Origin of the sequence: Virgisporangium aliadipatigenens (assembly GCF_016863615.1) — a bacterium.
GTDB lineage: Bacteria > Actinomycetota > Actinomycetes > Mycobacteriales > Micromonosporaceae > Virgisporangium > Virgisporangium aliadipatigenens.
In genome coordinates this window covers 1-56,979 of sequence record NZ_BOPF01000051.1, presented here as the reverse complement: position 1 = coordinate 56,979, position 56,979 = coordinate 1, and the positions used below count along the sequence as shown (strand labels likewise).

The 56,979-nt window shown below is 70.6% G+C and carries 53 protein-coding genes, 1 tRNA gene and 1 riboswitch (1 of these 55 only partly in view); of the genes, 37 read left to right on the top strand and 17 right to left on the bottom strand.

Annotated elements, in window-relative coordinates:
• The 4 genes in view from Val02_RS42495 to rlmB are tightly spaced (at most 16 nt apart) and all read left to right on the top strand, a layout consistent with a single transcriptional unit that may run on beyond the window.
• Positions 1-636: the 3' portion of a DUF4184 family protein gene (locus Val02_RS42495; protein ID WP_203905030.1), read on the top strand. Its footprint begins 129 nt before the window's first position; the window shows 636 of its 765 coding nt (coding positions 130-765); the start codon falls outside the window, past its left edge; it ends in the stop codon at positions 634-636.
• Positions 593-1,984 (top strand): class II fumarate hydratase, encoded by a 1,392-nt coding sequence (locus tag Val02_RS42490; protein ID WP_203905029.1) that lies wholly within the window; start codon positions 593-595, stop codon positions 1,982-1,984. Before Val02_RS42495 ends, Val02_RS42490 begins: the two co-directional genes overlap by 44 nt.
• A gap of 16 nt (positions 1,985-2,000) precedes the next feature.
• Positions 2,001-3,410, top strand: a complete 1,410-nt coding sequence (gene cysS / locus Val02_RS42485; RefSeq protein WP_203905028.1) for a cysteine--tRNA ligase — start codon at positions 2,001-2,003, stop codon at positions 3,408-3,410.
• Positions 3,400-4,548 (top strand): 23S rRNA (guanosine(2251)-2'-O)-methyltransferase RlmB, encoded by a 1,149-nt coding sequence (gene rlmB, locus Val02_RS42480; protein ID WP_203905027.1) that lies wholly within the window; start codon positions 3,400-3,402, stop codon positions 4,546-4,548. Before cysS ends, rlmB begins: the two co-directional genes overlap by 11 nt.
• 44 nt (positions 4,549-4,592) lie before the next feature.
• Here the strand turns inward: rlmB and Val02_RS42475 are convergent, their stop codons facing one another.
• Both Val02_RS42475 and Val02_RS42470 read right to left on the bottom strand, forming a co-directional pair.
• Positions 4,593-5,687 carry an ABC transporter ATP-binding protein gene (locus tag Val02_RS42475; RefSeq protein WP_203905026.1) on the bottom strand — a complete coding sequence of 365 codons (1,095 nt, stop codon included), beginning with the start codon at positions 5,685-5,687 and terminating at the stop codon, positions 4,593-4,595.
• A 124-nt stretch (positions 5,688-5,811) separates the two neighbouring features.
• Positions 5,812-6,387, bottom strand: a complete 576-nt coding sequence (locus Val02_RS42470; RefSeq protein ID WP_203905025.1) for a TerD family protein — start codon at positions 6,385-6,387, stop codon at positions 5,812-5,814.
• Positions 6,388-6,527: 140 nt separating this feature from the next.
• On the opposite strand from Val02_RS42470, the gene Val02_RS42465 reads away from it, so the two are divergent.
• Positions 6,528-7,196 carry a DUF3159 domain-containing protein gene (locus tag Val02_RS42465; RefSeq protein WP_203905024.1) on the top strand — a complete coding sequence of 223 codons (669 nt, stop codon included), beginning with the start codon at positions 6,528-6,530 and terminating at the stop codon, positions 7,194-7,196.
• Positions 7,197-7,217: 21 nt separating this feature from the next.
• Here Val02_RS42465 and Val02_RS42460 read toward each other — a convergent pair whose 3' ends face one another.
• Entirely contained in the window at positions 7,218-7,847 is a 630-nt protein-coding gene (locus tag Val02_RS42460) for a biliverdin-producing heme oxygenase (RefSeq protein WP_203905023.1), read from the bottom strand.
• A 236-nt stretch (positions 7,848-8,083) separates the two neighbouring features.
• On the opposite strand from Val02_RS42460, the gene Val02_RS42455 reads away from it, so the two are divergent.
• From Val02_RS42455 to Val02_RS42445, 3 genes are all read left to right on the top strand, one after another.
• Positions 8,084-8,632, top strand: a complete 549-nt coding sequence (locus Val02_RS42455) for a GNAT family N-acetyltransferase (RefSeq protein ID WP_239153763.1) — start codon at positions 8,084-8,086, stop codon at positions 8,630-8,632.
• A 19-nt stretch (positions 8,633-8,651) separates the two neighbouring features.
• Positions 8,652-8,727, top strand: a tRNA-Thr gene (locus tag Val02_RS42450).
• Between the two features lie 157 nt (positions 8,728-8,884).
• A complete protein-coding gene (locus tag Val02_RS42445) occupies positions 8,885-9,859 on the top strand; it encodes a helix-turn-helix domain-containing protein (RefSeq protein ID WP_203905021.1) in 975 nt (324 codons plus the stop codon).
• A 46-nt stretch (positions 9,860-9,905) separates the two neighbouring features.
• On the opposite strand, the gene Val02_RS42440 is transcribed toward Val02_RS42445, so the two are convergent.
• Entirely contained in the window at positions 9,906-10,109 is a 204-nt protein-coding gene (locus tag Val02_RS42440; RefSeq protein ID WP_203905040.1) for a DUF397 domain-containing protein, read from the bottom strand.
• Between the two features lie 1,031 nt (positions 10,110-11,140).
• On the opposite strand from Val02_RS42440, the gene Val02_RS42435 reads away from it, so the two are divergent.
• Both Val02_RS42435 and Val02_RS42430 read left to right on the top strand, forming a co-directional pair.
• The gene (locus tag Val02_RS42435) at positions 11,141-11,878 is read left to right on the top strand and encodes a DUF5753 domain-containing protein (protein ID WP_203905020.1); all 738 of its coding nucleotides are present in this window, start codon (positions 11,141-11,143) and stop codon (positions 11,876-11,878) included.
• A gap of 16 nt (positions 11,879-11,894) precedes the next feature.
• Positions 11,895-12,206, top strand: a complete 312-nt coding sequence (locus Val02_RS42430; RefSeq protein WP_203905019.1) for a hypothetical protein — start codon at positions 11,895-11,897, stop codon at positions 12,204-12,206.
• Positions 12,207-12,280: 74 nt separating this feature from the next.
• Here Val02_RS42430 and Val02_RS42425 read toward each other — a convergent pair whose 3' ends face one another.
• Complete coding sequence (locus Val02_RS42425; RefSeq protein WP_308440054.1) at positions 12,281-13,072, bottom strand: serine protease; 792 nt, start codon at positions 13,070-13,072, stop codon at positions 12,281-12,283.
• Between the two features lie 263 nt (positions 13,073-13,335).
• Here Val02_RS42425 and Val02_RS42420 point away from each other — a divergent pair, with 263 nt between their 5' ends.
• The 5 genes from Val02_RS42420 (at position 13,336) to Val02_RS42400 (ending at position 19,382) form a co-directional block, all read left to right on the top strand.
• Positions 13,336-14,112 carry a 3'(2'),5'-bisphosphate nucleotidase CysQ gene (locus Val02_RS42420; RefSeq protein ID WP_239153762.1) on the top strand — a complete coding sequence of 259 codons (777 nt, stop codon included), beginning with the start codon at positions 13,336-13,338 and terminating at the stop codon, positions 14,110-14,112.
• A 57-nt stretch (positions 14,113-14,169) separates the two neighbouring features.
• A complete protein-coding gene (locus Val02_RS42415; protein WP_203905017.1) occupies positions 14,170-15,069 on the top strand; it encodes a sulfite exporter TauE/SafE family protein in 900 nt (299 codons plus the stop codon).
• Between the two features lie 35 nt (positions 15,070-15,104).
• A complete protein-coding gene (locus tag Val02_RS42410; protein ID WP_373318041.1) occupies positions 15,105-15,815 on the top strand; it encodes a M50 family metallopeptidase in 711 nt (236 codons plus the stop codon).
• A 106-nt stretch (positions 15,816-15,921) separates the two neighbouring features.
• Positions 15,922-17,382, top strand: a complete 1,461-nt coding sequence (locus Val02_RS42405; RefSeq protein WP_239153761.1) for an MFS transporter — start codon at positions 15,922-15,924, stop codon at positions 17,380-17,382.
• A 266-nt stretch (positions 17,383-17,648) separates the two neighbouring features.
• Positions 17,649-19,382, top strand: coding sequence for a substrate-binding domain-containing protein (locus tag Val02_RS42400; protein ID WP_203905014.1), 1,734 nt, complete (start codon positions 17,649-17,651; stop codon positions 19,380-19,382).
• A 154-nt stretch (positions 19,383-19,536) separates the two neighbouring features.
• Here Val02_RS42400 and Val02_RS42395 read toward each other — a convergent pair whose 3' ends face one another.
• A complete protein-coding gene (locus tag Val02_RS42395; protein ID WP_203905013.1) occupies positions 19,537-21,864 on the bottom strand; it encodes a DUF8508 domain-containing protein in 2,328 nt (775 codons plus the stop codon).
• A 129-nt stretch (positions 21,865-21,993) separates the two neighbouring features.
• Here Val02_RS42395 and Val02_RS42390 point away from each other — a divergent pair, with 129 nt between their 5' ends.
• The gene (locus Val02_RS42390; protein WP_203905012.1) at positions 21,994-23,064 is read left to right on the top strand and encodes an NAD-dependent epimerase/dehydratase family protein; all 1,071 of its coding nucleotides are present in this window, start codon (positions 21,994-21,996) and stop codon (positions 23,062-23,064) included.
• Between the two features lie 237 nt (positions 23,065-23,301).
• A complete protein-coding gene (locus Val02_RS42385) occupies positions 23,302-25,209 on the top strand; it encodes a S8 family serine peptidase (protein WP_203905011.1) in 1,908 nt (635 codons plus the stop codon).
• Positions 25,210-25,277: 68 nt separating this feature from the next.
• Here the strand turns inward: Val02_RS42385 and Val02_RS42380 are convergent, their stop codons facing one another.
• A complete protein-coding gene (locus tag Val02_RS42380) occupies positions 25,278-26,348 on the bottom strand; it encodes a hypothetical protein (protein WP_203905010.1) in 1,071 nt (356 codons plus the stop codon).
• Between the two features lie 160 nt (positions 26,349-26,508).
• Between Val02_RS42380 and Val02_RS42375 the strand changes: the two genes are divergently transcribed.
• From Val02_RS42375 to Val02_RS48480, 6 genes are all read left to right on the top strand, one after another.
• The gene (locus Val02_RS42375) at positions 26,509-28,275 is read left to right on the top strand and encodes a potassium channel family protein (RefSeq protein WP_203905009.1); all 1,767 of its coding nucleotides are present in this window, start codon (positions 26,509-26,511) and stop codon (positions 28,273-28,275) included.
• Between the two features lie 55 nt (positions 28,276-28,330).
• Positions 28,331-29,533, top strand: a complete 1,203-nt coding sequence (locus Val02_RS47975; RefSeq protein ID WP_239153760.1) for a trypsin-like serine peptidase — start codon at positions 28,331-28,333, stop codon at positions 29,531-29,533.
• Between the two features lie 5 nt (positions 29,534-29,538).
• Positions 29,539-30,219 carry a phosphatase PAP2 family protein gene (locus Val02_RS42370; protein WP_239153759.1) on the top strand — a complete coding sequence of 227 codons (681 nt, stop codon included), beginning with the start codon at positions 29,539-29,541 and terminating at the stop codon, positions 30,217-30,219.
• 52 nt (positions 30,220-30,271) lie between these two features.
• Positions 30,272-31,057, top strand: a complete 786-nt coding sequence (locus Val02_RS42365; protein ID WP_203905008.1) for a DeoR/GlpR family DNA-binding transcription regulator — start codon at positions 30,272-30,274, stop codon at positions 31,055-31,057.
• A 58-nt stretch (positions 31,058-31,115) separates the two neighbouring features.
• Positions 31,116-31,448, top strand: a complete 333-nt coding sequence (locus Val02_RS42360) for a DUF3263 domain-containing protein (RefSeq protein ID WP_373318039.1) — start codon at positions 31,116-31,118, stop codon at positions 31,446-31,448.
• A 69-nt stretch (positions 31,449-31,517) separates the two neighbouring features.
• Positions 31,518-31,652 carry a hypothetical protein gene (locus Val02_RS48480; RefSeq protein ID WP_275415671.1) on the top strand — a complete coding sequence of 45 codons (135 nt, stop codon included), beginning with the start codon at positions 31,518-31,520 and terminating at the stop codon, positions 31,650-31,652.
• Between the two features lie 31 nt (positions 31,653-31,683).
• On the opposite strand, the gene Val02_RS42355 is transcribed toward Val02_RS48480, so the two are convergent.
• Positions 31,684-32,481, bottom strand: coding sequence for a MerR family transcriptional regulator (locus Val02_RS42355; RefSeq protein WP_203905006.1), 798 nt, complete (start codon positions 32,479-32,481; stop codon positions 31,684-31,686).
• A gap of 91 nt (positions 32,482-32,572) precedes the next feature.
• On the opposite strand from Val02_RS42355, the gene Val02_RS42350 reads away from it, so the two are divergent.
• Entirely contained in the window at positions 32,573-35,338 is a 2,766-nt protein-coding gene (locus Val02_RS42350; RefSeq protein WP_203905005.1) for an alpha/beta fold hydrolase, read from the top strand.
• An 11-nt stretch (positions 35,339-35,349) separates the two neighbouring features.
• Positions 35,350-36,225: an ABC transporter permease gene (locus Val02_RS42345; protein ID WP_203905004.1), complete on the top strand. Its 876-nt coding sequence runs from the start codon at positions 35,350-35,352 to the stop codon at positions 36,223-36,225.
• Positions 36,226-36,229: 4 nt separating this feature from the next.
• Here the strand turns inward: Val02_RS42345 and Val02_RS42340 are convergent, their stop codons facing one another.
• Entirely contained in the window at positions 36,230-37,084 is an 855-nt protein-coding gene (locus Val02_RS42340) for an SDR family NAD(P)-dependent oxidoreductase (protein ID WP_203905003.1), read from the bottom strand.
• A 129-nt stretch (positions 37,085-37,213) separates the two neighbouring features.
• On the opposite strand from Val02_RS42340, the gene Val02_RS42335 reads away from it, so the two are divergent.
• Positions 37,214-37,807, top strand: coding sequence for a TetR family transcriptional regulator (locus tag Val02_RS42335; protein WP_203905002.1), 594 nt, complete (start codon positions 37,214-37,216; stop codon positions 37,805-37,807).
• Positions 37,808-37,817: 10 nt separating this feature from the next.
• On the opposite strand, the gene Val02_RS42330 is transcribed toward Val02_RS42335, so the two are convergent.
• On the bottom strand, positions 37,818-38,357 hold the full coding sequence (locus Val02_RS42330; protein ID WP_203905001.1) for an MOSC domain-containing protein: 540 nt from the start codon (positions 38,355-38,357) through the stop codon (positions 37,818-37,820).
• Positions 38,358-38,817: 460 nt separating this feature from the next.
• On the opposite strand from Val02_RS42330, the gene Val02_RS42325 reads away from it, so the two are divergent.
• Positions 38,818-39,699 carry a helix-turn-helix domain-containing protein gene (locus Val02_RS42325; protein WP_203905000.1) on the top strand — a complete coding sequence of 294 codons (882 nt, stop codon included), beginning with the start codon at positions 38,818-38,820 and terminating at the stop codon, positions 39,697-39,699.
• A complete protein-coding gene (locus Val02_RS42320; protein ID WP_203904999.1) occupies positions 39,696-39,899 on the top strand; it encodes a DUF397 domain-containing protein in 204 nt (67 codons plus the stop codon). Before Val02_RS42325 ends, Val02_RS42320 begins: the two co-directional genes overlap by 4 nt.
• 99 nt (positions 39,900-39,998) lie before the next feature.
• Here the strand turns inward: Val02_RS42320 and Val02_RS42315 are convergent, their stop codons facing one another.
• Positions 39,999-40,913, bottom strand: a complete 915-nt coding sequence (locus Val02_RS42315) for a glucosyl-3-phosphoglycerate synthase (protein WP_203904998.1) — start codon at positions 40,911-40,913, stop codon at positions 39,999-40,001.
• Positions 40,914-40,999: 86 nt separating this feature from the next.
• Positions 41,000-41,136, top strand: a riboswitch (SAM riboswitch).
• Positions 41,137-41,146: 10 nt separating this feature from the next.
• Here Val02_RS42315 and thrC point away from each other — a divergent pair.
• On the top strand, positions 41,147-42,409 hold the full coding sequence (gene thrC, locus Val02_RS42310; RefSeq protein WP_203904997.1) for a threonine synthase: 1,263 nt from the start codon (positions 41,147-41,149) through the stop codon (positions 42,407-42,409).
• Between the two features lie 398 nt (positions 42,410-42,807).
• Positions 42,808-43,836: a GNAT family N-acetyltransferase gene (locus Val02_RS42305; RefSeq protein WP_203904996.1), complete on the top strand. Its 1,029-nt coding sequence runs from the start codon at positions 42,808-42,810 to the stop codon at positions 43,834-43,836.
• A gap of 3 nt (positions 43,837-43,839) precedes the next feature.
• Here Val02_RS42305 and Val02_RS42300 read toward each other — a convergent pair whose 3' ends face one another.
• The gene (locus Val02_RS42300) at positions 43,840-44,361 is read right to left on the bottom strand and encodes an ArsR/SmtB family transcription factor (RefSeq protein ID WP_203904995.1); all 522 of its coding nucleotides are present in this window, start codon (positions 44,359-44,361) and stop codon (positions 43,840-43,842) included.
• 56 nt (positions 44,362-44,417) lie between these two features.
• On the opposite strand from Val02_RS42300, the gene Val02_RS42295 reads away from it, so the two are divergent.
• The 3 genes from Val02_RS42295 to groL all read left to right on the top strand — a co-directional run bounded on the left by Val02_RS42295 (position 44,418) and on the right by groL (position 48,184).
• Positions 44,418-45,686, top strand: coding sequence for an MFS transporter (locus Val02_RS42295; protein WP_239153758.1), 1,269 nt, complete (start codon positions 44,418-44,420; stop codon positions 45,684-45,686).
• A 210-nt stretch (positions 45,687-45,896) separates the two neighbouring features.
• Positions 45,897-46,100 (top strand): cold-shock protein, encoded by a 204-nt coding sequence (locus Val02_RS42290; protein ID WP_203904994.1) that lies wholly within the window; start codon positions 45,897-45,899, stop codon positions 46,098-46,100.
• Positions 46,101-46,561: 461 nt separating this feature from the next.
• Positions 46,562-48,184 carry a chaperonin GroEL gene (gene groL, locus Val02_RS42285; RefSeq protein WP_203904993.1) on the top strand — a complete coding sequence of 541 codons (1,623 nt, stop codon included), beginning with the start codon at positions 46,562-46,564 and terminating at the stop codon, positions 48,182-48,184.
• An 82-nt stretch (positions 48,185-48,266) separates the two neighbouring features.
• Here groL and Val02_RS42280 read toward each other — a convergent pair whose 3' ends face one another.
• The gene (locus tag Val02_RS42280) at positions 48,267-48,527 is read right to left on the bottom strand and encodes a hypothetical protein (RefSeq protein WP_203904992.1); all 261 of its coding nucleotides are present in this window, start codon (positions 48,525-48,527) and stop codon (positions 48,267-48,269) included.
• A 96-nt stretch (positions 48,528-48,623) separates the two neighbouring features.
• Between Val02_RS42280 and Val02_RS42275 the strand changes: the two genes are divergently transcribed.
• Positions 48,624-49,700, top strand: a complete 1,077-nt coding sequence (locus tag Val02_RS42275; protein ID WP_203904991.1) for a dipeptidase — start codon at positions 48,624-48,626, stop codon at positions 49,698-49,700.
• Here the strand turns inward: Val02_RS42275 and Val02_RS42270 are convergent.
• Entirely contained in the window at positions 49,690-51,978 is a 2,289-nt protein-coding gene (locus Val02_RS42270; RefSeq protein WP_239153757.1) for a S8 family serine peptidase, read from the bottom strand. The genes Val02_RS42275 and Val02_RS42270 overlap by 11 nt on opposite strands.
• A gap of 17 nt (positions 51,979-51,995) precedes the next feature.
• Here Val02_RS42270 and Val02_RS42265 point away from each other — a divergent pair, with 17 nt between their 5' ends.
• Both Val02_RS42265 and Val02_RS42260 read left to right on the top strand, forming a co-directional pair.
• A complete protein-coding gene (locus tag Val02_RS42265) occupies positions 51,996-53,744 on the top strand; it encodes a glycerol-3-phosphate dehydrogenase/oxidase (RefSeq protein ID WP_203904990.1) in 1,749 nt (582 codons plus the stop codon).
• Positions 53,741-54,007 (top strand): DUF4031 domain-containing protein, encoded by a 267-nt coding sequence (locus Val02_RS42260; protein WP_203904989.1) that lies wholly within the window; start codon positions 53,741-53,743, stop codon positions 54,005-54,007. Before Val02_RS42265 ends, Val02_RS42260 begins: the two co-directional genes overlap by 4 nt.
• Here the strand turns inward: Val02_RS42260 and Val02_RS42255 are convergent.
• From Val02_RS42255 to Val02_RS42245, 3 genes are all read right to left on the bottom strand, one after another.
• The gene (locus tag Val02_RS42255; protein WP_203904988.1) at positions 54,004-54,333 is read right to left on the bottom strand and encodes a hypothetical protein; all 330 of its coding nucleotides are present in this window, start codon (positions 54,331-54,333) and stop codon (positions 54,004-54,006) included. The two genes, Val02_RS42260 and Val02_RS42255, sit on opposite strands and share 4 nt — an antisense overlap.
• 10 nt (positions 54,334-54,343) lie before the next feature.
• Positions 54,344-54,832, bottom strand: a complete 489-nt coding sequence (locus tag Val02_RS42250; protein ID WP_239153756.1) for an HD domain-containing protein — start codon at positions 54,830-54,832, stop codon at positions 54,344-54,346.
• 122 nt (positions 54,833-54,954) lie between these two features.
• Positions 54,955-55,980 (bottom strand): aspartate-semialdehyde dehydrogenase, encoded by a 1,026-nt coding sequence (locus tag Val02_RS42245; protein ID WP_203904987.1) that lies wholly within the window; start codon positions 55,978-55,980, stop codon positions 54,955-54,957.
• A 62-nt stretch (positions 55,981-56,042) separates the two neighbouring features.
• Here Val02_RS42245 and Val02_RS42240 point away from each other — a divergent pair, with 62 nt between their 5' ends.
• On the top strand, positions 56,043-56,858 hold the full coding sequence (locus tag Val02_RS42240) for an alpha/beta fold hydrolase (RefSeq protein ID WP_203904986.1): 816 nt from the start codon (positions 56,043-56,045) through the stop codon (positions 56,856-56,858).
• Positions 56,859-56,979: the final 121 nt, after the last annotated feature.

The window sequence follows — 56,979 nt, the reverse complement described above, 5'->3', positions numbered from 1 at the left end:
ATCCCGTGGACGATCCGGACGCACACGGTGGCGTCGCTGTTCTGGTGGAGCCTGCCGGTCACGTTCGTCGTCGCCGCGCTGCTGCGTCGGGCCGCCCCGGCGGTCGCCGCGCACCTGCCGATCTCACCGGACTGGGCCGTCATCAGGCACAGCGGCCACCCGTGGTGGGTCACCGCGTACTCGGCCGTGCTCGGCGCGGCCACGCACCTGTTCTGGGACTTCCTCACGCACACCGACGGCTGGCTCAACGCGATCCTCGGTTTCGACTGGTACGAGCGGATGCCGCTCGCCTGGTACTACGTGTCGGACCTGCCGAGTTCGGCGCTCGGCGGGCTGGCCGTGGTGGCGGGGTTCGTCCACATCGGACGGAGTCGGCTGCTGGTGCGCTGGCACGGGGAGCCGCCCGCGCTGCCGCCGCGCGAGCCGCGCCGGTTCTGGACGGCGTTCGCGATCGTCGCGGTGCCCGTGTGGATCGCCACACCGCTGCTGCCCCACCACAACAACTACGGCGCCCTCGGCACCCGGATCATCGCGGCGATCGTATTGGGGCTCACGGCCGGAGCGGTCGCCGTTGCGGTGAAGCAGCGGCAGTATGAAGACCATGGAGTATCGGGTCGAACGCGACACCATGGGTGAGGTCAAGGTTCCGGCACACGCGCTGTACCGGGCCCAGACGCAACGGGCGGTGGAAAACTTCCCGATCTCCGGCCAGCGGCTCGAACGCGCGCACATCCGCGCACTCGCGCAGATCAAGGCCGCCGCCGCGGCCGTCAACGCCGAGCTCGGTGTGCTGGAGCACGCGCAGGCCGACGCGATCGTCGCGGCCGCCGCGGAGGTGGCCGACGGCCGGCACGACGAGCACTTCCCGGTGGACGTCTTCCAGACCGGCTCCGGCACCAGTTCGAACATGAACACCAACGAGGTGCTGGCGACGCTGGCGACCCGCAAGCTCGGCGCGCCCGTCCACCCGAACGACCACGTCAACGCCTCGCAGTCCTCCAACGACGTCTTCCCCTCGTCGGTGCACCTGGCGGCGACGGCGGCCGTCACGCACGACCTGATCCCCGCGCTCGAACACCTCGCCGAGGCGCTGAAGGCGAAGTCCGACGAGTTCGCCACGGTCGTGAAGTCCGGCCGCACGCACCTGATGGACGCGACGCCGGTGACGCTGGGCCAGGAGTTCGCCGGCTACGCGGCCCAGGTGCGCTACGGGGTCGAGCGGCTCCAGTCGATCCTGCCGCGCCTCGCCGAACTGCCCCTGGGCGGCACGGCCGTCGGCACGGGCATCAACACGCCGCACGGGTTCCCCCAGCTGGTCATCGAACGGCTCGCGGCCGAGACCGGCCTCCCGGTGAGTGAGGCCCGCGACCATTTCGAGGCGCAGGGCGCCCGGGACGCGCTGGTGGAGGCGTCGGGGCAGCTCCGGGTGATCGCCGTCGGGCTCTACAAGATCGTCAACGACATCCGCTGGATGGGCTCCGGGCCGCGGGCCGGCCTGCGCGAGCTGCGCATCCCCGACCTCCAGCCGGGTTCGTCGATCATGCCGGGCAAGGTCAACCCGGTGATCCCGGAGGCGGTGCGCCAGGTGGTCGCGCAGGTGATCGGCAACGACGCCGCCGTCGCGTTCGCCGGGTCGCAGGGCGACTTCGAGCTCAACGTGATGATCCCGGTGATGGCGTCCAATCTCCTCGGTTCGATCCGGCTGCTCTCCGCCGTCGGCCGCCTGCTCGCCGACCGCTGCATAAAGGATCTCTCGGCGAACGTCGACCAGCTCCGCGAGTACGCCGAGAGTTCGCCCTCGATCGTCACCCCGCTCAACCGCTACCTCGGCTACGACGAGGCGGCCGCGATCGCCAAACAGTCCCTCGCCGAGGGCAAGACGATCCGTCAGGTGGTCCTCGAACGCGGCCACGTCGCATCGGGGAAGCTCACCGAGGCGCAGTTGGATGACGCGCTGGACGTGCTCAAAATGACATATCCATAACCGGTAACCTGGATCGGTGAGCCTACGCCTGTATGACACTGCGACCAGATCGGTGCGCGACTTCACGCCGCGCGTTCCCGGCAAGGTCTCGGTCTACCTGTGTGGGGTCACCGTGCAGGCCGGCCCGCATATCGGCCATCTCCGGTCGGGGGTGAATTACGACGTCCTGCGGCGTTGGCTGCTGCGCAGCGGCTACGACGTGACGTTCGTCCGCAACATCACCGACATCGACGACAAGGTGATCGAGAAGGCCACCGACAAGGGCCTGCCCTACTGGGCGCTCGCGTACGCCAACGAGAAGCTGCTCGACGACGACTACACCGCGCTCGGGGTCATGGCGCCGACCTACGAGCCGCGCGCCACCGGCGTGATCCCCGAGATCATCGAACTGATCCGGAAGCTGATCGACAAGGGGCACGCCTACCCGTCGACGGACGGCTGCGGCGACGTGTACTTCGACGTGCGTTCGCACGCGGAGTACGGCGCGCTGACCGGCCAGAAGGTCGAGGACATGGAGGCCGCGCCCGACGCGCCACTGCGCGGCAAGCGCGATCCCCGCGACTTCGCGCTGTGGAAGGGTGCCAAGGCCGACGAGCCGGCCGATGCGCAGTGGCCCTCGCCGTGGGGTCCGGGGCGGCCCGGCTGGCACATCGAGTGCTCCGCCATGTGCTGGCGCTACCTCGGCGACGAGTTCGACATCCACGGCGGTGGGCTGGACCTGCGCTTCCCGCACCACGAGAACGAGATCGCCCAGTCGCGCGCGGCGGGGCTGCCGTTCGCCCGGTACTGGGTGCACCACGCGCTGCTCAATCTCGGCGACTCCAAGATGAGCAAGTCCCTGGGCAACGTCATCGACCTCGCGGCGCTGGTGCAGGCCGGCATCCGCCCGGTGGAGCTGCGCTACTACCTCGCGTCGCCGCACTACCGTTCGACGATCGACTACTCGGACGAGGCGCTGCGCGAGGCGGCCACCGGCTACCAGCGCATCGAGGGCTTCGTGACGCGGGCCGCCGAAAACGTCGGCGCCGTGGAGCCGGGCGAGCTGCCGGACGAGTTCGTGGCGGCGATGGATGACGACCTCAACACCTCGCGCGCCCTCGCGGTGGTGCACGACACCGTGCGCCACGGCAACGCGGCCCTGACCGCGGGCGACGACGACGCCGTGCGCACCGCCCTGGCGGCCGTGCGGGCCATGACGGCTATTCTCGGGACCGACCCGCTGGATCCCCAGTGGACGGCCGGGTCTCGGTCGGCCCTGGTGCCGGTGGTCGATGCGCTGGTCAAGCTCGCGCTGGAGCAGCGGCAGGCGGCACGTGCCCGTAAGGACTGGGCGGCTGCCGATGCCGTTCGGGACCAGCTGCGTGCGGCCGGCGTCGACGTGGAAGACACTCCCTCCGGACCTAGGTGGTCAGTCAATGCCAGGTAACTCCCAGCGCCGCAATCGGCGGACCACGTCCAAGAAGGGAGCCACGATGGGGTCGGGCGGCAAGGGCCGCCAGTCGCTCGAAGGGCGCGGCAAGACCCTGCCGGCTTCGGACCGGCCGTGGCACAAGGCGTACGAGGGCGAGGACCTGCCCCAGCGCACCCAGTGGAAGCAGGAGAAGGAGCGGCGCGCCGCCGCCGCCGAGGGCCGTGCGCCCAAGGCGGGCGGGTACGTGCCGGGGAAGACCTCGGACGGGAAGCCGTTCAAGAAGAGCGCCGCCGTCAAGAACACCGGTGGCAAGGCGCGTGCCGGTGCCAACCGGGCGGTCGGCCGTGGCGGGCCGGCCCGACCCCGGGGCGGTCCCCGCGTGGCGCCCGGGCGGCGTTCGATCCCGTCGAAGGACTCCCCGGAGCTGCTCGTCGGGCGCAATCCCGTGGTGGAGGCGCTGCGCGCGCACGTTCCGGTGACGGCGCTGTACGTGGCGCAGGGCATCGAGGTCGACGAACGCGTCAACGAGGCGATCCGCACCGCCGGCGACCGCGGCATCGCGATCCTGGAGGTGAGCCGCAACGAGCTGGACCGGCTCACCGGCGGGGTGCTGCACCAGGGGATCGGCGTGCAGGTGCCGCCGTTCGCCTACGAGTCGTTCGAGGACATGGTGGCGGCGTCGCTCGAAACGCCGTTCCCCCTGCTGGTGGCTCTTGATGGCGTGACCGATCCGCGCAACCTCGGCGCGGTCCTGCGCTCGGCGGCGGCCTTCGGGGCACAGGGCATCTTCGTGCCGGAACGCCGCGCCGCGACGGTGACGGCGTCGGCGTGGCGCACCAGCGCCGGCGCGGCGGCCCGGATCCCCGTGGCGCAGGTGGTCAACCTGACCCGCGCGATCCGGCAGGCGCAGCAGGCGGGCTTCGTCGTGGCGGGCCTCGACGCCGACGCCGAGATGTCGATCTACGACCTGGAAGTGGCGGACGGGCCGCTGATCGTGGTGGTCGGCTCGGAGGGGCGCGGGCTGTCGCGCCTGGTCGGAGAGGCCTGTGACCTGAAGGTCGGCATCCCGATGGTCTCCGACATCGAGTCGCTGAACGCCTCCGTCGCGGCGGCGGTCACGCTCGCCGAGGTGGCCCGCAGACGCAACGCATGACATGAAAAAGGGGCCGGGAAACCGGCCCCTTTTCCGTCGGTACGTCAGCCGAGACGGAGACCCGTCGCCGCGTTGAACGCGTGGTGGCTGTCCGGCCGCGGCCGCACGTGCACGACCTCGCCGAGCTGCGGCACCTTGCGCGGGTCGGCCCGAACGGTGAACCGCTCGTCCTGGCCCTCCAGCGCGACCGTGCCGTAGACGAACGCGTCCGAGCCCAGCTCCTCGACCAGGTCGACGGTGATCGGCATGCCCTTGTCGAGCCCGCCCACGATCTCGGTGTCCTCGGGGCGGAACCCGATGGTCACGCGGCCGTTGCCGCCGTCGGCCTGGGCGGCGGCGACCTGGTCGCGGGTGAGCGGCAGCAGCATGTCGACGAACTTCGCGCCCTGGTCGGTGAGGCCGACGGTCTTGATGTTCATGGCGGGGGAGCCCATGAACCCGGCGACGAAGACGTTGGCCGGCCGGTCGTAGAGCGCGCGCGGCGTGTCGACCTGCTGCAGGTGCCCGTCGAGCAGAACGGCCACCCGGTGGCCCATCGTCATGGCCTCGACCTGGTCGTGGGTCACGTAGACGGTGGTGACGCCGAGCTTGGCCTGCATCGTCGCGATCTGCGAACGGGTCTGGACCCGCAGCTTGGCGTCGAGGTTGGACAGCGGCTCGTCCATGAGGAACACCTGCGGGTGACGCACGATGGCGCGGCCCATGGCGACACGCTGGCGCTGACCGCCGGAGAGCGCCTTCGGCTTGCGGCTGAGGTACTCCTCCAGCTGCAGCATCTTGGCGGCTTCCTTGACCCGCGCCTCGATCTCGCTCTTCGGCGTCTTGCGCAGCTTCAGCGCGAACGCCATGTTGTCGTAGACCGACATGTGCGGGTAGAGCGCGTAGTTCTGGAAGACCATCGCGATGTCGCGCGCCTTCGGCGGCAGGTGGGTGACGTCGTTCTGGTTGATGAAGATGTTGCCGCTGTTGACGTCCTCGAGCCCGGCGAGCATCCGGAGGCTGGTGGACTTGCCGCAACCCGACGGGCCGACGAGGACGAGGAACTCGCCGTCGCCGATCTCCAGGTCGAGGGCGTCGACCGCGGGGGTCTTGGCGCCCGGGTAGACCCGGGTGGCTTTCGCGTACGTGACCGTAGCCATGGTGGTGCGACTCTCCTTCACCGGCAGGAACGTGCCGGACGATCCGAGTAAAGGCGGGTCCTGGCAGACAGAAGCCCGCCACGGTCCTGACACCGTAGCGGGCTTCTCATGTTTCGGGGAAGCCTCAGACAGTTACGCCGTAGTCACCCGCGACCCCGGCGAGACCCGAGGCGTAGCCCTGGCCGACCGCGCGGAACTTCCACTCGGCGCCGTTGCGGTACAGCTCGCCGAAGACGAGAGCGGTCTCGGTCGAGTAGTCCTCGGAGAGGTCGTACCGGGCGAGCTCGTTGTTGTCGGCCTGGTTGATGACCCGGATGTATGCGTTGCGGACCTGGCCGAACGCCTGCTTGCGGGTGTCCGCGTCGTAGATGGAGGCGAGGAACACCACCTTGTCGACGTCGGGGCCGAGGCCCGCGAGGTTGACCTTGATGGTCTCGTCGTCGCCCTCGCCGACCCCGGTGCGGTTGTCGCCGGCGTGCTCGACCGCGCCGTCCGGGGACTTCAGGTTGTTGAAGAAGATGAAGTGCTGGTCGGAGACGGCTTTGCCGCTGGCACCGAGCACGATCGCGCTGGCGTCGAGGTCGAAGTCTTCACCGGTCGTCGTGCGGACGTCCCACCCGAGACCGAGGGCCACGGCGGTGAGCCCCGGGGCCTCCTTGCTCAGGTTGACGTTACCGCCCTTGGTGAGGCGTACGGCCACTGGAACATCCTCCTGTCGGGATTTGCTGCTCGGGGCCAGGCTAGCCCCCATCAGCCACCCTCGGCGGGAATCGGCAGGTACCCGAATCGCGGAAGACGTGGTGAGGTTAACCTAACCTGTCCGTTCGCCCGGAGGTGTCGATGGCCGCCGAACCCGTTCACGCGCCCGACCGGTCCGAGAGCCTCGCCGCTCTGCTGGGTGGTCGCCGCGGGGCCGTGGACGCCACGCTGCCCGCGGTGGCGTTCGGGCTGGGGTGGGTGCTGTGGGGGCTCGCCCAGCCCGGCGAGCCGGCCATCGTCGCCGGCAGCGTGGCCGCGCTGGTCGTCGGTGCGGCCGTGGCCGCCTGGCGGTGGCGCCGGGGTGCGACGCCGCGGGCGGTCGTTCTGGGATTGGCGGCCGTCGCCGTGGGCGCGTTGATCGCGATCCGCACCGGCCGCGCCTCCGACTTCTTCCTTCTCCAGCTCCTGTCGAACGCCGCCAGCGCGGCCGCCTGGGCGGTGAGCATCCTGTTCCGCTGGCCCCTGCTCGGAGTGGTGGTCGGCGGGCTGCTCGGGCAGAAGTTCCGCTGGCGGCGGGATCCCGCGCTGCTGCGCGCCTACCGGTGGGCGAGCTGGGTCTGGGTGGGGCAGTACCTGGTGCGGGTGGCGGTGTTCGCGCCGCTGTGGTTGGCCGACCGGGCGCTGGCGCTGACGGTGGCGCGGGTGGCGCTGGCCTGGCCGCTGGTGGCCGCGTGCCTGGCGGTGAGCTGGTGGGTCTTCAAGCGCACCCTCCCCGCGGACCACCCCGGGATCCGCCACCCGCAGGTCTGATCCGCGGGCCTGATCCGTGGCTCAGGCCGCCTGGGGGATGAAGCCGCCCAGGTCGTGGAAGACGGCGGAGTTGTGCCGGAACGCGGCCCGCGCCTCGCCGATCACCTCGGCGCGCTGGGCGTCGGAGAGCGGCGCCTCGTCGAGCAGTCCGCGGTAGCGGGCCTTGAAGTGCGGCTTGTGCGGGATGCCGTCGAAGACGTAGAACGACGCCGCGCCGCCGAGCCCGGCCCGTTCGAGCATGCGCATGACGATCTGCCCGCCGGACAGGTCGCCGAGGTAGCGCACGTAGTGGTGCGCGATGAACCGGTGCGGCGCCTCGACGGTGGCCTCGATCGCGGCGACGTACTCCGCGGTGGCCGGCAGCACCGGCAGCGTGGCCCAGTCCGCCCCGTGCGCCGCGTGCAGGTCGACGACCAGGGCCGGCAGCCGGCGCAGCTCGTCGATGACGAACGGTCCCGCGACCGCGTCGTCGCGCAGCGCGTCGGAGGCGGACTCCAGGGCCTCGTAGATCGCGTGGTGCTGGCGGACCAGCATCGCGAACCCGGCCCGGTCGACCTGCCCGCGCGCGAGCGCGTCTGCGTACGGAGTGGTCTCGGCGTGCCGGTGCTCGGACCGGGTCTGCTCACGCAGGATCGCCGAGAACGCGGGCACGGGGTCCCCTGCAACAGTGCCGTCGCCGGTCACAAGCGCCTCCCAAGATTCAGGTAAGGCAATCCTAAGTTAAACGACCGGCCGAGGGAACGCCCCGATGATCGCATCTTCCGTACTTCAGTACGGACCCGTCGACCAAGCTGCGCAGATACCGTCAGAACAGCGGAAACGTTCGATCATCGGTCGGCGCAGCCGGTACCGTGTCGATCTTCTTTCGAGATGTGGGGAGGGTGACCGTGATCACTACAACCTCCCGGCTCGTCGTACGTCCCTGGACAGACCACCCGATCGACCTCGCCCGGCTCGCCGACCTCTACGCCCGACCGGAGGTCGTCAAGTTCCTCGGCGCCCTGCGCGAACCCCCGGAGGACCTCGTCGCCCAGTGGGACGAACGGATGGCGGCCGATCCACGGCAGGTCGTCGCCGCCTACGAGTCCACCGCGACCGGGGTCGTTGCCGGAACGGTGCTGTTCAAGCCCCTGCCCGGGGACCACCGGTTCGAGATCGGCTGGCACCAGCACCCCGACTCGTGGCATCACGGCTACGCCACCGAGGCCGCGCACGCCGTCATCGAACGCGGCTTCCGCCTGGGTGTACCGGAGGTCTTCGCGGTGGTCCGCGGTGACAACGTGCGCTCGATGGCGGTCTGCCGGCGGCTCGGCATGCGCTACCTCGGCCCGACCCGCCGCTACTACGACAACCAACTCGAACTGTTCCACCTCGTGGCACCCCGTGCGGCGACGCAGGGGGAAACTGAGCGGCAGGGTGGTCCGCGGGGCGCGTAGGATCAGCGGGGCGTTCTTCGCCGCCGTGGCGCAATTGGCAGCGCACCCGACTTGTAATCGGGCGGTTGGGGGTTCGAGTCCCCCCGGCGGCTCCACCCTCCCGGCCGGTGCTGATCTCGGCATCCTTACTGCGAAATGGACACAGTTTCGGTGTCGGTGCGATGCTTTATGCTATAGGCGCCTTGCCGGGGGCAGGAATCAATGGTTGCGCGGCCTGGCACCGTTGCGTCCCATTGGAAATAGGGGGTAAGTGTGGCGGGCGGCCTTGATCCCATGTTTCAGCGGCGACGGCTACGGACGGAGCTGCGCAAAGCGCGTGAGGCGGCCAACCTGACGCAAAAAGAAGTTGCCCCGGCGATGGACTGGTCATTGTCCAAGCTGATCAGGATCGAGACCGGCGCGGTCACGATTTCGATCAACGACCTGAAGGTGTTGCTGCAGCTCTACCGGGTCAGCGACCCGGAGCGGGTGCAGATGCTGGTGGACATGGCCCGCGCCGCGCGGGAGCCGGCCTGGTGGAGTTCCTACCGCGAGGCCACGACGCCGGAGTTCCTGGCGTTTCTCGGCTATGAGTCTTCGGCCGCCATCATCCGCAACTTCGAGCCGCTGCTCGTGCCCGGTCTGCTGCAGACCGAGGAGTACGCCCGCGCCACGATCATCGAGACCCTGCCGCCGGTGGCGCAGCCCGAGGCGACGCTGATAACGCAGGTGGACAAGCTGGTCGAGCTGCGCATGGAGCGCCAGGACCGGATCGCCCAGCATCCGAATCCACCGAAGCTGTTCTTCGCGCTGGACGAGGCGGTCATCCACCGCTGGGTCGGCGGGCCCGACGTCATGCGCCGCCAGCTCCGACGGCTCAAGGAGGCGCTGGCCGATCCGACGCTGACGGTCTGGATCGTGCCCTTCTCGGCCGGGCTCTATCAGCGGCAGCGCACCGCCTATCTGCTCTTCGAGTTCCCGGCGGACGAGGACGACGACGTGTTGTACCTCGAACGCACCGGGGACGACATGGTCATCCGGGACGACCTCAACGAGACGGCCATCTACCTCGAGGCGTTCTGGCGGATAGAGCAGGTGGCGCTGAAGAACGAGGCCGCTCTGGAGCTGGTCGACGGAGCGCTGGAGCGATTGTCGGCGGGTGATGCGCCGCCACGACCGGTACTCGACGAAAAGGTGCCGCGCTCGCCGGCACGACGTCTGTCGGAATCGGAGACGGCGACACCGTAGGATCGAGTAATAAGGCCGGCGCGTGCCGGCCTTATTCTTCGGCTATCTACTCGGCCGGCTTTCGGGAGAATTCTCCGGCCCCGGCCGCGCGGACGAAAGAGATCCACTGGGCGGGCGTGAAATCGAGGATGCCGCCGTCTTTGTCCTTAGAGTCGCGCACCAGGACGGTATCGTCCGAGAAAGCAATCTCGATACAATTGGAAGACGCGCTGTAAGAACTCTTCCGCCAATTCAGACCAGGTCGAACCACGGTGTTCACCTTCTTTTCTGAAGCTCCGGTCGTTTACGGAGCGTAGTGGGCTGTCGCCCGCCCTGGACGAGGATCGCGGAAGTTATATCACCTGTCCGTCCGGCACGAGCACCCGCCGAGCCGGAATCCGGCGGACCCAAATCCGTCGTCGGACTGGATAAATGAAAGGTGTCGTCGGCACACCTGGCAGATTGCACACGGCCGCGGCGCGCGTTGCAGAATGCGCGTCACCGACCTGCCTGCCACCGGTCGGCTCAGCCACACAATGCCGTCCGGCCGGAGCGGTTCCGACCGCTACCGTTCAGGAGGCCAGCGGCGGCAGGACACCATCCGGTACGGCTACGCGCGGGTAGCGAACGCGAGGATCGCCAAGTCGTGGGATGCGGGCTATCGTGGCGACACCGTTCGCGGCGTCGAGAGGCAGCCTGCCACGTCTCCGGTCCGCAGCACGCGAAATGACACTTGGCATCCCGCTACCGCGAATGCATACTGAACTCGGGATTTTGGTCCGCTGCCCCCTGTTGACGGGCAGCACCCGTCCAGCGGCAACTGGGCGTTCGCCGGACTGTCCAAACAATCTTTGCGGATTATTGCGGACAGTCCGGCATTTTTCGATCTCCTGAACGCCACTTAAGTCTGGGCCTCGCCGTGACCTTCCGGCACACTGATTCCTAACGAATTCCGTCCCGTTCGGGTCGCTGTTCGTGGCTCGGCGCTGCGATTGGAGGTCGTGAAGATCAAAAGTCGCCTGAGTCCGGGAAGGTCGACCGACGGTATTTCGGTCGCGGACTCGAGTTACACCCGTCATCGATGGTCGTTGCCGCGACGTTGATGATATTGAATTACTTCATGCGGCGGGCTCTGCCGATCTTCATGAGGTAGCGGATCATTCCCGGTGTCTCCGTGACACGCCAGTCCGAGAATTGTGCTCAGGGCTGGGGATCGACCCGGTCGGGCGACATGAACGTTCAACGAGATCGCGTGCGCGATCGCGATCGGGCAGGCGATCATCCTGCCCCGAGGAGAATGTCATGTCGACACGAGTGTGTTTCGGCCGGGGAGACCCGCGCCGCCGCCGCGGGGCTGTCGTCCGCTCGGGCGCCGGCCGACCCGATCCGCCTCCGGTGCCCGTGCGGCGCGGCGGCGTTCTGCCCGTCGTCACCGCCGACGAACTGGGTGCGCTGCTCGACGACACGCGCGCCGAGAGCATGTTCCGGGACGATCATCCGTTCCGGATCTACCTGCACTACGAGGCCCGGGCGCGGGCGATCCGCCAGTTCGCGCCGCTGCTGGTGCCCGACCTGTTGCGCACCCAGCGGTACCGCGACGCGATCCTCCCCGAACTGGGCGAGGACGAGCTCGAGATCTTCCGCCGCGAGGCGACCGGCGCCGTCGCGCTGCCGGCGATGTCGTTCGTGTTGGACGAGGCCGTGGTGCGACGCACCGTCGGCGACGCGGGTGTGATGCGCGAGCAGTTGGACCGGCTCGAGGCGTTTGCCCGGGACACGGGGTTGTCGATCCGGGTGGTGCCGTTCAGCTCGGGGACGTACCGGCACATGGGGGAGTCGTTCACGCTGCTCGACTTCGCCGAGCCGGGCGCGCCGCCGATGGTGTACGTGCACGGCCTCGACGGCTGTTTCATCACCGCGGAGCCGCGGCTGGTGGCTTCCTACAGCCGGGCCTTCGATTCGCTCGAACTGATCGCTTCCCCCTTTTCCGACCTCGGCTCTGTGTACGCGGACATTTTCCGCGTGACCGAGGCCGGCTGATACTGAGGAGTTTGTCGTGGACTCACGCAACGAGCAGATCACCGACGACTACGAGCTTGCCCGCACCTATCAGCGTCAGGCCGAGGAGTTCCGCGATCAGTGGATGGCGGGCCGGGCCCGGGAAATCGAGTACGTGATCGGTCGCGCCCGCGAGGGGGATCCGCGGTTCAAGCGGATGTCGGAGCGCGAATTGCAGGCGACCGGCCGCATGCGCTGGTCGAAGTCGGGTCGGGCGCGCAAGCTCGCCGGGCTCGACGAGGAGTACAGCCGCCTCGCGAAGATCCACTTGGCCTTCGCCGAGTTCCAACTGTTAAGAGCGAGAAACTAGGACGACGTAAGAGCGCGGCCCGCACCGGGATTCCGGTGCGGGCCGCGCCCTGTGTGGGTTCTGCGGTGGAACGGCTAAAGCGTGGCGGCCGCCGCGGCAATGGCCGACGTGAACGCCGAAACCTCGGTGTACACGCCCGGGTAGTTGCGACGGGCGCAGCCGTAGCCCCAGCTCACGATGCCGACCTGGACCCAGGCGCCGGCCGAGTTCTTCTTGACCATCGGGCCGCCGGAGTCGCCCTGGCAGGTGTCGACGCCGCCGGCCATGTACCCGGCGCAGATCTCGGCGTAGGGCACGACCTCGCCGTTGTACGAGGAGCTCCCGTTGCAGGTGGTGTCGTCGACGAACGGCACGGTCGCCTTCATCAGGTACCGCTGCTGCCCGCCGCCCTCACGGGTGGCACCCCAGCCCATGATCGTGAACGTGCCGGAGTTGTCGGCGGAGGACGCCGGCGGGATGGTCGGAAGGTTGATCGGGGAGGCGATCTTGATGAGGGCCCAGTCCTCGGCGCCGGTGGAGTTGTAACGCGGGTTCTCGTAGACCTTGGTCGAGCGGACCGTGATCCGGGTACTGCTCTGGAGGTCCACCGCGCCCGCGGTGACGGTGATCGAGGTGTTGGTCCCCGAGCCGGGCACGCAGTGCGCGGCGGTCAGGATGATCGTGGACGTGTAGAGCGAACCGCCGCAGCCCATGGAGAGTCGGACGATCCACGGGAACTCGCCCTGTGCGGCGCGCGTGCCGCCCACGACGTCCGGGGTGTTGTCGGCGGCGCTCGCCGCGGTCGGTGCACCCGCGAGCGTGCCCGCGACGGCGACGAACACCATGGCGCTCCCGAGTACGCGGGCAGCGAACCGGTGTAGGCCCATCTGAAGCTCCTCCCCTGGTGACCGGCCTGGTTGCCGGCCTCCCAATCGTTGGAGCGAACGATAAGCGTCGATGATAGGTAGTGGAATACCTAGGAGAGCAGAATTTTCAGATCAGAAACAAGGCATTTGCAGCGGCGAATGTAATCCCTTTCCGCTACCCGCTGCGTACCGGCCGCCACCCGTGCGGGACGCTGATGGGGTTACCCGAACCGGCGGACGTTCGTTACGCCGGGGAGTCGCACGATGCAGAGAGGCCGATCAACGTGGTGGTACTCGACAGGTCCGAGGACGCCGCCTTCGCGGCCCGCGTCGCCGTGCACGCCGGCGCGGCGCTGCTCGCCCTCAGGGCCGAACGGGGCTTCGCCGACCAGGCCGCGCTGCGTGCCGAAGGCGATCGCCGTTCCCACGAACTGCTGGTGGCGGAGCTGGCCCGGCACCGACCCGGGGACGCCGTCCTGTCCGAGGAGGGGAAGGACGACCCGATCCGGCTGACGGCCGAACGGGTATGGATCGTGGATCCGCTCGACGGCACCCGCGAGTACGCGGAGGAGGGACGCGCGGACTGGGCGGTGCACGTGGCGCTCTGGACCCGGGGCAAGGGGCTGACGGCGGGCGCGATCGCGCTGCCGGCGCAGGGGCTCGGCCTCGACAGCGGCCGGCCGCCGGCGGTCCCGGAGCGTTCGGACGCACCCGTGCGGTTGGCCGCCAGCCGGACCCGACCGCCGGCGTTCCTGCGCGGACTGACCGAACGGCTCGGCGGCGTCGAGGTGCCGATGGGTTCGGCCGGGGCGAAGATCGCGGCGGTGATCTCCGGCGAGGTCGACGCGTACGTGCACGCGGGCGGCCAGTACGAGTGGGACTCGGCGGCGCCGGTGGCCGTCGCGGTGGCCGCCGGGCTGCACTGTTCGCGGGTGGACGGGTCGCCGCTGGAGTACAACCGGGCCGATCCGCGGCTGCCCGACCTGGTGGTGTGCCGTCCCGAACTGGCCGAGCCCATCCTCTCCCACCTGCGCGAGGCCGGGGTCGGCAAAGACGAGTGACCCCACCGAAGTAATTGAATCTAGCTTTTCTATAAATCCGGTAGGTATTGTGGCCGGATGGACGACCTCGTGATCACCCTCGCCGGACTGGCCGTCGGCTGCGTGGTCGGGATGACCGGCATGGGCGGCGGTGCCCTGATGACCCCGATCCTGGTGCTCTTCTTCGGGATCCCGCCGCTCGCCGCCGTCTCCAGCGACCTCGTGGTGAGCGCGGTCATGAAGCCGGTCGGCGCGGGCGTGCACCTCAGGCGCGGGACGGTGCACCGTTCGCTCGTGGGCTGGCTCTGTCTGGGCAGCGTGCCCGCGGCCTTCGGCGGGGTGCTGATCGCGCGGGCGCTCGGCGACGGCGAGGGCGTTCAGGAGGTCATCAAGCTCGCGCTCGGTGCCGCGCTGCTCCTGGCGGCCGCCGGCATGGTGGTCAAGGCGGCGATGTCGGGCCGCCGGCCGACGTCCGCGACGCCGCTGACCGTCCGGCCGCTGCCGACCGTGCTGGTGGGCGTTCTCGGCGGCATCGTGGTCGGGATGACCTCCGTCGGGTCCGGCTCGCTGATCATCATCGCGCTGCTGCTGCTCTACCCGGCGCTCAAGGCCAACGACCTCGTCGGCACCGACCTGGTGCAGGCCGTTCCGCTGGTGGTGTCGGCCGCCGTCGCGCACCTGATCTTCGGCGACTTCCAGCTCGACCTGACGCTCGCCCTGCTGCTCGGCGCGCTGCCCGGGGTCTACCTCGGCGCGCAGCTCTCCTCGCGGATGCCGGCCGGCCTGGTCCGCCGCGCGCTCGTGCTGGTCCTGCTGATGAGCGCGCTCAAGCTCCTCGGCGCCGGCAATGTCCTGCTCGTCGCGGCGATGGGCGCGACGATCGTCCTGGGCACCGTGATCCCCGCGCTCCTGCGCCGGCGCCGGATCGATGAGGCGGAACGCCCGGAGCCCCGCGAACCCGCCGTCTCGGGGGTGTGATCGAGGGGCGGGTGTATGGCACGCTACGCGGCGTGCTGAGCGACTTTTTCTCGCGGCTGTTCGACGTGCAGGCCGAGCCACCCGAGTGGGTGATCATCGGGACAGCGCTGCTCGCTTTCGCACTCGTCGGCTTCCATCCGGTATGGCGCCGCACCCGGCACGTCGTCACGATCGTCCACGAGGGCGGGCACGCCGCCGTGGCGTTGCTGAGCGGGCGGCGGCTGCAGGGGATCCGGCTGCACTCGGACACCTCCGGGCTGACCGTCTCGGCGGGCCGGCCGACCGGGCTCGGCATGGTGCTGACGCTCCTCGCCGGCTACCCGGCCGCGTCGCTGGTCGGGGCGCTGGGGGCGTTCGTGCTGACGACCGGCCGGATCACGCTGATGCTGGGCGTCGTCCTGGTGCTGCTGCCGCTGATGCTCATCATGATCCGCAATCTCTTCGGCGTGGTCTCCATCGTGACGACCTGGGCGCTGGTCTTCGCGGTCGCCTGGTTCACCGAGCCGGACGTGCAGAGCGCGTTCGCCTACCTGGCGGTGTGGTTCCTGCTGATCGGCGGGGTGCGACCGGTGTTCGAGCTGAACCGCCAGCGGCGCCGCGGGCGCATGCCGTACTCCGACGCCGACCAGATCGGCCGCCTGACGCGGGTGCATCCGATGGCGTGGGTCGGCACGTTCCTGTCGATCACCGTGCTGTGCCTCGTGGCCGGCGGCTGGCTGCTCGCCCGCTGGCTCCTGCCGGAGTGATCGTCCGGTAACCGGCGGGTTACTCTCGCGTTTCGCACCCCGGTCACCTGGGCAGATCCCCAAGCGGGAGGTGACCAGAGTGACAGATGTTGCCCATGACCGGACGGTGAAGAGCACAGTCCCGTACCGGATCGACCGGCTCCCCTGGACCCGGTTCCACTGGCTCGTCGTCCTCGCGCTCGGCACGGCGTGGGTGTTGGACGGGCTCGAGATCCAGATGGCGGCCACCATCGGCTCGGTTCTGGAGGACAAGGAAACCCTCAACCTGACGACCACTCAGGTGGGGATGACCGCATCGGTGTACCTGCTCGGTGAGGTCATCGGTGCGCTGTGGTTCGGCCGGCTCGCCGACCGCCTGGGACGGCGGAAGCTGTTCCTCTACACGCTGGGGCTGTACCTGCTCTTCAACGGCCTGTCGGGCTTCGCCTGGGACTTCTGGTCGTTCCTCGCCCTGCGCTTCGTCGCCGGCATGGGGATCGGCGGCGAGTACGCGGCCGTCAACTCCGCCATCGACGAACTGATCCCCGCCCGGTACCGCGGCCGCGTCGACATCGCCGTCAACGGGTCGTACTGGTTCGGAGCCGCGATCGGTGCCGCCGCGCAGCTGCTGCTGCTCAATCCGGACATCCTGCCGAAGGACATCGGTTGGCGGATCAGCCTGCTCGTGGGGCCGTTCATCGGTCTGGCGATCTGGCAGCTGCGCAAGCACATCCCGGAGAGCCCGCGCTGGCTGCTGACGCACGGTCAGCCCGAGGAGGCGGCGCGGATCGTCGACGAGATGGAGAAGGGCGTTCCGCCGGAGCAGCTGCCGAAGCTGGAGCCGCACCACGAGATCGAGGTCCGGCCGGCGCCGCCGGTGACGTACCGCCAGATCGCCCGGGTGATGCTGAAGCAGTACCGCACCCGGTCGATCCTGGGCTTCACGATGATGGTGACCCAGTCGTTCCTCTACAACGCCATCTTCTTCACGTACGCGCTGGTCCTGGCGAACTTCTTCGGCGTCGAGGACAAGAACATCGCGTACTACTTCTTCCCGTTCGCGATCGGGAACTTCCTCGGCGCGGTGGTGCTGGGGCCGTTCTTCGACACGTGGGGCCGGCGGCCGATGATCGCCGGAACGTACATCGGGTCGGCGGTGCTGCTGGCGATCAGCGGCTACCTCTTCTACATCGACGCGCTGACGGCCGTCACGCAGACGATCCTGTGGTGCATCATCTTCTTCTTCGCCTCGGCGGGCGCGTCGAGCGCATACCTCACGGTCAGTGAGATCTTCCCGCTGGAACTGCGTTCGCAGGCGATCGCGTTCTTCTTCGCCATCTCGCAGTTCTTCGGCGGCGTGATCGCTCCGACGGTGTTCGGGTCGCTGGTCGGGGAGGGCGAGGATCGTGGGCCGCTGTTCTACGGCTACCTCTTCGGGGCCGCTCTCATGGCGGTCGGCGGGATCGTCGCCGCGGTGATCGGGGTCAACGCGGAGCGCAAGTCCCTGGAGGACATCGCGTCCCCGCTGTCGATGGTCGGGCGGTCGGCCGAGCCGCCGCCGCAACACGAGGTGGTCGTTCCCCGCTAATAGCAGTAAAAATCCGGACACAAGATCCCGGGTTCCCTCGACGAGGGGACCCGGGATCGATGTTTGTGCGTACCCCTAGCAGGTCTGACACCGTCGTCGCCGGCAGTTTTTGCAGTGTTTGTGCAACAATGCGACCGTTACTCTTCGTGGCCTGTCCAAAAAGGCGAGTTTCGCTCGTTCTTGCAGGCGCTAGCTTGGGAGTCGCCTGCGCCCACCGCCCCACAGCTGCCTTGAGCAGCAACAACTCAGAGTTAGGGTCACGCCCCATGACCGGCCGTCACCGAAACACCACCCGCCCCGGGTCCGGTTTGCGCATCGTCGCAACGACCGTTGTGGTGATCGTGGCGTTGGCGGGAGGGGCGTACGCCTACCGGTCGTTCGCGTCCGACAACACCGGCGGCACCTGTGCCGACCCGGTCAAGCTCGCGGTCGCCGCGAGTCCCGACCTGGCGCCGGCGGTCAAGACGGCCGTCGCCGAGTGGGTGCGCAGCGGCGTGGAGGTCAGCGGGCGGTGCATCGCGGTCGATGTCGCCGCCCAGGAGTCGGCCGACGTGGCCGGTGCGCTGGCCGCCAAGACCGGTGCCGCGGTCGCCGGCCTCGCCGGCAACGGGCAGGTGCGCGTTCCCGACGTGTGGATGCCGGACTCGTCGCTCTGGCTCCAGCGCCTGGTCGCGACCGGCCAGCAGATCGTGCCGTCGACCGGCCAGTCCATCGCGCAGAGCCCGGTGGTGCTCGCGATGCCGGCGCCGACCGCGGCCAACCTCGGCTACCCCGGCACGCCCGTGGCGTGGACCGACATCGTCAAGAAGATGACCAGCGGCACCGGGCTGCGGGCCGGCATCGTGGACCCCGCGCGGGACGCGGCAGGACTGTCGGGGCTGGTGGCGTTCGGCGTGGCGGCCCAGACCGTCGGCGGCGCCGCCCAGGGGCAGCAGCTCGCCGCGGCCACGCTGCGCGGCCTGGTCACCGGCCGGTCGAGCGTGCGCGACGACCTCTACCAGCGCTTCCCCAAGGGACCCGAGGCCTCCGCGCTCGCCTCGGGGCTCGCCGCCGCGCCGCTGTCCGAGCAGGCCGTGTTCCTCTACAACGCCAAGAGCCCGGCCGTGCCGCTGACGGCCGTGTACGCCGAGCCGGCGCCGGCGCCGCTGGACTACCCGTTCGTCGCGATGCCCAGCATCGATCCGCTGAAGGCGTCGGCCGCCGACCAGCTGCGCATCATGCTCGGCACCGCCGGGTTCAAGGACCGGCTCGCCGGCGTGGGGCTGCGGGCCGCCGACGGCAGCACCGGCAAGGGGTTCCCGTCGACCGCGGGTGCGCCGCAGGGCGGTGGGCAGGGCGCGGCCGCCCCGCAGCTGGCCGTCGTGGAGAAGCTGCTGGCGAGCTGGAACGCCATGACCGCCCCGGCCCGCACGCTGACGCTGATCGACGTCTCCGGTTCGATGCTGCGGCCGGTGCCGACCGCCGGCAACGCCACCCGGATGGCCGTGACCGTGGAGGCCTCCAAGCGCGGCCTCCAGCTGTTCGACGACTCCTGGGTCAACGGCCTGTGGATCTTCTCCACCGAGCTGGACGGCACCAAGGACTACCGCGAACTGGTCCCGATCGGCCCGGTCGCCTCCAACCGCGGTCAGCTCGTCGCCGCGCTGGACGGCCTGAAGCCGAAGGAGAACGGCGACACCGGCATGTACGACTCGATCTTCGCCGCGTACCAGGCCCTGCAGAACGGCTGGACCGAGGGGATGGTCAACACGCTCATCCTGCTGACCGACGGCGAGAACGACGACAAGAACGGCCTCAACCGCGAGCAGCTGCTCGGTGAGCTCGGCAAGGTGAAGGATCCGAAGCGGCCGATCCGGGTGCTGATCATCACGATCGGCCCGGACGTCTCGCCGACCAACCTGAAGCCCATCACCGACCTGACGGGCGGCGGCGTGTTCGCGGCGCCGGACCCGGCGAAGATCGGCGAGATCTTCCTGCAGGCGATCACGACGCGCACCTGAGCCGAAGGCTAGTGGAAACCATCGGACATGAGACACGCGTCCGGGACTTACGCCTCATCCGCTGGGTACCGTTGGTGATCTACGGTTTCCGTAGACCGGTTGACCGGCATGGCGCGCCTGGGGGGCACGCCATGCCGCCACCGGTCTGACCTATTTACAGGCGCAGCCGCACGACCTGCGGGTCGTGGTCGCTGTCCTGGTCCCGGTACTCCGCGTTCAGGTGCACGACGTCGTAGTCGAACCCGCGCAGGAACAGCGGCACCGAGATGAAGATGTGGTCGAGCACCTGCGAGTTGCCGTCGAACACGTACGTGTAGCGCTCGGCCGGCGGCAGCCAGCGCGGCAGGTCCTGCAGGTACTGGTCACCGACGAGGATGTCGGCCGTCTCGGAGAACTCGAAGTCGTTGATGTCGCCGAGGACCACGATGCTCGCCAGCGGGTTGATGTTGCGGATCTGGTCGACGAACCCGCGCACCACCGTCGCCTGCTGGTGCCGCTGCACCTCGCTGGATCGGGCCGGCGGCTGGTAGCGGCCGAACAGCGGCTGGTCGCCGCCCTTGGAGTTGAAGTGGTTGGCGATGACGAAGACCGGCTTGCCCTTGTAGGAGAACTCGCCCGCCAGCGGCTTGCGCGAGTTGGCGAACGCGGCGTTCTGCGGGTCGATGCGCCCCGGCGAGGCGGTCAGCGCCGGCCGCAGGAATCCGGCCCGCCGCACGGACGTCGCCGTGGTGGCGTCGCCGCCCGGACGGTCCACAAAGGACACTCCCCGGTCGGTGCGGAACAGGAAGGCGACCCGGATGTTGCCGCCGGGTTCGCCGCCGTCGGCGCCGTTCGTGGGGTCGATCTGGCGGTACTGGTAGCGGGGGCCGCCCGCGCGCACGATCGCCTCGATGAGCAGCGCGTACGTGCGGTCGGCGGCGACCGTGCCGTCGTTCGTGGCGCCGTTGTTGTCCTGGACCTCCTCCAGGGTCAGGATGTCCGGCGACGACAGGCCGGTCACGATGCCCGCCGCGAGCCGGTCGAACTTCGGCTGCGGGTCGCCCGGGTCGAGGTTCTCGACGTTGTACGTCGCGATGGCCAGTTCGCCGTGGCGCTGGGCGCGGGTGGTCTCCCGTGGTGCGCTGCGGTCCAGGACGGCCGGCGTCGCGAGCGCGAACAGCTTGAAGTTGCCGAACGAGTAGTCGAGCACGCCGTCGACGTTGCCCGGCAGCACGTCGCCGGTGTCGGCCTGCGCGGCGCTCGCGAGGGTGTCGTCGAGGATGACCCGTTCGGCGTTGGCGTCGGCGTAGGTGTAGCGCACGCCGCCGCGCGCGGTGCGCGGGGTGCCCGCGCCGCCCGGCAGCACGGACAGTTCGCCGAACGAGTTCGTCGGGCCGGTCGCCACCGCGTCCGTGACGCGCAGCAGCATGCCCTCCAGCGACTCGTAGAAGTCGAGCGCGTTGGCGGCCGGGTCGAAGACGGTCGACGCCTCGACGTCGCCCGGTGCGTCGGTGCGCACCGGAACGGGGGCCTGCCGCCCGCCGGGGCCGAGCAGCGTCGGCGCGGGCACGGCGACGCCACGCTCCACAGTGGACACCCGCGGCTTGGTCAGCTCGGTCAGGGTCAGGTTCTCCGCGTCGTCGCCGGGGCGGTACTCGGCGACCGTGCCGATCACGTTGACCCGGTCGCCGACCGCGACACCCGGACGCGCGGAGGTGAAGACGTACAGGCCCTCGCTGGTGGCCGGGTCGGTGTCCGGCTCCGCGTCCTGGAACCAGAAGCCGCTCGCGCCGACCGCCGTGACGACGCCGGGCACGTCGGTGACGACCTGGCCGGTGAGCGGGGAGCGGTGCGCCGTGCCCTGGATCTCGCGGATGCGCTTCGGGTTGGGCTCCGGCTCCGGGTCGGGATCGGTGCCGCCGCCGGAGCTGCGCGGGTTGGGTGCGCCGGCGGTGAAGTCCGCGCCGTTGTTGTCGGTGTCGGGGCCGCCGCCGCGCAGGGCCGCCGTCGTGTTGGACAGGCCCGCTGCGGGCGTTCCCTCAAAGTCGTTTGCGGCACCGTAACCGACGAAATCCTTGGCGGACGCCGAACCGGTGACCGGGGTGGTCGAGGTCGCGAGGGCGACCTTGCCCGAGGCGGCCGACATGGCGATCGAGCCGGTGGCGTCCGGGGTCGGCAGCGGCGTCGTGCCGCCCGCGCCGGCCGCCTCCTGCACGAGGTAGTGCCCGCCCGGCGGGATGCTGCCGGTCAGCGGGGTGACCTGCCAGGAGGTGCCGCTCGCCGAGGCGTACTGCACGCTCCAGCCGGTCACCGTGACGGCGGCGGTGCCGCGGTTGTGCAGCTCGATGAAGTCGTTGGTGAAGGTGGCGCCGCTGTTGCCGCCGCCGCCGTACACCTGGCTGATGACCACGTCCGGGGAGGCCGCCGACGCGGGGTGCGCGGCGGTCAGGCTCGCCGCGACGGTCCCGGCCGCGGCGAGGATGGCTAATTTTCGGGAACGCATTCCGCGTGCCTATCAGCCGTGGAACACCCGGGTCGAGGCATGTCGGGTGAACGCAAGGGGTCAGATTCCCGGCTCGGGACGCTATCCGAATCGTGTTCGGGTCGCTGTCCCGGCGGGTAACGGATCGCCATGCGGATCGTCGTGACCGGGGCGAGCGGGAACATGGGCACCGCGCTGCTGCGCAGGCTGGCCGGAGTACCGGAGATCGGCGAGGTGGTGGGGGTGGCCCGGCGGCTGCCGCCGGCGTCCTCGCCGTACGACCGGGTCTCCTGGGTCAGGTGCGACGTGGGAGACCCGTCGGCGGTGCGCACGTTGACGGAGGCGTTCCGTGGGGCTGATGCGGTGGTGCACCTCGCCTGGCAGATCCAGCCGTCGCAGCGGCCGGGAATGCTGCACCGTTCCAACGTGCGCGGCTCCCGGCACGTCGTCGACGCCGTCGTCGCGGCGGGCGTTCCGGCGCTGGTCGTGGCCTCCTCGGTCGGTGCGTACGACCCGGGGCCGAAGGACCGCTTCGTGGACGAGAGCTGGCCGACCGGCGGGGTGCCCGGCTCGCTGTACAGCGTGCAGAAGGGGCTGGTCGAACGCCTCCTCGACGACGTCGAGCGGGACCGGCCGGAACTGCGCGTGGTGCGCGTCCGGCCCGGCCTGATCTTCCAGCACGACGCCGGTGCGCAGATCGCGCGCTACTTCCTGGGGCCGTTCGTGCCGGTGTCGCTGCTGTCCCGGCGATGGGTGCCGGTGCTGCCGCTGCCGAAGCGGTTCCGGGTGCAGTGCGTGCACGCCGCCGACGCCGCCGAGGCGTACACCCGGGCGGTGCTGTCGCCGGACGCGCGGGGGGCGTTCAACCTGGCCGTCGGGCCGGTCCTCGACCCGGGGTCGATGGCGCGGCTGCTGCACGGGAGGGCCGTCGCGGTGCCGGAGTGGCTGCTGACGCTCGCCGCGGGGGCGACCTGGCTCACCCGCCTCCAGCCGACCGACCCGGGGTGGCTGTGGCTGGCGCGTTCGGCGCCGCTGATGGACTCCACCCGCGCCCGCGTCGAACTCGGCTGGTACCCGCAGTACGACGCGTTGACGGCGCTGACCGACCTCGTCGACGGGATGGCGGCGGGTGCCGGCACGGGCAGTCCCGCGCTGCGCCCCCGCGAACCGTTGCACACAGCGATCGCCACCCACCTTCCGGGTCACGGCACCTACTACTGACCTGGACCTATGGCGGATGCGAGCTGACCCATCGTCCACTTTGGACCGGCTCACACGGCCTGGTAGTGGACTTTCATAGCCCGTAGCGTGGCTGGTCGATGCGGTATCGGTCGATGCCGCCATCCACTTGATCCGTTTCGGGAGAACGCTGTGCCAGCACACAGAGCCGGTTTATTGCTCACCGTCGCAGCAGCGGTCGTCAGTCTTACAAACGGGGGGATCGCGGCGGCGGGGCCGGTGCGCGACGGGGTCCGGGAAACCGGGCCGACGCTCGCCGAGGCGCCGCAGGCCGTCCAGGACAGATACATCGTCGTTCTGCGGGACGCGAAGGTCGCGGCGGGCCAGGTCGACGCCGCGGCGAACCGGCTCGGCTCGCGTGTCGGCGCGCGCGTCGGACACCGGTACAACAAGACCATCCGCGGCTTCTCCGCGACGATGGACGCCGCCGCGGCCCGACGGCTGGCGGCCGAGCCCGACGTGGCACGCGTCGAGCCCGTCGTGACGTACAAGCAGACCGACACGCAGACCAGTCCGACGTGGGGCCTGGACCGCATCGACGAGTACTCGTTGCCGCTCAACCGCGGCTACACCTACCCGGGCAAGGCCGACGGCGTGCACGTCTACGTGGTCGACTCCGGGATCCGGGCCGCGCACTCGGAGGTGCGGGGGCGGGTCGCGGGCGGTGTGGACCTGGTCGAGAACGACGGAAACCCCGACGACTGCGAGGGCCACGGCACGCACGTGGCGGGCACCATCGGCGGCACCACGTACGGCGTGGCCAAGGGCGTGACCCTGCACTCCGTGCGGGTGCTGGACTGTCAGGGCCTGGGCACCACCGACGACATCCTCGCCGGTGTCGAGTGGGTCACCGCCAACGCCGTCCGGCCGTCGGTGGTCAACATGAGCCTGAGCGGACCGGCCGGCACCGTCGGTTCGATCGCGGTCGACACGGCGATCACGGCGGCGATCCTGACCGGGCTGACGTTCACCGTCGCGGCCGGCAACGACGAGGCCGACGCGTGCAACTACAGCCCGGGCGACGTGCCGGGGGCGATCACGGTCGGCGCCACCGACACGATCGACTATGTGGCGGCGTTCTCCAACTACGGGAGCTGCGTCGACATCTTCGCGCCGGGCGTGGACATCGCGTCCGCGTACTACACGGGCGGCGCGGTGAGTCGCAGCGGCACGTCGATGGCGGCGCCGCACGTCGCCGGGGCCGCCGCTCTTCTCCTGGCGGGCAACCCGCTGCTCAGCCCGGCCCAGATCGCGTCGCAGCTGCGACAGGACTCGGCGGCGGCCGTGCACAACCGGCGCGGTTCGCCGAACGCCCTGCTGCAACTGCCCGACGCCAGCAACGAGGGCGCGTCGCTGAGCCTGATCGCACGGATCAACGCGCGGTTCGTCTCCGCGGCCGACAGCACGGGCGTCATGTACGCCAACAACGTGGCGCCGGGCCGGACGGAGACGTTCGAGCGGGTGGAGCTGGGCAACGACACGTTCGCGCTGCGGGTCACCGGCACCGGGATGTTCGTCTCCCTCGGCACCGACAGCAAGCTCGTGGCGGTCTCGAACGACCAGGCGCGGGCCGAGAAGTTCACCCTCGTGCCGGTCGCCGATCTCGGCTTCGGGCTGCGCGCCTCGAACGGCTCCTACGTCGCCGCGGACAACGCGGGCGCCGGTGCCCTGGTGGCCAACCGCGCGTCGGTGGGCGAGTGGGAGACGTTCGAGAAGCAGGCGCCGAACGTCGTGATCAGCCTGAAGTCGTTGGTCAACAGCTCCTACGTGACGGCCGAGAACGGCGGCGCGAGCCCACTGATCGCCAACCGGCCGACCGCCGGCGAGTGGGAGAGCTTCGACCTGGTCGAGACGGCCGACGGCTACGTGGGGCTGCGTTCGCACGCCAACGGGCTCTACGTGACGGCGGAGAACGGCGGCGCCGGCTCGATGATCGCGAACCGGGTGGCGATCGGCCCGTGGGAGAAGTTCCGCTTCTACCCGACGGGGGCCGGTACGGTGGCGATCCTCGCGCTCGCGAACAGCAAGTACGTGACGGCGGAGAACGCCGGCAAGTCGCCGCTGGTGCCGCGGGCGGCCAAGCCCGGCGACTGGGAGTTGTTCGCCCGGACGACCACGATCGTCTGACCCGACCACGCGGTTTCGCAAAAGCGGCGGCCCCGGACAGGAATTCTGTCCGGGGCCGCCGCACACCATCAGCGAAGTAGATCGGCCGGGCCGGGAACGTTCCACGGCTTGCTGTCGGCGCGCACGACCTTGGGGCCGTTCGGGCTGGGCTTGGCGCGGTGCTTGGCGGCGCCGGAGTTGCGCAGCATCGAGTCGACCATCGGGAGCGAACCGGTCTGCACCGGGCCGCTCTCCGGCAGGGCGTGCCTCGGCACGTACCGCTCGGCCGCGGAGTTCATCGTGTGCTCGCCGAGCGGGATCGGTGGGGTGTTCGGCAACGTGTTGACGTTCCCCCGAACGGGAAGGCGCCCGGCGGTGAGATCGTCCACCAGCGGCACGGTGGGAGTCTGACCCGGCGTGACGCCCACCGGGAGCGACTCGTCCCGGGCGGGCGCCTCGAAGGTCGTGGCCGAACCGACCATGTCCAGCGCGGTCTCGGCCCACCGGGAGGCGGTGTCGTCGAAGGCGAACTGCGTGCCGGGGAACGCCTTCGCGTCCTCCGTGGCGGGCAGCGGCCGCGGCGACGGGCGGCGGGTCGACTCGCCGACGAGCGGCAGGCCGGCGGTCGGCAGGGCGCCCGTGGTGGGGATGCCGGTCGCGAACGGGTCCATCGGCGGGAGGCCGTTGCCGTCGAGCGGCGTGCCGAGGCTGTTGCCGTCGGGCAGCTGCGGCGGGGCGCCGACGAGGGTGCGCGCGGGGTCGGCCTCGGCGGACTCGACGGGCAGGCCGGTCGGGATCATCGGCGCGACGTTCGGCGGCTTGCCACCGGCGAAGACGGCCCGCGGCTTGCCGGACGCGTCGGGCGCGTGCAGCGCGGCACCGAGTTCGCCGTTGTTGCGGGTCTGCTGGACGGGTGCCCGTCCGGCGAACGACCCGGCGGTGGTCTGCTGCCCGGGCGTGTCGACGGAGACGCCGGCGCCGGAGATGCCGCCGCCCATGCCGAGGTTGTTCGTCGGGTCGAAGAACTCCTCGACCAGCCCGTGGAGCGGCTGCGAACCCTGCGTCGTGGCGTCGTCGGCCTGGGCGGCACCCGCTCCGAGCAGCAGCATCCCGCCGGCGATGCCGACGGTCCCGACCGCCCGGCGAACCCACTTGTTCATGTCAGTTCCATCCGTCGTCCCGTTCCTCCCGGGCCTGTGCGTTCCGGCCCGAAAAGCAAAGTTTCAGCGCATCCATGTCATGAACGACCGAATCGGGCAAATCGTTCTGGCGGGTGCGCACGGGCGGTGGGAACTCCCCACGATCGATACCATCGCGGTAATGGCGCGCGACTCGTGGCTTGCCCGCCGGCTCCGCGCCGGTGGACCGCCCCACCGGATCGTGCGCCCGCGTTCCGCCGCCGAGGAGGCGGAGGACGACGCGCCGGTGCCGATCGCCGGGCATCTGGTCGTCTGCGGCGACGAGCCGCTCGCGCACCGCCTCGTCGAGGAACTGGTCACCCGCTACCGGCGGCACGTGACGGTGATCCTGCCGAGCCGGCGGCGCAACCACGGCCCGCAGATCGCCCGCCTGCCCAACGTGCGCATCGTCGAGGCGGACCGGCTGGACGTGGAGGCGTTCCGGCGGGCGCGGGTGGCGGGCGCCGAGTCCGTGGCGTTCGTGGGGCAGGACGACGTGGGCAACATCCACGCGGCGCTGCAGGCGCAGGAGCTCAACCCGCGCGTGCACCTCGTGATCCGGATGTTCAACCTGAGCCTGGGGCTGGGCATCCGCAACCTCTTCCGGGACTGCTCGGTCATCTCCGACGCGGCGATGGCGGCGCCGGCGTTCGTGGCGGCCGCGCTCGGCGAGGTGGCCCCGGTGCATGTGCGCCGGCCGGGGCGCACGCTGTTCGTGGCCGATCCGGCGGACGTTCCCCCGGACCGGGTGATCTGTGCGCTGTCCTCGCACGAGGGCGGCCGCACGGTGCTGCTGCCGCGCGATCCGGCCGGTGCCGATCTGGTGCTGGCGATGGCGGAGGGCCGCGACGGGTACGTCGAGCACCTGGCCACCCCGGACGTTCCGGGCCGGTTCCGGCGGTGGTTGCGGCGCCAGCGGGCCAACCCGTTCCGGGCGGTCCGGGTGCTCTTTGCCCGCAAGTTGGCCCTCGTCGCGGTCGGCCTGGTCGCGGTTCTCTTCGTGGGAACGGGGATTCTGACGTCGGTCAACCACCTGCCCTGGTACGACGCGGCATACGTGACGCTGCTGACCGCACTCGGCGGGGCGGAGCCCGACACGGCGGCCTCGACGGTCGTGAAGATCACGCAGACCGTGCTGACCGTGGTGAGCATCGCGCTCATCCCGGTGCTCACCGGTGCCGTCGTCGAGGCGGTGGTCAACGCCCGGCTCGCCATCGCGTTGGGCCGGCTGCGCGAGCCGATGTCCGGGCACGTGGTCGTCGTCGGCCTGGGCAACGTCGGCACGCGCGTCATCCGCGACCTGCACACCCGTGGCGTGCCGGTGGTGGCGATCGACCGCGTGGGCACCGCCCGGGGTGCGCAGTTGGCGCGTTCGCTGGACATCCCGGTGGTGGTCGGCGACGCCAGTCGTGCGGAGACGCTGCGGGCGGCGTCCGTGCAGTCGGCCCGCGCGCTCGTCGTGCTCTCCACCGACGACGTGGTCAACCTGGAGGCGGCGATCACCGGCCGGGAGCTGAATCCCGCGGTGCGGGTGGTGCTGCGGCTCTTCGACGGGGACTTCGCCGACCGGGTCGAACGGGCGTTCTCGATCGACGTGTCGCGCAGCGTGTCGTACCTGGCGGCGCCCTCGTTCGCGGCGGCGATGCTGCGCCGGGAGGTGATCGGCGCGATCCCGGTGGACCGACGGGTGCTGCTGATCGCCGAGATCCCCGTCTGCCGGGAGTCCACTGTGGACGGTGGAACGGTGGCGACCGTGCACGACCTGGGCGGCGTTCGCGTCATCGCGGTCAAGAACGGGCTGCACCAGCAGTGGTCGCCGGCGCTGTCGACGGTCCTCTCGGCGGGTGAGGAACTCGTCGTCGTGGCTACCCGGGACGGGCTCGGCCGAGTGGTGGAGGCCACCACGTAACCCGGAGCGACTCGTTATGCCTCCCGTGTCCGGACTTGTCGGAAGGTGGGGCGGTATGCGGCGAACGGTGGGACTCCTGGCTGCGGTGTGCGCGACGGTCGCCGCGACCGGTGTGGCACTGGCGGACAGCCAGCCGACCGCCAGGAGCGTGGCCGCGCCGGTTGTCCGTTCGGGACCGCGGGTCGGCACCGTGGAGAGCGTCACCGGCCTCATCGAACGCCAGGGAAAACTGGTCGGCGGCAAGAAGGAGCTGACCTACTCCTACCCCGGCGCCTCCTACGTGAAGGTGCACTTCAGCAAGTGGGCCCTGCGGGAGGGGGACCGCGTCACGGTCTCCGACCCGAGCGGCGCGGAGTCGTACACGTACACGGTCCCGGAGTCCCTGAACGACAGCTGGGCCATGTCGATCACCGGTGACACGGCGGTCGTGCGCCTCGAACAGGGTTCGTACGACCCGTTGGGCCTGCGCACCCGCCTGGCCGGGCTCGGCATCGGCGTCGACAAGGTGGCGCGCGGCTTCCCGACCGAACAGATCGGCGAGGACGCCGCACCGCGGAACCCGCACCGCAGCGGCCGCGAGGAGAGCATCTGCCGCGGCGGCGACGAGAAGCGCAACGCCGTCTGCTACAAGGCGGCGAACCCGGTCGCCTACAAGCGCGCGCAGGCCGTCCCGCGGATGCTCATCGACGGCGTGGAACTGTGCACCGCCTGGCGGTGGGGCCCGAACAACCGCCTGATGACCAACAACCACTGCATCTCGAACAGCTACGAGGTGCGCCACAGCGAGATCTGGTTCGGCTACGAGTGCGGCACCTGCGGGGGTTCCGACACCGGCCGTTCCACGAAGGTCTACGGCGACCGGCTCATCGCGGTCGACCAGACGCTCGACTACGCGCTCTTCTCGGTGACCGGCTTCGAGGCGATCCAGCGCTTCGGCTACCTGGAGATGGACCCGAACCCGGCCCGTGCCGGCCAGGAGCTGTACATCCCGCAGCACCCGCGCGGCCTGCCCACGATGATCGCGACGGCCGACCCGGGGGAGCGCAACGGCAACTGCGCCGTCGACAACCCCTCGTACTACGGCTACGCGGCCAACACCGACATCTCGTACTACTGCGACACCGAGGGTGGCTCGTCGGGTTCCCCGGTGATCTCGGCCAGCTCGCACAAGGTCGTGGCGCTGCACCACTTCGGCGGCTGCCCGAACTCCGGCGTGCGGATGGATTTGATCTACGACGAGGTGGGGCGGCTACTCTGACCGGCGTGCGCCGGCGAACAGACGTACTGCTGGGGCTCCTGCTCGCGGCGCTGACGGCAGCGCTCGCGGCGGGGGCCCTGCTTTCTGTGGACATCGCGGTGCGGGACTGGGTGGACAGCCACCGGCCGCCGGTCCTTTACTGGACGGCCCGCGTCCTCAATTATCTGGGCCAGGGCTGGCTGCTTCAGCTCATGTCGCTGGCCGCCGCGCTGTGGCTGGTGCGGCGGGAGCGCTCGATCCGGCCGCTGTTGCCGGTGGCCGCGGCCTACGTCTCGCTGGTGGCGCTGGTGGGTCCGGTCAAGGTGCTGACCGACCGGGTGGCGCCGCATCACGAGTCGGGCGCGGCGGAGTTCTTCACCGGCGGCATGTCGTATCCCTCGGGCCACGTGGCGAACTCGATCGTCTGGTACGGCGTGCTCGCCCTGCTGCTCGGCGGCGTGCTGAGTCCGGCGGCGCGGCGCTGGTTGCGGATCCTGCCGCCGGTGGTCGTTCTCGTGATCACCACCTATCTCGGCTTCCACTGGCTGACCGACTCGATCGCCGGCCTCTTCGCGGGACTCCTGCTCGACCGCGTGCTGCGCCGCATCGACTGGAACCGCCTGTGGCTTCCCCCGCCGGTGCGAAAGTGGTCTCACGACGTGCCGGAACTCGCACCGGAGCGGAGCGCGGGACCCGGTTTGCGCTAGTGTTCCGCGCAATACCGCGCATCAGATCTGCGCGGAACGGGCGGAGGTCGACGTGGACCGCTACGCGCGCTGGAACGCGCTGCTGGAACTCCTCACCGACAACGGTCGGGTGACCGTCGAGGAGGTGGCCGAGCGGCTGCACGTCTCGCAGGCCACCATCCGGCGCGACTTCGACCAGCTCGCGCAGCAGCAGATGATCACCCGCACGCGCGGCGGCGCCGTGGCGAACGGCGTCTCCTACGACCTGCCGCTGCGCTACAAGACCGCCAAGCACTCCGTCGAGAAGCAGCGCATCGGTGTCGCCGCCGCCGCACTCGTCGCCCCCGGCATGGTCGTCGGCCTGAACGGCGGCACCACGACCACGGAGGTGGCCCGCGCGCTGGCGGTGCGGCCCGAGCTGACCGGCGGACTCGACGACGCCCACCTGACCGTCGTCACGAACGCCCTCAACATCGCCAACGAGCTTCTCGTGCGTTCCCGGATGAAGATCGTGGTCACCGGCGGGGTGGTGCGGCCGCAGTCGTTCGAGCTGGTGGGTCCGCTCGGCGGCGGCATCCTGCGCGACGTCACGCTCGACCTGGCGCTCCTCGGTGCCGACGCCATCGACGTGCGGCTCGGCGCCGCCGCGCACCACGAGGGCGAGGCCTCCATGAACGCCCTCATGGTCGCCCGCGCCCGCCGGGTCGTGATCATCGCCGACAGTTCGAAGCTGGGCGGGCACGCCTTCGCCCGCATGTGCTCCATCGAGCAGGTCGACACGCTCATCACGGACAGCGGCGCGTCGGCCGAACGGGTCGCCGAGTTCGAAGCGGCCGGCGTCACCGTCATTTGTGCCTAGATTTGGATGCTTCTATTGTGGGCGTTCAGACATCCGTTCGAATTCTTCGAGGTGGCCGGTGACCCGCCCCGCTGACCAGGCGTCCACCGGCGCGGTGCCCGAGGCGCGCGCCACGACCGACGACGACTTCGAGCCCGCGCGGGAGGCGAAGCCGGAGCCCGAGCCGGCGGCGCTCGACGAGCGGGCCAGGGAGATCCTGGCGTTCGAACGCCGCTGGTGGCGGCACGCCGGGGCCAAGGAGCAGGCCATCCGGGACCGGTTCCAGCTGTCGGCGACGCGCTACTACGCGCTGCTCAACACCCTGCTCGACGACCCCCGCGCCCTCGCCCACGACCCGACGCTGGTCGCCCGCCTGCGCCGCCTGCGCGCCTCCAGAACCCGCCGCCCCTGACCCGTATGCAATCCGCTGCACTTCGGTGGCGGCAACCGTTCGGCTTATCTGCGCGCGACCTTCAAGGTCATGGAGTCCCTGCGGCGGGCCGAGCGCCTTCGTGAGCTGCAGGCGGCCAACCACCACCGGCTCGCCGAGCGTGGGATCCCGGCCGATGAGCTGCCAGCGCTGATCCGAGAGGCGTACAAGGGCCGATCGGCGTGACCCTGCGTTCCGGTGCTGCGGGCGCGGGAGTTCACGGCCAGGGACGATGCGATGCGGCGGCACCGGCTGCGCCGGCGCTCGTGACGGGCCAGGCGACCTCGGTGCCCTCGGGCGAGACGTACACCTCCTCGGCCGGCCCCGCCAGGTCGTGCCCGTGCGCGGCCACCCAGCGACCCAGCCCGCGATACGCCCGTTCGACGGTGTCGTAGCGGCCGTGGTGCAGCGTGGCCGCCAGCACGGCCGCCGGTAGGCGCCCCGGAGCCGTGCGGCCCGCCCGGCGCACCGGTCGCGGCACCGGCACGAACAGTTCCACGGTCAGCGTGGGGTCGTCGAGTCCGTCGCTCAGGAAGCGGCTGCCCGCCGGGCCCGCCGGTTCGATCTCCTGCTCGTCGAGCGTGTGGAAGAGGTCGGCGAAGCCGTCCTCGGAGGCGCCGGCGAGATCGCGCAGCGAGGCGTTCACGATCAGGCGGGCGGTGTGCTGGGGCGGGCGCCGGCGCAGGTACACGGTGTCCTCCTGGAGGAACGTGCGCAGCGATCCCGAGATCTCCCCGAGGCGTGCGGCGCGGGCGGCGACCCGGGCGAGGTGGCGTTCCATGGTGTCGCGGGCCTGCTCGGGTGTGTCGGCGGCCAGCATGTCGGCGATCTCCGGCAGCGGCACCTCCAGCTCGCGCAGCCGCCTGATGAGGCCGGCGCGCGGGAACTGCTCCACCGAGTACCGGCCCTCCGCCACGGGACTGAGCAGGCCCATCCGGTCGTAGGTGCGCAGTGCGCCCACGGACAGCCGGGTCGCCCGGGCGAACACCCCGACGGGCACCCCTTTGAAGATCACGCTGGAGTGTCTCCGGGGATCCCGGTCCGCCGTGTCGGGTGGACGGCCGTTCTCAGGATGATCACAGAGTGGTCGACATACGGTTGACGCCATGGCCCTGCCTCGTCTCCGGCTGCCCAGACGCCGGTTGATCCCGATCGGTGTGGTATCCGCCCTGGTCATCGCGTTGGTCGTGATTGTGGTGTGGCCGTCGTCCGACAGCTACACCACGCAGGAGCAGCGGATCACCGTCCGTACCGGTCCGGCCGGCGACCAGAGCGTGACCCTGGACGCGACGTTGTACCTGCCCAAGGAGGAGCGGCCCGTGCCGGCCGTGCTCCTCGCCCATGGTTTCGGGGGAACGAAGCGGAGCGTCGACACCGACGCCCGCGAGCTCGCGGAGCTGGGCTACGCGGTGCTCACGTGGACGGCGCAGGGCTTCGGACGTTCCACCGGGGAAATCCATCTGAACTCCCCGGACTGGGAGGTCAAGGACGCACAGGGACTGATCGACTGGCTGGCCGCGCGGCCGGAGGTCCGCAAGACCGGGGCGAACGACCCGGTCGTCGCGGCCGTCGGCGGCTCCTACGGCGGTGCGCTCTCCCTGCTGCTGGCCGGCGTCGACCAGCGGGTGGACGCGATCGTCCCCATGATCACCTGGAACGACCTGGCCAACGCCTTCCTGCCGGAGGCGACCGGACGCGGCCCCGAGAACGGCGTCTTCAAGCGCCAATGGGCGGGCCTCTTCTTCGGCTCCGGCTCGGCGGCCCTGGGCGCCGGTGGCGACCTGAGCGCTCTCCTCGGCGGCGGCGGCCCCGGCCCGGAGAGCGGCGCAGACCCGCAGGCGAACCCGCAGTGCGGCCGCTTCGCCGCCGACGTCTGCGCGGCCTACCTCGACGTGGCCACCACCGGCAAGGCGTCGCCGGAGACGATCGCGCTGCTGCGCCGTTCCTCGCCGGCCTCGGTCGCCGGCACCATCAAGGCGCCGACGCTGCTGATCCAGGGAGAGGCCGACTCCCTGTTCCCGCTGTCGGAGGGGGACGCCAACGCGCGGGCCATCGCCGCCAACGGCACACCCGTGCGGGTCGCCTGGTTCACCGGCGGGCACGACGGCGGCGAGGGCCCCGGCAGCGATCAGGACCGGCTGAAGTTCCTCACCGCGCAGTGGCTCGACCACTACCTGAAGAAGAACGGCGACGCGCCCTCGCGCGACTTCGTCTACTCGCGCACCACCGGCCTCGACGCCACCAACCGCGATCTCGTCGCCTCGGGCTACAGCGTCAAGGACTATCCCGGCGTCGCGGGCCGCTCCTCCACCGCGGTGGAGGTCCAGGGCCGCCCGACCGCCGTCGCCAACCCTCCCTCGGGAACGCCCGGAGCCCTCAGCACCCTCCCCGGCGGCCTGTCCTCATTCGTCGGCGGTGCCGGCCTCGACGTGCCGGGGCAGTTCGCGCGGTACGTGTCTGCGCCGTTCGAGTCCACTGTGGACGTTGTCGGCGCACCGACGGTGAAGGTGCGGGCGGCGTCGCCGACCGGTGAGGCGGTGCTCTTCGTCAAGCTGTACGCCATCGGGAACGGCGGCACGAGCAGCCTTCCCGGGGGGCAGGTGGCGCCGATCCGGCTGACCGGGCTGCCGGCCACGCTGGATCAGGCGACGCCGGTGACGGTGACGCTGCCGGCGATCGTGCACCAGTTCGAGCGGGGGCACCGGCTGGCGATCGCACTGTCCACATCGGACCAGGCGTTCGCGTCGCCGGTGCAGCCGGCCGTGTACCAGGTGGCCGTCGAGGGCCCGGTGACGCTGCCGAGCGTCGCGGGCACCCCGATCGCCGACCCGAACCTGATCTGGTGGTACCTGCTCGGCGGGCTGCTCGCCGCGATCCTGCTGGGCCTGGTGATCGCGATCGTCGTCGCGCGGCTGCGCGGCCGGCGGCGGGACCGTTCGGTCAACGCCGAACACGCCGACACCCCGCTGGTGGTGCGCGGCCTGCGCAAGGAGTACGCGGACTTCGTGGCCGTCGAGTCGGTCAGCTTCACCGTCAACCGGGGACAGGTGGTGGGCCTCCTCGGCCCGAACGGCGCCGGCAAGACCACCTCGCTGCGCGTCCTGATGGGGCTCACCCGCGCGACGGCCGGCGAGATCCTCGTCTTCGGCCACCGGCTCGAACCGGGCGCGCCGGTGCTCTCCCGCCTCGGCGCCCTGGTGGAGGGACCCGGGTTCCTGCCGCACCTGACCGGCATCGCCAACCTGCGGCTGTACTGGAAGTCGACCGGCCGTCCCGAGGCGGACGCGGACTTCGAGCAGGCGCTGGAGATCGCCGGCCTCGGCGGCGCCGTGAACCGGCGGGTGCGGACGTACAGCCACGGCATGCGTCAGCGGCTCGCCATCGCCCAGGCCATGCTCGGCATGCCGGAGCTGCTCGTGCTGGACGAACCGACGGACGGCCTGGATCCGCCGCAGATCGCGGAGATGCGGCAGGTGCTGCGCCGCTACGCCACCGACGGGCGGGCGGTGCTGGTCTCCAGTCACCTGCTGGCCGAGGTGGAGCAGACCTGCACCGACGTGGTGGTGATGAACAAGGGGAAGATCGTGGCGTCCGGCAAGGTGGCGGAGATCGTCGGCGACTCGCCGACCGTCCAGTTGGAAGTGTCCGATGTGGACACTGCCACGGCGGTGCTCACGGATCTCGGGGTCCGCTCCGTGACGCCGTCGGAGGGCGGCCTCGTCGTGGACGTCAACGGCACGCCGCGCCAGGAGGTCGTGGCGGCGCTGGTGCGGGCCGGCGTGGGCGTCGACCGCGTGGTGCCGCGGCGGCGGCTGGAGGACGCGTTCCTCTCTCTGGTGGGCGGCGACACGAAGGCGAGCGGTGAACGATGAGCGCGCAACCGATGAGCGTCGTTTCTGAGGCGGCGGTCGGCTACAAGCCCGGCCGCACGCTGTCCGTCTGGACCGAGGTGCGGCGGCAGGCGGCGCGCCGGCGCACGCAGTTCGCGCTGGGGTTCATGGTGCTGCTGCCGCTGATCGTGCTGGGCGCCTTCGCCTGGAACCCGGGCGGCGGGGACGGCGACGGCGACGGGGACGGCAACGGCGGGTTCAGCGCGCTGGTCGACGTCGCCACGAGCGGCGGCCCGAACTTCGCCCTGTTCACCATCTTCGTCTCGGCCGGTTTCCTGCTCGTCGTCGTGGTGGCGCTCTTCTGCGGCGACGCCGTCGCCAGCGAGGCGAGCTGGGGGAGCCTGCGCTACCTGCTGGCGGTGCCGGTGCCGCGTTCGCGGCTGTTGGCCGTGAAGCTGACCGTGGCGCTGCTCTACACCGCCGCGGCGATGCTGCTCCTGCTCGGGACGGCGCTGCTGGCCGGCACGCTGGCGTACGGCTGGGATCCGTTGCAGGCGCCGGTCGGCGGCACGCTCTCGGCCGGCGCGGGCGTGGGACGCCTGCTGCTGGTGCTCGGCTACCTGTTCGCGATGATGCTCGTCGTCGGCGCGCTGGCGTTCTTCCTGTCGGTGTCGACGGATGCCCCGCTGGGCGCGGTCGGCGGCGCGGTCCTGCTCTACATCGTGTCGAGCATCCTGGACCAGATCGACGCGCTGGGCGGGATCCGCGACCTGCTGCCCAGCCACTTCAACGACGCGTGGCTGGGCCTGCTGTCGACGCCGATGCAGACCGCCGACGTGGCGCGCGGTCTGGTCTCCGCCGTCGTCTACACCACGCTCCTGCTGGTGCTGTCGTGGTGGCGCTTCCTGCGCAAGGACGTCGTGTCGTAGGGGCTCAACGCGGCAGCCACCCGCCGACCAGTTCCGCGGAACGCTCCCACAGGCCGCGGGCCAGGTCGGCGTCGAACGCCTGCGGGTTGTTCGGCCGGTCGGCCTTGTGCTTGTAGTAGTAGGCGCCGGATTGCCAGTCGGTGCCGGGCGTACCCGCGGCGAGCCAGACGAGTTGCGAGGCGCCCTGCTCCGGCGTGGAGAACAGCAGCCGCCGCACCCCGGGGATCGACGCGACGAACAGAACGGCGCGGATGACCGGCTTGGTCGCCTCCGACGCGAAGTTCGTCAGGACGTTGCCGGGGTAGAACGAGGCCGCCGACAGGCCGCTGTCGTGGTAGCGCCGGTGCAGTTCGGTGGTGAACAGGATGTTCTCCAGCTTCGAGGCGCCGTAGGCGTGCACCGCGTCGAAGTGGCGGTCGTGGTCGAGATCGTCGAGATCGATGGTCTTGGTGAACCGCACCGTGCTCGAGGTCTGGATCACCGAGGCCCGGGACGCGACGAGCGTGTCCAGCAGCAGCCGGGTGAGCAGGTACGGCGCCAGGTGATTGACCTGGAACGTCTTCTCGAAACCGTCGACGGTGGTGACCCGCGGGCCGAACATGCCGCCGGCGTTGTTGGCGAGCACGTCGATGCGCGGATACGCCGCCCGCAGCTTGCCGGCGAGCTCCGCGACCTCGTCGAGGCGGGTGAAGTCCGCGACGTAGCCGTCGACGCCCAGCTTCGCGCGGACGGCCTCCAGCCGCTGCGCCGATCGGCCGACGACCACGACGGTGTGCCCGTCGCCGTGCAGCCGCGTCGCGGCGGCGGTGCCGATGCCGCTGCTCGCCCCGGTGACGACGATGACCTTCTGCGCGCCCAACCCACACCTCCATATATGGAACTGAGTCCCACTTTAGAAACTCAGTCTCAGAAGAGTGAATCTGGGACCGAAACACTGGTGAACGCCCCAGCCGGTCCCGGAGGGCCGCGGGCTTAGTACCGTGGCGCGGTGACAGCAGGGGCCGGCGGCGGTGCGCGGACGCGCGCGCGTCAAGCCGTGCGGGCCCAGGTCGCCGCGATGGCCGTGGACCTCTTCCTCGAACGCGGCTTCGAGGAGACGACGGTGGAGGACATCTGCGCGCGGGCGGAGATCTCGCGCAGCACGTTCTTCCGGTACTTCCCGTCGAAGGAGGACACGCTCTTCGAGCGGACGGCCGACACCGGCCGCGCCTGGCTCGACGCGCTCGTCGCCCGGCCGGCCGGCGAGCAGCCCTGGGCCGCCCTGCGCGGTTCGCTCGACCCGCGCATCGAGCAGCTCGCCGCCGGCGGTGAGAACGTCAAGCGCCTCATGCGTTTGATCGTCGCGACTCCCGCCCTGGCGGCGCGCCATCGCGAGAAGAACGCCTACTGGCAGGAGTTGCTCCGGCCCGAGGTGGCCCGTCGCCTCGGCGCCGAACCCGGCGACACCGCCGATCCGCGCGCCGACGCGATGATCGCCGCCGCGCTCGGTTGCCTGGACGCGGCACTGAAGGCCTGGGCGTCGAGCGATCGGGCGGCGGAGTTGCCGGTGCTCCTGGATCGCGCGATGTCGGTGGTCGACTGACAGCCCGGCTTTACACCGGCTGGAGCGGAGTGTGCGGGCCCGCCGGGAGTTCGACCGAAATGACGTCCCCGGGGCGGACCACGCCGGGGGTCCGCACGACGCTCATGATGCCGGCCTTGCGGATGACCGAACCGTCGTCCGCGCGTCCCACCACGTGGGCGAGGAGTCCGTTCTGGAACGCCTCGATCTGCAGGCACGGGTTGCGCAGCCCGGTGACCTCGACGACGGCCTCGTCGCCCAGGCGCAGCAGGGTGCCGGTCGGCAGGCCGAGCAGGTCGATCCCGCGGGTGGTGACGTTTTCCCCGAGGTCGCCCGGATCGACGGCGAACCCGGCGGCGGCCAACTCGTCGTGCAGCTCCGCGTGGATCAGGTGCACCTGGCGGAGGTTGGGCTGGGAGGGATCCCGCGCGACCCGCGAACGGTGCTTGACGGTGACGCCCGAGTGGACGTCCCCCTCGACGCCGAGCCCCTCCTTGAGGGTGATCGACTCCTGGGCCGGCTTGGTGAACGTGTACTCCCCGCTGCGGTGCACTGCCGCCACTGTCCCCATGCGAAGGAGTCTAGAAAACGCACGACGGGGACGTCCCTGCCCGGACGTCCCCGTGTGCGCATCTCAACGATGCCGTTCGATCATCGGTTCAGATCAGGCGCCACCGTTGTTGAACAGTGGCGGTGTCATCAGGGCCCGGCACGGAAGCGACGCCCCGCACCGGCAGATCCGACGGAACCGGCTCCACGACCACTGTGGACGGTGCCGCTGCGCGAGTGCGAGTGCGAAAGCCTCCAGATAAGCGCGATCGTGCATCGCGCGCGCCTCCCCCCGTGAGGGGCTCGTGGCGGTTTGCCCGCCCTGCCCGTCGTTCCATGGTCGCCAAGGTCCACGAGAAAGGCAATATTGCACATCGAGCGATCGGCATTTCTGATGACATTGATCATCGATCTATTGCCGCCCGCGAGAGGGGGTGTTACAAAACGAACGCCGGACGCGCCCGATGTGTAAGGAGACCGGCATGACGACGGACGCCGGTTCGACCGTTCCGCGCCGGCAACTGGGGCGCTATCTACGGCACCTGCGCGAGGAAGCACACATCACGGTCAAGGCCGCCGCCGACGCGCTGGAGTGGTCCACGCCGAAGATCTGGCGCATCGAGAGCGGCATGGTGTCCATGCGCGCGCTCGACGTCGAGGCCATGTGCAGGTTCTACGGCGCGGCGCCGGACATCACCGAGGCGCTGATGGGCCTGGCGAAGGAGACCAAGGCCAAGGGCTGGTGGCACTCCTACGGCGACGCCATCCCGGGCTGGTTCGAGCTGTACGTCGGGCTGGAGAGCGCCGCGAGCCGGCTGCGCCTGTACGAGCCGGAGCTGGTCCCCGGGATCCTGCAGACGCGCGAGTACGCGACCGAGGTGTACCGCGTGGCCCAGCCGGACATGCCGGCCGTCGAGATCGAACGCGGCGTCGCCGTTCGGATCGGACGGCAGGCGTTGCTGAAACGTTCACTGCCCGCGCCGCCCCGGCTCGAGGTGGTGCTCAACGAAGTGGTGCTGCGGCGTGCGATCCCCTGCGGCATGGCCGAGCAGTTGCAGCACCTGTGTTCCATGGGCGCCCTGCCCAACGTGTCGATCCGGGTCCTGCCGATCGACGGTGGACTGCACCGCGCCGCGATGGTCGGTGGGCCGTTCATCATCCTCGACTTCCCCGCCAACGGGGAGGGTCGGCAATCGGAGCCGTCCACGGTGTACAGCGATGGCCTCACCGGCGCGCTGTACCTCGACAAGCCGGCCGAGGTAGCCGCGTTCAACAGCGTCTGGGAGTCGACGGTCACCGCGTCCCTCGACGAACAGGCGTCTGCCGACCTGATAGCCGAGATCGCAAGGGGGTACCGCAAGTGACTGACCTGTCCCGCGCCGTGTGGCGCAAGAGCAGCCGGAGCAACGGGGGTGGAGCCTGCGTGGAGGTTGCCGACAACCTCCCGGGCGTGGTTGCCGTGCGCGACTCGAAGGACCCGTCGGGTCCGGCCCTCACGTTCTCCCCGGAGGCGTGGCGGGACTTCGTGTGCGGGGTGACGGCCGGAGACCTGAGCCCCAGCTGATTCGGGACCGCTGCCCGGCCGAGGGGCGCGGTCTCGCCGGGAGCTGACCGGGTGCAGGGAACGCACCCGGTCAGCATCTAGAAGTACGCAGCGGGCCGGCTAGCCGGCAAATCTGATGGGTGGTCGGTCCGGCCAGGTGATCTCGTGGGTCACCGGCGTCACCACCCCTTCCTTCCGTTGGAACTGCGTGAGCGTCGCGCCTTCGGCACGCCCACCGGGCACCCGGTTGAGCACGGTGTGCAGGATCGTCGCGGCCATCCGGCCGAGTGCGGCGGTGTCCTGGTGGCCGTGGGTGCGTTCGCCGAGGTCCACCTGTGCGATGGAGTCGATCCCGTGCGCCCGCCAGGTGTCGATGAGGATGCCCGTCTCGACCCCGTAGCCGGCGGCGAACGGCAGCCATTCCAGCAGGCTGCGCCGGCCCGCGTACTCGCCGGCGAGCGGCTGCACGACGCCGGCCAGTTCGGGGAAGTGGGCGTTGAGCAGAGGGCGCGCCGCCAACTCGGTCACCCGCCCACCACCAGCCGCCGACACGTCGAGCAGCGGCCGGTCGTAGAACGCCTTCACCAGCCGCACGCCCGGGTCGGTCAGCAGCGGCCCGAGGAGCCCGGTGACGAAGTGCGGCTGGAAGTCGGTCAGGTCGGCGTCGACGTACACGAGGATGTCGCCGCGCGTCACGAGGAGGGACTTCCAGAGCACCTCGCCCTTGCCGGGCCGGCTGCCGAGCTCCGGCAGGATGTCGTCGCGGTGGTAGACGGCGGCGCCGGCGGCCGCGGCGACGGCGGCGGTGTCGTCCACCGAACCGGAGTCGACCACCACCACCTCGTCCACGAGGCCGGTGTCGGCGCCGAGCTTCACCACCGACGAGACGATCTCCCCGACGGTCGGCTCCTCGTCGAGCGCCGGCAGGACGACGCTCACGGTCGTGTCGCGCTTCGCCGCGACCAGGCGCTCCACCGGCCAGTCGGACCAGCGTGAGGTGCGCCGGTCGTACCAGGCAGCGGCCCCCGGATGCATGAGATCGACTGTAACGTGGCCCACCCCCTGAGATCTCCGGTCTGGCTGAGCCCGGCGATTGGGTAGGCTTGCCGACACAACTGAATACCTCATCCAGAGGGGCTGAGGGATACGGCCCGTTGACGCCCCGGCAACCCCCGCGCATCGATCCTCACTGTCGAGGCCCGCGCGGCAGGTGCCAACTCCGTCCCGGTGCACGGTTCGTGCCCGGGGAAGATGAGAGAGAGGCCTCAATGACCGTCTTCGGCGACTCCCCGGCTCGTAACCTTGTGTGCCGCGGCTGTGGCACCAAGTATCCGCTCGCCGCGCAGCACGCGTGTTACGAGTGTTTCGGCCCCCTTGAGGTCGGTTACGACGCGGACGCTCTCGCGCGCGTCACCCGCGAGCAGATCGCCGCCGGCCCCAAGAGCATCTGGCGCTACGCCGGCCTGCTGCCGGTCGGTGCCGACGCGTCGGCCCGGGTGACGCTCGACCCCGGGTTCACGCCGCTGGTGCGCGCCGACGGCCTCGCCGCCGCGATCGGGGTGCGCGGGCCGCTGTACGTGAAGGACGACTCGGCCAACCCGACGCACTCGTTCAAGGACCGCGTGGTGTCGGTGGCGCTGACCGCCGCCCGGGCACTGGGCTTCCAGCGGTACGCCTGCGCGTCGACAGGCAACCTGGCCAACTCCGTCGCCGCGCACGCCGCCCGCGCCGGAGTCCCCTCGATGGTGTTCATCCCGTCCGACCTGGAGCCGGGCAAGGTCGTCATGACGGCCGTGTACGACGGGGACCTGGTGGCCGTCGAGGGCTCCTACGACGACGTCAACCGGCTCTGCTCCGAGCTGACCGAGACGGACGAGTTCGAGAAGACGGCGTTCGTCAACGTGAACATCCGGCCGTACTACGCCGAGGGCTCCAAGACCCTGGGCTACGAGGTCGCCGAGCAGCTCGGCTGGCGCATCCCCGAGCAGGTCGTCATCCCGATGGCCTCGGGCGAGCTGCTGACCAAGGTGGACAAGGCGTTCCAGGAACTGATCGAGGCCGGTCTGGTCGAGCCGCCGGCGAACGGCTGGAAGGTCTTCGGTGCGCAGTCGGCCGGCTGCAACCCGATCGCGACCGCGCTGCACAAGGGCACCGATGAGATCGTTCCGGTGAAGCCGACCGGCATCGCGAAGTCGCTCAACATCGGCGACCCGGCGGCGGGCCTGTACGCGCTGGAGGCGGTGCGGCGCAGCGGCGGCTGGATGGACTACGCGGACGACGGCGAGATCGTCGACGCGATCCGGCTGCTCGCCCGCACGACGGGCATCTTCGCGGAGACCGCCGGCGGTACGACCACCGCGGTGCTGCGCAAGCTGGTCGCCTCGGGCAAGCTCGACCCGGACGCGGAGACCGTCGTGTTCAACACCGGCGACGGGCTCAAGACGATCGATGCGGTGTCGGGGCTCGTCGGGCCGACCTACCGGGTGCGCCCCTCGCTCAAGGCCGTCCGCGAAGCCGGCTTGATCGACTAGTACTTCCCTACCTGGCTGAATTTTCAGGTTGGATAACTCTCCGGGATCGGGGCCGTCCGTCCGGGTGTCGAATTGCCGGCATGTTCCCGCTGGTGGTCACCCGTTCGGCCGGCCCGGCTGACCGAATGGTGGAACCTACCGCTGCGGTCGGTAATTGGGTTGCGTCCGACGGTGCGCATTCACCCTTCCGGTGGGCTTGACGGTGTGACATACAACGCGCAGGATGCCTTCTGCGGGAGGACGTATCGCCGCCAGGCCACCCCTGGGAGGCCGGCGACAGACGGCGCCGGAGGCGTTGTGCGAGCGTCCTCTCGACCAATTTCCGGCACCTTCGTGTCCAGCGGCGTGTCGCGGAAAATCGGTGGCCGGGTCCCCGGGACAGGTCGACCCTCGACGGTATGGCCATCGAGACGCGTTCCCCCACCATCACGCCGGTCGACGGCGCCGATCAACTCCTGCGCGAGGGCTACTTCGCGGTCATGCAGGCCGTCGGCGCACACGATCATCCAGACTTCCCACCACCGTGCAGAAAACGCTACGACCTGTCGTTCACCATGCCGAGACCCGGCATGCGCGTCCTGCGGTACGTGGCGCTCGACGCCGGCACCGTGATCGGCCGGCTGCAGCTCGTCCTGCACACGCTCGACAACACCGACTCCGCCGAGATGGAGATCGACGTGCTGCCGGAGTACCGGCGACGCGGGATCGGGCGGTCGCTGTACCGGTTCGGGGTCGACGTGGTCCGCGCGGAGGGCCGGCACCGGATCTTCGCGATGGCCGCGGTGGGCCTGCCGGGTCGGCCGCGGGACGAGGCCGGTGCGCGGTTCGGCGCCGCGATGGGCATGACGAACGGCCTGGACGACGTCCGGCGCCGGCTCGACGTGTCGACCCTCGACCACGCCGCGCTCGACGCCCTGGCCGAGCAGGCCCGCGCCAAGGCACAGGGCTACTCGCTGCTGCGCTGGCACCGCACCCCCGAGGAGTACGTCGACGACATCGCCTACCTGGAGAGCCGGCTCTCCACCGACGCGCCGCTGGGCGACCTCGTCTGGGAGCCCGAGAACATCGACGGCGAACGGGTCCGCGCCGTCGAGGAGTTCCACAAGGTGCTGGGGCTGCGGAAGTTCTCGACCGTGGCGCGGCACGACGCGACCGGGCGCATCGTGGCATGGACGGTCGTCTTCCAGGACCCGTTGGGCGACCTGCACGCGGGGCAGGGGATCACGCTCGTGCTGCCGGAGCACCGGGGCCACCGCCTCGGCGCCCTGGTGAAGGTGGAGAACCTGCGCTTCGCGCTGGAGGGGCTGCCCGGCGTCCGGTACATCGACACGTGGAACGCCGCGTCCAACTCGTACATGATCGCCATCAACGAGGCGATGGGCTTCCGACCCGTCGACGGCTGGCAGAACCTGCAGGCCGAGGTCTAGGTCCTAGTCCCGGGTCACGTCCTCGTGGCAGGCAAGGAAGATCGATATGGGCCGGCCGTCCGGTGTGGGCGGCCGGTCGGCGTACTCGTCGAGGACGGCGGCCAGGCGCTTGCGCAGTTCCGCATACTCGTCATCGGTGAGGCGCAGGCCGAGCCGCGTCAACGACATGTCGTCGGCATTCACGTAGCGCGCCTCGTCGAGGAACGCCTCGATCATCGCCGCGCCGCCGCCCGACGGCCGGGCGCTCGCATCCATCCGCCACGACTTGCGGGTGGCGAGGTACGGGACCTCGCGGGCGCCCCGCGTGCCGCGCCGCTCGGGCTGCGGCGCGAGGAACCCGGTCGCCACGAGCGTGCGCACATGGTGCAGGACGGTGGCCGGGTTGGCGTCGAGCTTGCGCGCCAGCTCCTTGTTGGTCATCGGCCGGTCCAGGCACAGGCGCAGGACGCGCAGCCGGAACGCCGAGGCGAGCGCCTTCGCCTCGGCCTCGGTGGGGGTGATCCCGCGTGGGCGTTTCGGATGCATGACACCCAACAGGCTAACTGGTTGACTTTTCCCAATCACTCCGCCACGCTCGTCCCGTGACGGCGCGGATGAGAATCGACCTCGGGCTGCTGAGGCATCACGACTTCCGGCAGCTCTTCGCCGCCGACACGATCAGCCAGCTCGGCACGCAGGTGACCATCCTGGCGCTGCCGCTGGTCGCCATCGTCGCGCTGGACGCCACGCCGTTCGAGGTGGGGTTGCTGGCCGCCGCCGAGACGGTGGCGTTCCTCGTCGTCGGGCTGCCGGCCGGCGCCTGGGTCGACCGGATGCGCCGCCGCAACGTCCTGATGGCCGGCGACGTCGCCCGGGCGCTGCTGCTCGGGTCCGTTCCGGCGGCGTGGTGGGCCGACGTGCTGGCCATGCCGCAGCTGTACATCGTGGCGGTGCTGGTAGGCGTCTCCACCGTATTTTTCGACGTGGCGTACCAGAGCTATCTGCCGCATCTCGTCGGCCGCGAACATCTCGTCGAGGGAAACGCCAAGCTCCAAGCGGTGCAGGGCGTGAGTCAGATCGGTGGGCCCACCGCGGCCGGACTGCTCATTCAGGCGTTGACCGCACCGGTGGCGGTCGCCGTCGATGCCGCCAGTTTTCTGCTGTCCGCCGTGTTCGTGCAGCGTATCCGCAAACGTGAGGACAAGCCCGAACGAGCACCCGACGCACATCTCGGACGGGAGATCGCCGAGGGCCTACGTTTCGTGCTGCGCAATCGGATTCTGCGCGCCATCGCAATGTGCACCGGCAGTTCCAATCTCATGAACAACATAGCTTTTCCCATGCTGTTGGTGCTGCTCGCCGACGAATTGAAGCTTTCGGCCGGCGTCATCGGTGTTTTCCTGTCCATGGGGGCGATCGGGGGACTGGTCGGCGCGTTCGTGGCACGCAAAGTAGCGGGACTGCTCGGCGAGGGGCCGACGATCTGGATCTCGATGGCGGTCACGTCGCCGCTCGCTCTGCTGCAACCTCTCATCGAGCCCGGCTGGTTGCTGTGGGCCGCCGCGGTGGGCGGCATGCTGTACATGTTCGGGGTCGTCGTCTACAACGTCGTGCAGGTCAGCTTCAGGCAGGGGCTGACGCCGGAACGCCTGCTGGGCCGGATGAACGCCACCATGCGGTTCCTGGTCTGGGGCACGATCCCGCTGGGCGCGGTGATCGGCGGCGTGCTCGGTGAGGTGTTCTCCGTGCGCACCGCGCTGTGGGTCGGCGCCGTCGGCGGATGCCTGACGTTCCTGCCCGTGTTCCTGTCGCCGTTGCGCACCATGCGGCGACTGCCGACCCACCAGGAACCTTCTTCGCAGGTCGCATGAACATCAATGTCTCATCGTGACATGCGGTGTTGTATCTGGTGGCGATGCGGGCCCGTACGGAACGCGCATTTGAACGGCGTCGTGTCCGTTTCAGGGGAGTGCGGCGGTGGGTCGCCTCGTGTAGCGTGCGTCTCGGCGCTGCGACGTGTGGCGTCGGGTGTCCGGCCTAATCGCGTCGGCGCCAGCACCATTGAAGTGAGGAAGTGCACCGTGGCACAGGGCACCGTCAAGTGGTTCAACAGCGAGAAGGGCTACGGCTTCATCGCGGTCGACGGAGGGCCGGACGTCTTCGTCCACTTCTCCGCGATCGAGATGGATGGCTACAAGCTCCTTGAAGACGGACAGCGCGTGGAATTCGAAATCGCGCAGGGCCAGAAGGGCCCCCAGGCGGAAAAGGTCCGCGTCATCCCCTGACTCATACCTCGCACCACTGACGGGGCACCGCACCTCCCAGCCGACGGAGGCCGGTGCCCCGCGTGCGTTCCGGGCCCCGGGGCGTCACGCATCTCTCTCGGGCGCGACCGTGCCGACCCCCGGTCGTTTCCCGTGGCCTGCTCCCGCTGCGCCGTGCGGCGGTCGACGCCGCCCCTGAGGGCTGACGGCCACCTCCCGGTCACCTCCGTTCTGCTTGCACTCGCTACGGCAGAGTGCTAAACAGGTGTTGGCACTCACGCATGTAGAGTGCCAAAGGTCGGTGCGGAAGGGTCTCCGGCCGGTGGGCTTCCATCGGTAACGGGACCGGTCGTCGCGGGCTGTCCGCACCCGACCGGCGGGTCGCCTCCTAGGTGGCCCGGCGCAGGTGCGTACGCAGGCGGTGCACGTGCGGTCCCTCCCGGGCCGTGACGGGCCGCGAACGTCCAGGAGGACAACGCCGAATGGCCAAGATTATCGCGTTCGACGAGGAAGCGCGCCGCGGTCTTGAGCGGGGCATGAACGTCCTCGCCGACGCCGTCAAGGTGACGCTGGGCCCGAAGGGCCGCAACGTCGTGCTCGAGAAGAAGTGGGGCGCGCCCACCATCACCAACGATGGTGTGAGCATCGCCAAGGAGATCGAGCTCGAGGAGCCGTACGAGAAGATCGGCGCCGAGCTGGTCAAGGAAGTTGCCAAGAAGACTGACGACGTGGCCGGTGACGGCACCACGACGGCGACCGTTCTGGCGCAGGCGCTGGTGCGCGAGGGTCTTCGCAACGTGGCCGCCGGTGCCAACCCGATGGCCCTGAAGCGCGGCATCGAGGCGGCCGTCGCCGCCGTGGCCGAGCACCTCGCGCAGCTGTCGAAGGAGGTCGAGACCAAGGAGCAGATCGCCTCCGTGGCCGCGATCTCCGCCGCCGACCCAACCGTCGGCGAGATCATCGCCGAGGCGATGGACAAGGTCGGCAAGGAAGGCGTCATCACCGTCGAGGAGAGCAACACCTTCGGGCTCGAGCTCGAGCTGACCGAGGGTATGCGCTTCGACAAGGGCTACATCTCGCCGTACTTCATGACCGACCCCGAGCGCATGGAGGCGGTCCTCGAGGACCCCTACATCCTCATCGTCGACTCGAAGATCTCCGCGGTGAAGGACCTGCTCCCGATCCTGGAGAAGGTCATGCAGAGCGGCAAGCCGCTGCTGATCATCGCCGAGGACGTCGAGGGCGAGGCCCTGGCCACCCTGATCGTCAACAAGATCCGTGGCACCTTCAAGTCGGTTGCCGTCAAGGCCCCCGGCTTCGGCGACCGCCGCAAGGCGATGCTCGGTGACATCGGCATCCTCACCGGTGGCGAGCCGGTCAGCGAGACGCTCGGCATCAAGGTCGAGAACGTCACGCTCGACATGCTCGGCCGGGCCCGCAAGGTCCAGGTCACCAAGGACGAGACGACCATCGTCGACGGTGCCGGTAACGACGAGCAGATCAAGGGCCGGGTCGCGCAGATCCGCGCCGAGATCGAGAAGAGCGACTCGGACTACGACCGGGAGAAGCTCCAGGAGCGCCTGGCCAAGCTGGCCGGCGGTGTCGCCGTCGTCAAGATCGGTGCCGCCACCGAGGTCGAGCTCAAGGAGCGCAAGCACCGCATCGAGGACGCCGTGCGCGCCGCTCGTGCCGGTGTCGAAGAGGGCATGGTTCCCGGCGGCGGTGTCGCGCTGGTGCAGGCCGGCAAGAACGCCTTCGAGAAGCTGGACCTCCAGGGCGACGAGGCCACCGGTGCCAACATCGTCAAGGTCGCGCTCGACGCCCCGCTGCGGCAGATCGCCGTCAACGCGGGCCTCGAGGGTGGCGTCATCGTCGAGAAGGTGCGCAACCTCGAGCCGGGCAAGGGCCTCAACGCGGCCACCGGGGAGTACGTCGACATGCTGGCTGCCGGCATCATCGACCCGACCAAGGTGACCCGTTCGGCGCTGCAGAACGCCGCGTCGATCGCCGCGCTGTTCCTCACCACGGAGGCCGTGGTGGCGGACAAGCCGGAGAAGGAGAAGGCTCCGGCCGCCCCCGGCGGCGGCGGGGACATGGACTTCTGAGTCCGGTCTGACACAACCGAAGGGGCGGGCCCGGTGGGCCCGCCCCTTCGTCCTTTCCAAACCTTGGTTGACGACCGGGTTCCTAGCGGGACTTGTTGCTCCGCTTCTGCGCCATCGACGTGGGCGTGTCGGTGCGACCCGTGGTGGTGCCCGACCGGGTTGCCGTCTGTGTCGACGTGCGGGAATCTGTCATCCGGCCGGTGGGATCCTGGCTTCCCTGCTGACCCAGGGAGGCGTCCGTCCCGATGGAGCCGGATTCGGTCATCATGGCGTCGCCGTGGGCGGCGGCGCTCGACGAGATGGTGTCGTCCTCGGAGAATTCGCTCGATGGATTCCGCGCCATCCGGTACCCCTCTCTCTAGAGACTCTTTCACGGTAGAACGCCGGACGGGCTTACCGGGGCAAAATCGACGAAAAGGGTTCACGATACGGTGGCCGGATGACGGTGCCTGTGATCGACGGACACAACGACCTCCCGTGGCGCATGCGCAGCCGGGGCCTGCTCGACGCCGACGTGACGACCGACCTGTCCGGATCCGGGATGCACACCGACGTACCACGACTGCGCGCGGGCGGGGTCGGTGCGCAGTTCTGGTCGGTGTACGTGCCGTGCGAGTACAGCGGGGCGGAGGCCGTTCGGGCCACCCTGGAGCAGATCGACATCGTGCACCGGCTGGTCGAACGCCATCCGGCGGAGTTCGCGCTGGCGACCACGGCCGACGAGGTCGAGAGTGCGCGGGCGCAGGGGCGGATCGCCTCGCTCATCGGGGCCGAGGGCGGGCACAGCATCGGCGACTCGCTCGGCGCGCTGCGTTCGTTGTACCGGCTGGGTGTGCGGTACATGACGCTCACGCACAACAAGAACACCGCCTGGGCCGACAGCGCCACGGACGAGCCGGGCGTGGGCGGGCTGAACGCGTTCGGGCGGGACGTGGTGCGCGAGATGAACCGCCTCGGCATGATCGCCGACCTGTCGCACGTGGCGCCGAGCACCATGCACGCCGTGCTGGACGTGTCGGCGGCACCGGCGTTCTTCTCGCACTCGTCGGCGCTGGCCCTCTGCGGCCACGTGCGCAACGTGCCGGACGACGTGCTGGCCCGGGTGCGCGCCACACAGGGCGTGGTGATGGTGGCGTTCGTGCCCGCGTTCCTGACCGAACCGTGCCGGGAGTGGTGGCAGCGCTTCGTCGAGGCCGAGGCGTCGTTCGAGGGGCACGACGACTACACGGCGCAGGAGGTGTGGCTGCGCGACAACCCGCAACCGCCGTGCGGGGTGTCGGACGTGGCCGACCACGTGGAACACGTCCGCGAGGTGGCGGGTGTGGACTGCGTGGGACTCGGCAGCGACTTCGACGGGATCGTCTCGACGCCGGACGGGCTGACCGACGTCTCCACCTACCCGCTGCTCTTCGACGAACTGCGCAGCCGCGGATGGTCCACTGTGGAGCTTCGGAAACTGGGCTGGGACAACACGTTGCGCGTCCTGCGCGCCACCGAGGACGTCGCTACCCCGTAGCGGCGCGCACGGCCGCGTAGGCGTCGACCAGTCCGGCGCCGATGACGTACCGCTGGCCGCCGCACTCCTCGTTGCGTGAACGGTACGTGGGCGTCGCCGGCCGGGCCGTGTCGCGCAGGATCGCGGTGGTGCGGGCGATGTCGCCGATCAGCGCCGGGTTGGCCGACCACATCAGCGCCACCACGCCGGCCACGTGCGGCGCCGCCATCGACGTGCCGTCGAGCGTGGCGTACGTGCCGCCGGGCATGGCCGACAGGACGCCCTGGCCCGGGGCGACCACGTCGGGCGCGCGCCGGCTCGGGCCGTCGCCCCGGCTGGAGAAGGTGGCCAGCCGCGACTGCCGGTCGACCGCGCCGACGTCCAGTGCCTCCGGCGACACGGCCGGTTCGTCGTCGATGCTGCCGCAGCGGGGTCCCGCGTTGCCGGCCGCCGAGACGAAGTAGACGCCGGCCGTCGTCAGGGCGGTGACGGCCGGCCGGATGACGGTGTTGTCGCAGCCCTCGATGCTCGGGCAGCCCCAGGAGTTGGTGAGGATGTGCGGGGCGCGTTCGGGGCGGCCGTCGCGCAACGGGTCGCCGCCGTGCGGGAACGGCGCCAGCATGAACTGCAGGCACTGCAGGTAATAGGCGGGGTTGCCCATGTTGCGGTCGAGGTTGACGCAGCCGACCCACTGCGCCTGAGGCGCCACACCGATGCCGCCGTCGCCGACGGCCGTGCCGAGCGTGTGCGTGCCGTGTCCATTGTGGTCGGTCGGCGTGGTGGTGCCGTTCCACGGGTCGTACCAGGAGTCGTCGCCGCCCCGGAACCTGTTGGCCAGCAAGGGATGCCGGCCGTCCACACCGGAGTCCGAGGTGCCGACCGTGATGCCCGCGCCCTGTGCGCCCGTCTCGGCCCAGGCGCGGTCGGCGCCGACGAGCTGGATGTTCCACTGTGGACCGACGGGGGCGGTGGTGGTGCCGCGTTCGGTGCCGGGCGGCCGCGGGAGGGGGCGCAGCCGCGGGCTGTTCAGGACCTTCCGCACCCCGGGCTGCCGGTCGAGCCACGCGCGGACCGCCGGGCCGCCGTCGACCTCCAGGCCGTTGGTGAGGTAGAACGGCGTGAAGCCGACCCGCAGCCCCCGCAAACCCTTACGCAGCGCGGCCTGCGACGAGTCGGCCGTCGCGACGAGGCGGCGGTACGTCTCGCGCAGGCGTTCGGCGCGGTCCGGGATCGCGGCCACCCCGGACAGGTCGGCCGTCGCGGACATCACCACGAAGAGGCGTTCGCCGTGGAAGCCCGGGCGCCCCGGCCCCACGTACAGCGTCCCGAACGCCACCGCCGTCACGAGCAGCACCAGATACACCACCGGGCGGGGCGGCGGGGCCAGCCGGCCGTAGGTGGCGCCGAACCCGGCGTCGACCAGCAGCGCGATGCCGAGCGCGAGCGCCGCCCCGAGCAGGGTCCAGAGGAGTTCGGTGCCACCGAGCAGCAGCGACACCTCCTCCGGGTCGAGGAACGCCAACGGGCCGGCCGCCGCCAACCCGATGAGCAGCCCCGACCCGGGGCGCAGCGCCGCCACGCCGAACGCCAGCAGCGGCAACACCGCCAGCAGCACCAGCGCGACGGCCGGCAGCCCCGTCGACCCGGCGAGGGCGGCCACCACCGGGATCCCGGCCAGGCCGGTCAGCAGCACCCGCCGCGGCCACGAACCGTCCATCCGCACGCGGTGCTGGAGCACGGTCGCGAGCCGGCCGACCGCCAGCGCCGCGAGGAACGCCGCCACCGTCTCGGTGGGCCCACCCAGCGCACCGAGCCACGCCCAGGGGAGCAGCATCGCCAGCCCACCCGCGAGCGCCGGTGCCCGTCGCCAGGGCCGATCCGCGAGCCGTGTGCCCCGACGCAGGTAGCGACTGGTGACGGCGGCCAGCAGCGCCAGTTCGACCAGATAGAACTCGTGGTACGGAACGGGGGTGAGGCGGGGGAGCGCGAGGACGGCGGACGCCCCGAGGGCGAGGACCCACGCCCGGTTGAACGGCCGCACCGACCCGTGGCCGCGCCAACCGAGCAGCGCGGACGGGATCACCGCGAGCACCGTCGCGACCAGCGTCGCCGCCACCGCCCACCCGCCGGAGGCGTGGTCGCCGTCGGTCACCGCGAAGTACTGGTCCGCGAGGTAGCCGACGACGGGACCGGCGGCCGCGAGTGCGGTTGCCCACACGCCGGCCAGGACGGTCACCACGATCTGCCAGGTGGGGGGACGCTCGGCGGCCATACGGAAGAACGTACGCACCCCGCGCACCGGGTTACCGTGGGGGCGTGCGTGATCCAGACCGGTCGCGGTACGCGGCGAGCGAGTTGTCCCCGGCCCGCCGGGCCGCCGACCTCGAACGGCTGAGGACCGAGAAGTTCGACGTGGTGATCATCGGCGGTGGGGTGACCGGTGCCGGAGCCGCCGTCGACGCCGCGGCGCGCGGGCTGTCCGTGGCGCTCGTGGAGGCCCGGGACCTGGCCATCGGCACCTCCAGCCGGTCCTCGAAGCTGATCCACGGCGGGCTGCGCTACCTGGAACAGCTGGAGTTCGGGCTGGTCCACGAGGCGCTCAAGGAGCGCGGGCTGCTCGCCACCAAGCTGGCCCCGCACCTCGTTCGGCCGGTGCCGATCCTGGTGCCGCTGCTCAAGCAGTCCGTGCCGCGGCGGATCTTCCACCGGGCCTACTACGGGCTGGGGGTGGCCGTGTACGACGCGTTCGCCTCGGTGACCGGCCAGCGCGGGATGCCGCTGCACCGGCACCTGTCGCGCACCGCCGCACGGCGGCTCTTCCCGTCGCTGCGCGAGGACGCCGTCGCCGGCGCCATCCGCTACTACGACGGCCAGGTCGACGACGCCCGGCTCGTCGTGACGCTCGCCCGCACCGCGGCCTCGATGGGTGCATGTGTACTCACGGGGGCGCCGGCCGTCGCGCTAATCCGCGACGCCCGGGAGGTCACGGGCGTTCGGGTCCGCGCCGGTCAGGAGATCATCGACGTCGCCGCCCGCACGGTGATCGCGGCCACGGGCGTCTGGAGCGACTCGGTCTCGGCCCTTCTGGGGGAACCCGCTGAGCACCTCGGACTGCGCGTCCGCGCCTCCAAGGGGGTACACCTGGTGGTGCCGCGCTCCGCGATCAGCGGGGAGGCGGGGCTGATCCTGCGGACGCCGTCGTCGGTGCTGTTCGTGATCCCCTGGGGCGGCCACTGGATCATCGGCACCACCGACACCGACTGGAAACTCGACCGCGACGAACCGGTCGCCACCGCGCGCGACGTCGAGTACCTGCTCGAACAGCTCGCACCCGTGCTCGACCGGCCGCTCACCATGGCCGACATCGAGGGCGTGTACGCCGGGCTGCGCCCGCTGCTGGCCGTCGAGGCGCGCACCCGGCGCGCCCCGCACACGGTCGACGAGACCACCTCCGCGCTGTCGCGCACGCACGCCGTCGTCGAACCGATGCTCGGCCTCATGCTCGTCGCCGGCGGCAAGTACACGACGTACCGCGTGATGGCCGCCGACGTGGTCGACCGCGCGGCCCGGCGGCTCGGTTCGGTGCCGGCCTCGCCCACCGCCGAACTGCCGCTGCTCGGCGCCGACGGCTACCACGCGCAGTGGAACCAGCGTGCCGAGCTGGCCCGTCGCCACGGGGTGCCGGTCGGCGTCGTCGAACACCTGCTGGAGCGCTACGGCACGCTGACGCCGGCCGTGCTGGGGCTGATCGACTCCGATCCGGCCTTGGGCCGCCCGCTGGCCGGCGCTCCGGAGTACCTCGCGGCCGAGGTGGTGTACGCCGTGACGGCCGAGGGCGCGCGGCACCTGGACGACGTGCTGTACCGCCGGTTGCGCGTGGCGATCGAGACCACCCACCGCGGCGTGGACTCCGCCGCCCACGCGGCATCGCTGATGGCCGGCCCGCTGGGCTGGTCCGACGCGGAGCGGGACGCCCAGGTCCAGTCGTATCTGGCCCGGATCGAGGGCGAACGCAGGTCCCAGAAGATGCCCGACGACGAGTCAGCGGTCGCGGTCCGCCCGTGATCCTCATCGACCGGCCCACCTGGCCGGGGCCGCACGGGATGGACTGGTCGCATCTGGTGAGCGATACGGCGTTCGCGGAGCTGCACGCGTTCGCCGAGGCGCTCGGGGCGCCGCGGCGGGCGTTCGAACGGGATCACTACGACGTGCCGGCGCACCGGTTTCCCGTCGCCGTCTGGCTCGGGGCGGTCGTGGTGCCCTCGCGGGAGATCGTGCGGGTGCTGACCGCCGCCGGGCTGCGGCGGCCAGCGGGGCGGAACGCCTAGTTCTGCTGGGTGACGACCAGGGTCACCTTCTCGTCGGTGACCTCGGAGACGCGGATGTTGAGATTGCCGGCGCTGGTGCCCTCACCGTCGCTGACCGGGATCTGCACCTGGTTGCCGCCGACCTCGACGGTGACGGTGCCGTTGCTGACGGAGACGAGCTTCACGGTGACACCGAGCACGGAGACGTCGGCGTCCACGCCCCGGTTGAGCGTGACGGTGCACTGGCTGGTGCCGCACGACACGTCGCCCGCCTCGGAGCTGCACCCGGCCACCAGGCCGAGGGCGAGGAACGCGGTCATCAGGGCCACGACGATTCGACGCATCATGGCGCCCAGTCTAGGGAGCGGGCTCCATGAGTGAGGTGAGCTCACGATCCAGATTGGCGCGAGCACGGGAGTCCCAGGCGGCCCGGTCGGGAACGGCGCGGTACAGCGTCGGCAGGTCGCGCAGCTGTCGCAGGACCGCCGAGCGGCCGGCCCGGAACAGTTCGTCGGGCACGTGGGCGTACTCCCGGCGCACGGCCGCCGCGTAGGCGTCGTACTCCTGCGGCGTACCGGCCAGGACGGCCAGGTCGGCGTCGCAGAGCAGGCGGCCGTTGCGGTCTTCTGCCGTGGGGGCGTGCCCCGCGGTGAGCCGGACCAGGCGGACCACCTCGTCGACGTTGTCCGCACCGAGGGAGGCGAGCGTGGCGGCGGCCAGCTGTGCGCTGGCGCCCTCGTTGTCCGCGCCGCGCGGGTCGTAGACGGCGTCGTGGTACCAGGCCGCCAGGCGCACCGCGCCGGGGTCGTCGGCGAGGTCGGCGTGCGCGTCGACCACCCGCAGCACGGCGAGCAGGTGGGTGCGCGTGTGGTACTGCCGGTGCGGCTCGCCCCAGCGGAGCCAGAGGTCCTCGCCGACCGCCTGTGCCGCCGGGGTCCGAAGCTCCGGCGGCAGTGCGGCGACGAACGCTACCGAAGTGATCCGGCCACCAGCTCGGCGATCTGCACGGCGTTGAGCGCCGCGCCCTTGCGCAGGTTGTCGCTCGAGCAGAAGAACGAGAGCCCGTGCTCGACGGTCTCGTCGACGCGGATGCGCCCGACCAGGGTCGGGTCGGTGCCGGCGGCGGCGAGCGGGGTCGGCACGTCGGTGAGCACCACGCCGGGGGCGTCGGCGAGCAGCTCGGTGGCGCGGGCCGGGCTGATCGGCCGGGCGAACCGCGCGTGCACCTGGAGCGAGTGGCCGGTGAAGACGGGGACGCGCACGCAGGTGCCGGAGACCTTCAGGTCCGGGATCTCCAGGATCTTGCGGCTCTCGTTGCGGAGCTTCTGCTCCTCGTCGGTCTCGCCGAGCCCGTCGTCGACGATCGAGCCGGCGAGCGGCAGCACGTTGAACGCGATCGGCGCCACGTACTTGCGCGGCGCGGGGAACTCGACGGCCCGGCCGTCGTGGGTCAGCTCGGTGGCGCGGTCGGCCACCTTCTTGACCTGCTCGTCCAGCTCGGCGACGCCGTCGAGGCCGGATCCGGAGACCGCCTGGTAGGTGGCGACGACCAGGCTGACCAGCTGCGCCTCGTCGTGCAGCGGGCGCAGCACCGGCATCGCGGCCATGGTGGTGCAGTTGGGGTTGGCGATGATGCCCTTGGGCCGGTGTGCGGCGGCGTGCGGGTTGACCTCGGAGACGACCAGCGGCACGTCGGGGTCCATCCGCCAGCCGGAGGAGTTGTCGATGACGACCGCACCGGCCTCGGCGACGCGCGGCGCGAGCGCCAGCGAACTGGTCTTGCCGGCGGAGAAGAGGGCGATGTCGAGCCCGGCGAAGTCCGCGGTGGCCGCGTCCTCGACGGTGATCTCGGTGCCCTTCCACGGCAGCGTGCGGCCGGCCGACCGCGCGGAGGCGAAGAGACGGAGCTGGTCCACGGGGAAGTCGCGCTCGGCCAGGATGCGGCGCATCACGCCGCCCACCTGCCCGGTCGCCCCAACGATGCCGATGCGCATGGTCAGCAACGTTACCCGGTGACCCCTTGACGACTCTAGCTAATAGCATTAGCTTTACGGCTATGACTACTAGCTACGGCGTTACGCAGTATCTCCAGCGCGGCGAGGGCCGGATCGCTTATGACGTTCGGGGGGAGGGCCCGCTGGTCGTGTGCGTGCCGGGGGTCGCGGAGCTGCGTTCCGCGTTCCGGTACACCGTGCCGGCGCTGGTCGAGGCGGGCTACCGGGTGGCCACCACGGATCTGCGGGGCCACGGTGAGAGCGACGACTCGTTCAGCGCCTTCGACAATCTGGCGATCGCCGCGGACCTGCTCGCGCTCGTCGACCATCTCGGTGGGCCGGCGCTGATCGTGGGCAACTCGATGGGGGCCAGCGCCGCCGTGTGCGCCGCCGCGGAGGAGCCGTCGAAGATCGCCGGGCTCGCGCTGCTCGGGCCGTTCGTGCGGGACGGGAACAGGTTCCTGGCGCTGCTCACCCGGGTGCTGCTGCGCAAGCCGTGGGGGCCGGCTTTCTGGGGCGCCTACTACCCGAAGTTCTACCCGGGGCGGCGGCCGGCCGACTACGACACGTACGTCGCCGACATGAAGGCCGCGTGGAAGCGGGGCAGTCACTGGCAGTCGTTCACGCGGATGACGCGCACGAGCCACGGGGCGGCCACCGTTCGGCTCGGCAAGGTCACCGCGCCTACGCTGGTGGTCATGGGCAGCAAGGACCCGGACTGGTCGGACCCGGCCGCGGAGGCTGCGTTCGTGCGGGACTCGCTGCGGGGCGACCTGCTGATGGTGCCGGAGAGCGGGCACTACCCCATGGCCGACAATCCCGAGGTGGTCAATCCGGCGCTCGTCACGTTCGCGGCCCGGGTGTACCCGCGTGCCTAGGGCGGGGCTGACCCCGGCGCTGGTGGTGGACGAGGCCGCCCGGCTCGCCGACGAGGTCGGGCTGGAGCAGGTCACCCTCGCCACCCTCGCCAAGCGGCTCGGGGTCGCCCTGCCCAGCCTG

Excerpts from the sequence above, each read along its gene's own strand:
- Val02_RS42490 (WP_203905029.1), top strand. The coding sequence starts at position 593 with ATGAAGACCATGGAGTATCGGGTCGAACGCGACACCATGGGTGAGGTC.
- rlmB (WP_203905027.1), top strand. The coding sequence starts at position 3,400 with ATGCCAGGTAACTCCCAGCGCCGCAATCGGCGGACCACGTCCAAGAAG.
- Val02_RS42475 (WP_203905026.1), bottom strand. The coding sequence starts at position 5,687 with ATGGCTACGGTCACGTACGCGAAAGCCACCCGGGTCTACCCGGGCGCC.
- Val02_RS42465 (WP_203905024.1), top strand. The coding sequence starts at position 6,528 with ATGGCCGCCGAACCCGTTCACGCGCCCGACCGGTCCGAGAGCCTCGCC.
- Val02_RS42435 (WP_203905020.1), top strand. The coding sequence starts at position 11,141 with ATGTCGACACGAGTGTGTTTCGGCCGGGGAGACCCGCGCCGCCGCCGC.
- Val02_RS42425 (WP_308440054.1), bottom strand. The coding sequence starts at position 13,072 with ATGGGCCTACACCGGTTCGCTGCCCGCGTACTCGGGAGCGCCATGGTG.
- Val02_RS42415 (WP_203905017.1), top strand. The coding sequence starts at position 14,170 with ATGGACGACCTCGTGATCACCCTCGCCGGACTGGCCGTCGGCTGCGTG.
- Val02_RS42400 (WP_203905014.1), top strand. The coding sequence starts at position 17,649 with ATGACCGGCCGTCACCGAAACACCACCCGCCCCGGGTCCGGTTTGCGC.
- Val02_RS42395 (WP_203905013.1), bottom strand. The coding sequence starts at position 21,864 with ATGCGTTCCCGAAAATTAGCCATCCTCGCCGCGGCCGGGACCGTCGCG.
- Val02_RS42390 (WP_203905012.1), top strand. The coding sequence starts at position 21,994 with ATGCGGATCGTCGTGACCGGGGCGAGCGGGAACATGGGCACCGCGCTG.
- Val02_RS42380 (WP_203905010.1), bottom strand. The coding sequence starts at position 26,348 with ATGAACAAGTGGGTTCGCCGGGCGGTCGGGACCGTCGGCATCGCCGGC.
- Val02_RS42375 (WP_203905009.1), top strand. The coding sequence starts at position 26,509 with ATGGCGCGCGACTCGTGGCTTGCCCGCCGGCTCCGCGCCGGTGGACCG.
- Val02_RS47975 (WP_239153760.1), top strand. The coding sequence starts at position 28,331 with ATGCGGCGAACGGTGGGACTCCTGGCTGCGGTGTGCGCGACGGTCGCC.
- Val02_RS48480 (WP_275415671.1), top strand. The coding sequence starts at position 31,518 with ATGGAGTCCCTGCGGCGGGCCGAGCGCCTTCGTGAGCTGCAGGCGGCC.
- Val02_RS42350 (WP_203905005.1), top strand. The coding sequence starts at position 32,573 with ATGGCCCTGCCTCGTCTCCGGCTGCCCAGACGCCGGTTGATCCCGATC.
- Val02_RS42345 (WP_203905004.1), top strand. The coding sequence starts at position 35,350 with ATGAGCGTCGTTTCTGAGGCGGCGGTCGGCTACAAGCCCGGCCGCACG.
- Val02_RS42330 (WP_203905001.1), bottom strand. The coding sequence starts at position 38,357 with ATGGGGACAGTGGCGGCAGTGCACCGCAGCGGGGAGTACACGTTCACC.
- Val02_RS42325 (WP_203905000.1), top strand. The coding sequence starts at position 38,818 with ATGACGACGGACGCCGGTTCGACCGTTCCGCGCCGGCAACTGGGGCGC.
- Val02_RS42315 (WP_203904998.1), bottom strand. The coding sequence starts at position 40,913 with ATGCATCCGGGGGCCGCTGCCTGGTACGACCGGCGCACCTCACGCTGG.
- thrC (WP_203904997.1), top strand. The coding sequence starts at position 41,147 with ATGACCGTCTTCGGCGACTCCCCGGCTCGTAACCTTGTGTGCCGCGGC.
- Val02_RS42305 (WP_203904996.1), top strand. The coding sequence starts at position 42,808 with ATGGCCATCGAGACGCGTTCCCCCACCATCACGCCGGTCGACGGCGCC.
- Val02_RS42300 (WP_203904995.1), bottom strand. The coding sequence starts at position 44,361 with ATGCATCCGAAACGCCCACGCGGGATCACCCCCACCGAGGCCGAGGCG.
- groL (WP_203904993.1), top strand. The coding sequence starts at position 46,562 with ATGGCCAAGATTATCGCGTTCGACGAGGAAGCGCGCCGCGGTCTTGAG.
- Val02_RS42280 (WP_203904992.1), bottom strand. The coding sequence starts at position 48,527 with ATGGCGCGGAATCCATCGAGCGAATTCTCCGAGGACGACACCATCTCG.
- Val02_RS42275 (WP_203904991.1), top strand. The coding sequence starts at position 48,624 with ATGACGGTGCCTGTGATCGACGGACACAACGACCTCCCGTGGCGCATG.
- Val02_RS42255 (WP_203904988.1), bottom strand. The coding sequence starts at position 54,333 with ATGATGCGTCGAATCGTCGTGGCCCTGATGACCGCGTTCCTCGCCCTC.
- Val02_RS42245 (WP_203904987.1), bottom strand. The coding sequence starts at position 55,980 with ATGCGCATCGGCATCGTTGGGGCGACCGGGCAGGTGGGCGGCGTGATG.
- Val02_RS42240 (WP_203904986.1), top strand. The coding sequence starts at position 56,043 with ATGACTACTAGCTACGGCGTTACGCAGTATCTCCAGCGCGGCGAGGGC.